A 57,671-nucleotide genomic window follows, 5' to 3' on the forward strand; every position below is an offset into this window, starting at 1 on the left:
GGTTAGTGGTCTGTAAGCACCTATGTGTGCTTATGGAGTGGAATCGGCGTATGAGTGAGCTCGAAAGTCTGCTGTAAGAGCATATATGCGCTTACGGCGGGGAAGTAACCAGGGCTAGTGGTGTGACAGCACCTATATGTGCGTACAAAATGGAGTGGTGGGATCGAGTAGGCGGGTTGCCGGAAACTGTGTCGAAAAACATAACATTATTGCAGACATCTATATGTTGTGTTTATGTCGAATTTCGTCGATTTTAAGCTGATTGTAAAATTTTATCAATAGTGTTCAGGTGAACGAGAAGTACTATCAAATTTGTGTGCTTAACTGCTTGTATATATCTAGATATTGTGTACAACAGAATTATTATTCTCGAAGCGCATCGATTAATCGGCTGTTCATTCCAGCGGAAGCAGATGCTTTTCGCACCGTATCCAGCTTCATTTTCTTGATCGTTTCGGTCAAATGTTGCTGGTCGTTTTCTAGTTTTTCTATATATTCAAGCAGCTCCGGCGCTGTATATCCGGCATCCTTGAACAGTTTCTCCAGTGTTTCTCTTATTTGGTCAGCAGTTGTTTTCATGTTCGTCAGGACCTCCACAATAGCAATAAAATGTCACTATCCCATCATATCCTCATCTGTTAAAATAGTCGAGTGCGCCAAAAAAATAGATTAATATTTTCTCCATAATTTTCATTGACTACTCCTATATATTGATGTAGAATCAAAAACATCAACTACATGTTGATATGAATTGGAGCCTTCAACGATTACCATCGGTATATCTTGAGCAAGCGCAGCTGACAGAATTGATAGTCAGAAGCGCTTTTTAATTGCTTGTTTTCAGTAAGGGAGCGAACGTGTTATGCTAGTCGTCTATGATTCAAAAACAGGTAACGTCAAGCGTTTCATCAAAAAATTGAATATGCGGGCTGTGCCTATTGATGAGAAGGAAGAAGTGGACGAGCCGTTCGTACTAGTCACATATACAACGGGGTTCGGTCAAGTTCCAGAGAAAGTAACTTCGTTTCTCGAAAGCAACGCTGGGATGCTGCGCGGCGTCTCTGCTAGCGGCAACCGCAATTGGGGAACCGGGTTCGCCAAAAGTGCGGATACGATCTCAAAAATGTACGATGTTCCCGTGATTTTGAAGTTTGAACTGTCTGGTACGAATCAAGATACGCAACATTTTGTCGAAAGGGTGCGAACGATTGAAGCATATTGAATTGAATAACGAATTGATGCAGCGCGGTGCTGACGGATTTTACCAGCTGGATAAAGATAAAGAGGCTGTTGCTGCATTTATGGAAGAAGTGGCTGAGAAGAGCGTAAAGTTCGACTCCCTCAAACATAAGCTAGATTACTTAATCGAAAACGATTATTACGATAATGTATACGAAAAGTATACATATGAGCAGGTTGAAGCTGTATACACACTTACAGCAAACAGCAGCTTTGAGTTCCAATCCTACATGGCAGCATCGAAGTTTTATAAGGACTATGCCATGAAGACCAATAATAAATCGCAATACTTGGAGCAATATTCCGATCGTGTAGCCATTGTTGCTTTGAGTTTAGGTGAAGGCGATGCAGCTAGAGCACTTCGTATTGCTGAAGCGATGATCGACCAACGTTTGCAACCAGCTACTCCAACCTTCCTGAACGCAGGCAAAAGCCGTCGCGGCGAAATGGTTTCCTGCTTCCTTCTCGAAATGGACGACTCACTTAATTCCATTAACTATGTATTAGGTACATGCATGCAGCTTTCCAAAATCGGCGGCGGAGTTGCAGTCAACCTGTCGAAGCTTCGTGGACGCGGCGAGCCTATTAAAGGTGTTGAAGGCGCAGCAAAAGGCATTATGCCGGTATTGAAACTGATGGAGGATGCTTTCTCCTACGCGGACCAAATGGGTCAACGTAAAGGTTCAGGTGCAGGTTACTACAATATTTTCGGCTGGGATATTATCGAGTTCCTTGATTGCAAAAAAATTAACGCTGACGAAAAGGCACGTATTAAAACCCTTTCAATCGGTCTTATTATTCCGAATAAATTTTACGAGCTTGCTGCTCAGAACAAGGCTCTTTTTGTGTTCGGTCCACATTCCGTTCAAAAAGCATATGGAAAGCATCTCGATGATATGGATATGGACGAGATGTACGAAGAATTGCTCGCTAATGAGCTGGTAACGAAGAAAAAAGTAATGAACGCACGCGACATGTTGACAAAAATCGCTTCGATTCAACTAGAATCAGGCTACCCATATATTATGAATAAATCGAATGCTAACAGCGTTCATGCGCTGAAAGATATCGGCTCCATTAAAATGTCCAACCTGTGCACGGAAATATTCCAGCTTCAGGAGACTTCGGAAATTAAAGATTATGGCTACGATGATATTATTAACCGCGATATCAGTTGTAACCTTGCTTCACTTAATATCGTTAACGTGATGGAGCACAAGAAGGTTAAGGAATCGGTGCATGTCGGCATCGAAGCTTTAACGACGGTTAGTGATTTGTCTAATATTGACAATGCACCAGGCGTTCGCAAAGCGAATGAAGAGCTGCATTCTGTAGGACTTGGCGCGATGAATCTGAATGGATACCTTGCCAAAAACAAAATTGCTTACGAAAGTGAAGAAGCGAAAGATTTTGCCGGCGTATTCTTTATGATGATGAACTACTACTCCATTGAGCAAAGTATGGAAATTGCCAAAGAACGCGGCATTACGTTCAAAGATTTCGACCGTTCGGAGTATGCGAAAGGAACTTATTTCACTCGTTATGTAGAGAATGATTTCCGTCCAAAAACCGATCGTGTGAAAGAATTGTTCGATGGTATGGAAATTCCGTCACCTGAGGACTGGGCGGCACTGAAAGAAAAAGTGCAGAAACACGGCTTGTACCATGCTTACCGTCTGGCTATTGCGCCAACACAAAGCATTTCGTATATCCAAAATGCAACTTCAAGCGTAATGCCGATTGTTGAGCATATCGAAACACGTACGTATGCAAACTCGACTACTTATTATCCAATGCCTTATTTGGCGCAGGATAATTACTTCTATTACAAATCGGCTTATAACATTGATCAGTTTAAGCTGATTGATCTCATTGCTGAAATCGGACAGCATATTGATCAAGGTATTTCTACCGTGCTGCATGTTAATAGTAATGTGACGACTCGTGAGCTGGCGCGTTTCTATGTTTATGCTGCTCAAAAAGGTCTAAAATCACTTTATTACACAAGAACGAAGCGGCTTTCCGTCGAGGAATGCACGAGCTGCGCAGTTTAAGTTCTATTTAATTGACGCTTACGTAGCAAAGAAGGAGCTTACCAAATGAAAGCAGTAAACTGGAACCGCCCGGATGACGATTTCACATTAACATTCTGGCAGCAAAACGTGATGCAATTTTGGACGGATGAAGAAATTCCATTATCAGACGATAAAATGGACTGGATGGAAATGACAGATGCTGAGCGCACACTTTACAAAAACGTGCTCGGTGGTCTGACATTACTCGATACGATTCAAGGCGGTATCGGCATGCCGAAAATTTTGGAGCATGTCGAGGGCTTGCAACGTAAAGCGGTACTTGCGTTTATGTCGATGATGGAGCAAATCCATGCTAAATCGTATAGCAGCATCTTTACGACGCTAGCTTCAGGCGAAGAGATTGACGAGATCTTCCAATGGGTGGAGAATAACGAACAGCTTCAGAAGAAAGCAACGATCATTTCTTCTTGGTATTCTAACATCACCGGCCCGAAAGAGCTGTACAAAGCGATGGCTGCTTCCGTATTCTTGGAGAGCTACCTGTTCTACAGCGGATTCTTCTACCCGCTTTACTTGGCTGGTCAAGGCAAAATGACGAGCAGCGGCGAAGTTATCGATTTGATTTTGCGCGATGAAAGTATCCATGGCTTGTACGTTGGCGTTCTAGCTCAAGAGCTATTCGATACATTTAGTCCTGAAGAGCAAGCGCAGCTGCAAAACGAGGTTTATGCATTGCTTAACGAGTTGTACGAGAATGAGATTGTGTACACAGAACATCTGTATACTCCGCTCGGTTTAACTGAGGAAGTTAATGTATACGTCCGTTACAATGCGAACAAAGCGCTTATGAATCTTGGTATGGAGCCGCATTTCCCTGAGGAAGCGGTTAACCCGATCGTGTTCAATGGCATTAGCACACACACGAAACAGCATGACTTCTTCTCCAAAAAAGGAAATGGTTATGTACGCACGATTCACATTGAACCGTTGAATGACGATGATTTTGTGTTCAACTTTTAATAAAACCTAATAGCAATTCAACATAGGAATCGCTCTTTATTCGGCCATCTTGGCAGGAGAAGAGCGATTTTTGATTGTTTATACTTGGAAAAAGTGATTGACACAATATTGTTACAGTGTTAGTATTTTCCTCTCAAATCTTGCGCGGAGGTAACAAACGTGATAACAGTTCATGGATTAAGTAAATCTTATCAAGTTGCAAAACGCTCATCAGGTGTTAAGCAAGCGGTCAAGGCATTATTTAAAAGGGAATACAAAGTCGTGGAAGCGCTTAATGACATTTCTTTTACCATTCAACCGGGTGAAATCGTTGGTTACATTGGACCTAACGGTGCTGGGAAATCAACAACGATCAAAGTCATGAGCGGGATATTGGTGCCTGATAGCGGCACATGTACGGTCATGGGCTATACGCCTTGGAAAGATCGAGTTAATTATGTGAAAAATATTGGAGTTGTGTTCGGACAGCGTTCTCAGCTTTGGTGGGATGTGCCAGTCCTGGATTCCTTTGATCTGCTGCGCGATATTTATAAGGTGCCTGAGGAGGAATATAGAAGTACTCTAGCTTTGCTTACCGAAACGCTAGAGCTGCAGGATATTATTCATGTGCCTGTCAGGCAGCTCAGTCTGGGACAACGTATGCGCTGCGAAATTGCAGCTTCACTGCTTCATAGTCCAAGCGTGCTGTTTCTGGATGAACCTACGATCGGTTTGGATGCAGTATCCAAAATAGCCGTTCGCCGCTTCATAAGGACAATTAACGAAGAGAAGGGCGTAACGATTATTTTGACAACGCATGATATGAACGACATTGAAGCGCTTGCGAATCGGATTATCCTCATTGGCAAAGGGAAGCTGCTGTACGACGGAAGCTTAAGTGCGATTCGTAATCAATTCGGGACGCAAAAAACTATTACTGTCGTATACAGCCATCATGCAGAGCCGCTGGAAGTGGCAGGGGCTATTATTGAAGAATGGTCGCCTGAGCGCGCAGTGCTTAATGTGGACACAGCTCAGGTCGTTATAAGCGATGTGTTGATTCGGCTATCCAATCAGGTGGAGCTTCTTGACGTGACGATTGATACAATGCCAATTGAAGACATGATCGTTCAGCTCTATAAGGAGCATCAAATATAATGAAAGCGTATATTTCGGTGTTTAAGCTGCGTCTCACTAATGGACTGCAATATCGCACCGCAGCGCTTGCGGGAGTTGCGACTCAATTTTTTTGGGGATTCATCATTATTATGGTATTTGAAGCATTTTATAGCAGTGCATCAACTCCGCCTCCAATTTCTTTAAAGCAGCTCATTACTTATGTGTGGCTCCAGCAGGCCTTTCTCTCCTTTGTCATGTTATGGTTCCGTGATAATGAGCTGTTTGGGCTCATTACGACAGGCAATATCGCTTATGAGCTCTGCAGGCCCAGCGGAATATACGGCTTATGGTATGCCAAGCTGATCGCGCAGCGGCTGGCGAGCGCGATACTAAAAAGTCTACCTGTACTTACCGTTGCTTTTTTTCTGCCTGAGCCTTATCGGATGCCGTTGCCATCGGACATTTTAGCCTTTATATTATTTTTCGTTGCGCTATTGCTAGGACTGCTTATGATTGTTGCACTGTCTATGCTCATGTACATATCGGTTTTTATTACTCTGTCACCTGCAGGCTCATTGCTTATGTTTGGCGTTGTTGGTGAATTTTTGGCGGGTATGGTCATCCCCGTCCCGCTCATGCCCGAGTGGCTGCAAAACATAGTATATGTACTGCCTTTTCGCTGGACAGCTGATTTCCCATTTCGTGTGTATTCCGGACATATTCCTATGCAGGAAGCGCTTATCGGTATCGGTATTCAGCTGATTTGGTTTTGTGTCTTAGTGGGGATAGGGAGACTAGCAATGGCCAAGGTATTACGCAGAGTTGTTGTGAACGGAGGGTAACCAAGATGAGATTGTTCGGAAAATATATTTTGATCATGTTTAAGTCGCAAATGCAGTATGTTACCTCGTTTTGGCTGCTCTCCTTGGGTCAATTTTTCGTGCCATTCTCTGTATTTGCCGGATTGTATTTTATGTTTGAGCGATTTGGTCAAATTGAGGGCTGGGAGTTTCAAGAGGTGGCTTTGTGCTTCGCTATTATTCATATGTCATATGCGATTAGCGAATGTTTTGCACGCGGGTTTGATTCGTTCTCCAGTCTGGTCGTAAATGGTGACTTTGACCGTTTGTTAGTACGCCCGCGCAGCACAGTGCTGCAAGTTCTTGGCTCAAAATTCGAATTTTCTCGTGTCGGACGCCTGTTGCAAAGTGTACTCATATTAACTTGGGCACTCAGTCAGCTTACGGTCGATTGGACCATGCTGAAAACATTAACTCTCGTTTTTATGATAACGAGCGGAGTATTTGTTTTTTCTGGCATCTTTATACTAGCTGCAACCATGTGCTTCTGGACTGTTCAAGGGCTTGAACTTGCCAATATATTTACAGACGGCGGGCGTGAAATGGCACAGTACCCGCTCGCCATTTATAAGAAATGGGTCACGCGTTTTTTCACTTTCATCATTCCATTCGGATGCGTCAACTATTTGCCTTTACTCTATCTGTTAGACAGAACTACTGGGAATGATCTGCTCTATATGCTCTCACCAGTGGCGGGTATTCTCTTTATTTTACCTTGTCTGCTCGTCTGGCATCTCGGTGTTCGTCATTATCGCTCGACAGGCTCTTAACTAAACGGAACTTCATTATAATAGCAAAGGGGAGCAATACAATGAAATCAATAGCGGTACGTGAACTGGCAGCGCAATTATCATTAGAGGTATTAGCAGGAGCAGATAAGTTGGATCGGCAAATTATAAAAGCGAGAGCATATCGACCGGGACTCGAATTTGTTGGATACTACGATTTTTTTCCGCAGGAGCACGTACAAATTTTAGGCAAGAAGGAAATCACGTATTTGCATACGTTAAGTGAAGTTGAACGAAATCATCATATCGGCAATATTGTTAAATATCATCCGCCATGCTTCGTCGTTACGGCAGGCCAAGAGGGATTGAAATATTTGACGAAGTATTGCGATCAAGAAGGCATTCCGCTGCTGCGCACGAAGGTTCCTACTGCACAATTTCTTGGGTTGCTCGACGCTTACCTTCTGAAGTCGCTTGCCCCAGAAATATCGATTCACGGCATATGCTTAAATGTGTCAGGCATTGGTATTTTACTGCGCGGCAAGTCAGGTATTGGAAAAAGTGAAACCGCGCATACTCTCATCAAACGAGGCTCGAGATTGGTTGCCGATGATATCGTGGTGCTGAAGAAGCTTAGTTCGCAAACGCTGCTCGGTACGCATAATGAGAAAACGAAGGAATTTCTAGCACTGCGCAGTATTGGTCTTATTAATGTGGTAAGACTTTATGGCAGGCAGGCCTTTCAGGATGAGACGAGGATTGTGCTCGATATAGAATTAACGAAGTGGCGTGACAATGAGCTGAACAATGATTTGGAGTTGGAAACGAAGTTTACGGACTATATGGGCGTTCAAATTCCACATATAGAAATTCAAGTACAGCCTGGAAGAGATGTTGCAGGTTTAATCGAGGCTGCCGCGAATAATTGGTTTTTGAAGCAGCAGGGTTATAGTGCAATGGATGAATTCATGAAACGATTAGAAAGTAATTAGTTATTGCAGTGTTATAGGTGTATTGTTTTGGTTTCATGATTAACCTGTAAATGACTATCCATTTACTAGCAAAACATGATACACTATGGGCAGAGAAAGCTCATCCTAGCGTACAAGTCCTACAGATTCGAAGGAGGAAATCGCGTGGAAAACTGCTCAATCGTAACAAAGCCTGCGCTCCATTTGGCGGGAATTAGCTACTGCGGTCCATATTCATCATTTCCGGATGAAGCAATTAGGCTGCAAACCGAGTTTTTGACACGCAAGCACGAACTGAATGATGCATTGAAATCTACGGTATTGTACAGTCCGTATTTCGGCAATGAAGCATTTGCTACATACTGGGCTTGTTATGAGGTTCAGCATTTGGAGGATGTGCCTCCAGGCATGGTGCAATTCACCATTCCTGGGCATCGTTATGCGATGGTCGCCAGCTCTAATAAAAGAATCGGCGAAGGTTACGAGCAGCTTCATGCTTGGATAAACGAATTGCGGCTAGAGAAGCAAGAGAATGCCGTTTCGTTGGAGCTATTTTATATTGACGAGCATCATTTGGAGGAAGAGGCAGTAGAATTGCTTATTCCACTCAAAGATTAACTTATATGAAGTGCTTGCACGCATACGAAACGGCACAGCGAATGAAAGACATTCGTGCCGGTTCATGTTGCGTAGGCAAGCTCTTTTTTTGTTCGGATTCGACGTGTAAAATGTGAAGAGGAGGCCGTATGGATTTGGAAAGGAATGATGGAGAAGTGACCTATGCATTATATATTGTAGATGCTTTTACGAATGAGCGATTCAAAGGAAACCCAGCTGCCGTTTGTATACTGAATGAAACTCAGACAGACAGCTGGATGCAGCAGGTAGCAGCGGAAATGAATCTTTCGGAGACGGCATTTATTTTACAGGGGACGGAAAACGACCATTTACGCTGGTTTACTCCAGCGGCAGAGGTCGATTTGTGTGGACATGCTACGCTTGCAACCGCGCATATACTGTGGGAAACAGGGAGGCTGTCGAAGCAAGAAACGGCACGCTTTATGACGAGAAGCGGATTATTAACCGCTGCGCTGAGCGGAGAATGGATTGAGATGAATTTTCCAGCCGAGCCGCCGGAAGCAGCTGTTGCGCCGGAGGAGCTCGTTCAAGGACTTGGACTAATTCCGAGATATGCAGGCCGCAATCGTATGGATTATTTCGTTGAGGTGGATAGTGAGGAGACGCTGCGCACGCTGCGTCCCGACTTTGGGATGCTCGCTCGGCTGGACGCTCGCGGAGTGATCGTGACGAGCCGTTCAAGTTCATCAGCTTCCTCCTATGATTTTGTGTCGCGGGCATTTTTTCCCGCAGTGGGAGTAAATGAGGATCCGGTAACCGGGTCGGCTCATTGCGCACTTGCACCTTATTGGGCAAAGCGGCTTCGCAAGGAAGCGCTAGTCGGATATCAAGCATCGGAGCGCGGAGGATTCGTGAAGGTTAGAGCAGAGGGCGAGCGGGTTTTTTTATCGGGACAAGCGGTAACTGTGCTAAAAGGGCAACTGGAGGGATAATTAAATGTTAAAATTGAAGCTGCCAAAAGAGCAGAAGGATCAGCTGACAGCAAGTATACAGCAATATTTCGAGCTAGAGCGTTCAGAAACGCTCGGGTCGATTGCCGCGGAACAGCTGCTTGATTTTATGATCAATGAAATCGGACCGCATGTGTACAACCACGCGATTCAAGATGCGCGCAAAACGGTTCTCGAACGGATGCAGACGCTGGAAGATGAGTTATATGCGCTGGAGAAGCCGATTTCCGTTAAACGATAATGTGATACGAAATGATACAAAAAGGCACTAATCACAAGGCTTACAGCCTTGATGATTAGTGCCTTTCAAACGATTAGCTGGTTGTTTTTTTTGGAGCAGCCTTAGATTTAAACGGGGTTACTTTATTTTTACCAGTTGTCTTCGAATAGTACATCGCTTCGTCAGCCTGTTTAATCATGTTTTGAATGACCTTGGTTTCCTTGGACGTACTAAACCCTACGCTTATCGTAACCATCGTCTCTTGCTCAACTCTTCGACGAATGGATTCAGCTACAATATCCGGCTTCACACGCTCGGTGCTGATGCAGCTGAGCAGCTCCTCTCCGCCGTAACGTCCCGCCGAGCCAATGCCGCTCGTCTCTTCCTTAATAATTTCGGCAACCTGCTTAAGTACGCCATCAGCTTTATGGTGGCCATGTGTGTCATTCAGTTTCTTGAAATTATCGATGTCGCAAAATAGGATCGCAATAGATTTGTTGTTTTGCAGAAGCTGCTCTGCTTTCGAATAAAAGTGCCTTCGGTTATATAACCCCGTCAAACCATCCGTAATGGAGGATTGATAGGTAAGCATAAGCCGCTCAATTACCCATTCAAAGAGCAGCAAAAATAAAAGCGTGTAATAAACGATGGGGAGCAGCTGGCTAATCGAAATGAGCCAGGTTATTGATCCATGAAAAACGTATGCATTCGACAGCCTTGCAACTTCGCTTGCAAAAAAGACGATGAGACTCGCGTAATATTTGGAGCTCATGTGTGCGCTTCTTGTATCAAGCATAATCATGAAAATAACGATTAATCCATAAAAGTCGAGCGCCGGAAAAGTAAAGGCCTGCTCATGAACAACTGTTTCCGCGGCAATCGGTGTAATTGCAAATTGTATGCCTGCAATAACTAGTGTCATCATACTCATAATGATAAAGGGGATAACTTTAAGCTCTGCGGAACGATGAGTATATAATTTCATGAATACAAAGTTTATAATAATAAAACAAACGATTTGAAGAATGGCTAAAGTTATATGTAGAAATGGCGATAAGGACCAGCCAGGATAAGCAAGAACAACGAGCAGGCATTGCTTCATGATGATGAGAGTGATGGCTGTAATTAACAAACGATAAATTCGTTTATTGCGGTAGCTGACATAAAGCCTAACCGACATGAAGAGCATTAAGATCAGAATGACGATGACAGCTGATGAAGAGAGCAGTTGTCCGTTCGGGCCAGAAAGCCATTGTGTAATTGTCATGAGTTAACCCACCGTTATCTAGTATTGGTTTCAATAGCTTTACAGAAACATATGTTCTAATATATCATGTTTTACGGCGAACGAATAGTTGACAGACAAGTTTACGTTGAAAGGATGGGACACATGAATATTTTACAAGCGTTATTTTTCCCACCGGAGCAGCCGGGCGGCGTATCTTCTATGATCCCTTACATTCAGGATAGATTTTTAAAGTATGGATGGCAGATGGAATTATTCTCCTTGCCTAAACGGGTAAGAAGCAAAGGACAAGAGGAAGTCCAGTTCGAAACCTTCGATCACACGGTCTACAAAGGGAATGCAATGGTAGATAAATATATACAAACCTATAAAGATTACGTATGGTGGACAAAAATGCGCATCAAAAAGCCATACGATATTATACACGCGCATCATCCAATTGCCGGGCTTGTTATGAAACAGCTGTTTCCAGATACTCCGCTCGCGATGACGATTCATTCCAGTTATGAGCGCGAGCTTATTCTAAACGGAAAAATTAAAGATGGCGGGCCGGAGCATCGATTTCTTATGAGTCTTTATGGCGAATTGGAGGCAAAGGCGGATCAGCTCCTTACCGTTTCTGAATCATTTCGTTCCTATATCGCGCCTCATATCAAGCATCCAGAGAAGATAAAGGTTATACCAAATGGTTTTGATGAAAAAAGATTTAAACCGATTTCCCATGAAAATGCAGTAACTCAGCTCATTACGGTATGCAGGCTTGTCCCAGCGAAAGGGCTCGATGTGCTGCTGCATGCATGCGCAGAACTCAAGAAGGGCAGGCACCCGTTTGTTCTCCATATTATCGGTGACGGACCGATTCGGGAGGAGCTTGAGGCATTAGCAGTGGAGCTCGATTTGTATGATGACATTATCTTTTACGGCTATATGCTGCATCCGGAAGAATTTATGCCGTTTTTCGACGTGTTTGTATTGCCTTCACGCGCAGAGGCTTTCGGCTCAGTGTTCGCAGAAGCGGCATTATGCTCACTCGCGCTTGTAGGAACGAACGTGGGCGGTATCGCCGAGCAAATCGAGAATGGTATTAATGGATTGCTAGTACCGCCGGAAGATCCGCTGGCGCTGGCTGAAGCGCTTGAGAAGGTTGTTACTGACCCAACTTATCGTTATCACTTGGCTAGAGCGGGGTCGGATAAGGCGAAAAAAGTGTATTCGTTGCAGCGCGTGATCGCGCAGTTGAAAAAAGTTTACATTCATATGAAACCGGAATAACGGTTTAATATATCGGAATAGGCGGTTTTTGAGATGTCAGTACCTTTTCGATTCATACATGCTGCAGACTTGCATTTGGATAGTCCCTTTCGCGGGCTTGCGAAGGCACCCGATCAGGTTAGAGAGGTTTTAGCTGAATCTACCTTCACTGCGCTGCGTGAATTGACGCTAACCGCAATTCGTGAGCAGGTAGATTTTATCGTTTTGGCAGGCGATTTGTATGATGAAGCAGATCGCTCGCTTAGAGCACAGCTTATGCTGGTGCGTGAATGGGAAAAACTAAAGGAACATGGAATTGACGTATTCGTCATTCACGGAAACCATGATCCGCTAAACGGAGCTAGGGCAGCATTAGAACTGCCTTCAAACGTATATGTTTTTGGAGCAGATCAAATGGAACATTGGCCGGCTTATCGTAAAAACGGTGAGCTGGCTGCATTTATTTACGGCCAGTCATATGGCACGCGTGTCGTGGCTGAAAATATAGCAGCAGCGTATCATATTCAGTCAGAGGCACCGTTTCATATCGCGCTGCTGCACGGCAACGTGGATGGAGACGGAACACATGATCCTTATGCTCCATGCTCACTAGCTGAGCTTGTTGGCGGCAAAGGCTTCGATTATTGGGCGCTAGGCCACATCCATCATCGAAGGGTGCTGCATGAGTACCCGCATGTCGTATACTCCGGCAACTCACAAGGAAGAAATCCGCGAGAAACAGGAGCTAAAGGTTGTTATATTGTTGATATAACGGCCGCAAGGGCTGTTGAGCTGACTTTTATGCCGCTGGATACGGTAAGGTGGTACGAGCACAACTGGTCCATTTCAGACGTTAGCTCGGAGCAGGAGCTTTTGCAGCAGATGGAAGGGCTGACTGATCGGATCTTGGCCGAGTCCGAAGGAAGATCGGTCATGCTTCGTATCTGCTTGACGGGCCGAGGCTTGCTGCATCAGAAGTTGTCTGACCCTGCGGTCGTACTGACGCTGCTTCAGCAATTGCAGGAGGGCAGGTCATTATCATTAACGGAACAATGGATTTTTGTCCATGGGATCGAGGTGAGCACTGGAGCTGAGATCAATTGGGAGGAGCTCGCGGCGGAGGATAGCTTCGCAGGGGAGCTCTTCCGATTTAGCGCTGCGCTTACCGAGGACGAGCAGCTTTGGCGCGATTTTGCCAAAAACGCAGTAGGTCAGGCCGCAGGACATGCGAAACTTGGCAGACTTCTGCACGAGCAATGGGATGCGCTTCCTGAACGGTGGCTTACACAAGCCAAAGAGTTGACGCTGGGATTGCTCCATGATAATGAACGGGGCGGATGATCATATGGCTTACGCAGCAATGATGTGCGAATGCCTTTAGGAGGTGACAGAAAGCATGAAGCTTATGAAAGCTGAGATTGACGGTTTCGGACAGCTTTACAGTCGTAACATACCGCTCGATGCGGCGGTTATCATCGTTTACGGTCCGAATGAGGCGGGTAAAAGTACGATGTTTGGCTTTATTCGATCGATGTTGTTTGGCTTTGCGAAGCGTGGACTATCAAACGAGCGACAAGAGCCGGTGAACGGCGGCAAGCATGGGGGGCGATTGTTTTTTCGCGATGCGGAGGAAGCTGCTTATGTTGTTGAAAGATACGCAGCTGACGGCTTGGGTAAGCTTAGGCTGCGTCGTCTAGAGCATTCGACTAGCACACTTGATGCAGCTGAACCGAAGTTCGAAGAAGGCGCAGCTCTCACGCAGGTAGAGTGGGAAAAGCAGTTTCTCGGAGGCATTGGTGAAAAGTTGTATCGGCAATTATTCGCTATTACGCTTACCGAGCTGCAGGAAGTTGGAGCATTATCCGGCGAAGAGCTCGGCCGCTATTTGTATCAAGCTGGTTGGGACAATGGAAAATCGATTGCAGCAGCAGAGAAGCGATTAGCGCAAGAGATGGAATCGCTCTTTAAGCCTCGTGGTACTAATCAGCTGATGAATCAGCAGTTGAAGACGCTCGATCAGCTTGAAGCTGCGCTGCGTAAACGAGAGGACGCTATTGTCTCGTATAATGAACTGACGCTGCAAACGGCGAAGCTTGATCAATCTTTGAAGCTGCTTGCGTCGGAGCTGCCGGCTAGCGAGGCACGCCAAATGCTGCTTCATAAAGCATGCACGACGAGGCCGTTATGGATTCGCAAGCAGCAGCTGGTCATGGAGCATGATCGCGTCGCTTATGCAGCTTCGCTTTCGGCGCATGCAGAGAATGACTGGGGGGAACTGCTCAGGCAAAGGACTGAGCTGCGCGAGGAGGTCGAGAGGAATCGACAAAAGGCGCTGCTGCTGGAGCTTCAGCTTGAGGCGATCAACTATGACGAGCAGCTTCTTCGTATCGGAGATGAAACCGAGGCGTTGCTCCAAGTATCGGAGAGTATGCGTCAGCTCAGGCAGGACAGCGTAGTGCTTGAAGCGGAACTTCAGGAGCATGATGAGATGATTGCCCGGCTCGTAAGCAGTATTGCACCAGAATGGACAGAGCGGCAGCTCAGGGAGCTTCATGTTACGATTGCGGATCGTGATTATGTGAGGAATGCGAGGCAGCAGGAGCAGGAGCATTCGCGAACAGAAGAGCGGTTTGCGGTCGAGCTTGAGACGCTGAAGCAGCAGGAGCTGGAAGCGTCTATCGGTTTAGAGGAAGCGAGGTCAGCCGCAGCGCGTGATAAGGAGCGGAGCGAGCAGGAGGGTAGCACGGGATTTGACGTGCTGCCGCGCACGCGAGATGCGCTGAAGGGGGCGTGGAACGCCCTGGATAGCGCGCTTCGCGAGTGGGAGCTCGAGCGGGCGCGCTCTGCCGGTGCTGCTGCAGCCGCAAGCGGTAGCGAGTCGGCTGGCCGCGGCGCGGCAGCTGCGGGCCGTGGCGGAGCCGGCCCTTTGTGGGCTGCGGCGGCAGGAGCGGGCGGAGCCGCGCTGGCGCTTGGAGCTGCCGCACTTGGCGGCGCTGGCGGCGGAGCGGGCATTGCTGCGCTGGCGCTGGCGGGAGCCGCGGTGGCGCTTGCTATTGCTGCGGTGCTGCGGAGTCGCAGCGCCGGACATGCAGCAGCTGAGGAAGGCGATCAGCTGCGCGGGCGCGGGCGGCCGCGTGGGAGAGGCGGAGCTTCTTCAGCGGGGGGAACGGATTTTGCCGTTCTTAACGAGCGAGAGAAGCGCGTTCACGCTGCGTTAGAGATTATGGTACATAAGCCGCAAGAAGTCGCAGCAGCGCTGCTTGCGGCTAAACATTACAGCTCGCCAGAGCATCTGCTCGCAGCGGAACAAGCGCGCACACAGCTGCGCGCCGCAGTCGAAGCCCGTCTCGAGGCGCTGCACAGCAGCGAGCGCCTCATCGACAATTGCAGCGAGCTCGCCCGCCGCCTAGAGCGGCTGCGCGCGCACGCTGCAGGACGCAGCGAGGCTGCCGCCGCTGCTGCACATGCAAAGCAAGCCGCCCTCCGGCAATGGGCCGGCTGGCTTGCAGCTCGCTCACTGCCGGAGGGGATGTCTCCGGCAGCTGCGCTCGAAGCATTCGAGCTTGCCGAGCAAGCTTTGCAGCGGCTGCAGCATTATGACCGGCTGACGGCGAAGCAAGCCGCCGCAGGCAAACAGCTCGCTGCTTTCGCTAAGCAAGCAGCCGAGTTGTGCGCGTATTTCGAGGAAGCTGCCGCGGTGGCAGCTGCTGATCCAGCACTCGCGCTGCGACTGCTGCATGCCGAGATTCGCCGCCAAGCAGCAGCCAAACAAGAGGCGCGCGGTATAATCACGCGCCGCGATGAGCTGCGCTTGGCTATGCAAGCTGCTGAATCCCGGCAGAAGGAATTAGAGATTCAAACAGCAAAGCAAATAGAAGCAGCTGGGCTTTCAAGTGAAGCGCAGTATGAACTGGCGCTTGAGCATCGCGAATCGTTGCTCGCTCTTGAACTTGAATTGTCGAAGCTTACGCTTGAAATGACGGCAGGTATGTCAGCGGAGCGAATAGCAGAGCTGGAGGATTTGTTCGGAAATTATGATGAAGAGCAGCTGCAGATCATGCAAATCGAATCGCAGTCTGAGCTTAATGGGCTGGAGCGGAAGAAGCAGGATCAACTGGAACAGCGGGGGAGAGTTCATCAGTCCCTTGATCATCTTCTGAAGGAAGAGGAGCACCAAAGACTGCTCTCTGACAAAGCGATGACGATTGCGCAGCTTGAGAAGGATGCAGATCGTTATGCGGTCCTTTCCATAAGCGCAGCGCTCATCAATCGTACGAAGAGGATCTATGAGGAAGAACGTCAGCCTGTCGTGCTTCGCAATGCATCACGTTATATAGCGAAGCTGACTGATGGAAAATATATTCGGGTGCTGACGACGCCAGGCGAGCCGGGCATTAGGCTTGAATCGTCGGAGCGGCGTCTCATCGACAGCGGTATGTTGAGCAGAGGAACGGCAGAACAGGTCTACTTGGCGATGCGTCTTGCTTTGGCGGAGGAAGCATCGCGTGGGGCTAAGCTTCCTCTTATGCTGGACGATGTGTTTGTTAACTTCGACAAAGGGCGTCTGCACGCCGTCACTAAACTGCTCGCGTCCTTATCGGTTGAGAGGCAAATTATAGTTATGACCTGTCATGAGCATGTTCGGGATGCGATGCTGGAGCATTGCGAAGGCGCGCTGCTCGTACAAATTTAATGAGTCGTAATGGCGGCGTGCGGCTAACTCGTCGCGATCATTGATGTATAACACGCTTGCGAATAATTAAGATGAGCCAGCCAAGGCTGACTAATCCGAATAACGGATAAAGGGTGGAAAGCAACGGTCCAAATCCAATTTGGCTGGCTACATAACAAATCGCGAGAATGATCAGGACAATTAAGCTGCGAGCCCATTTCAATCGCTCATGGAGCTGAAGGGTAAGTCCATAAACGTCGGCAATAAGCGTCGTAAAGATTTCTGCGAAAATAATAAAAACATAAATGAGCTGTACACTCGGACCGAGCTGCCTTGCTATGCCGCCCATTGGTATCGCAAATTGTTGAATGCCTGGCATATGAACGGAAAGTGCGATATGCCCGGCTAGCAGCATGAAGCCAATCCCAATCCCGCCGACCCAAGAGCCGGCAATGATAGTCTTGCGGTCTTGAATTTCGGAACCCAGCGGAACTAGCACAGCCTGTGACATGGACAGATTAAAAGCAGTATAAAGGAACGGCGCAGCCCAAGCGGCCCAAATGGAATGATCGCTCGATAAAGTAATGAACTTGTCAGCGCCTGGTGTTTGAAATGTATCGATCATAATAAGCACAGTGAACAACAGCATAACAGGGACGACGATGGCATTCACCGTCAGGATTGCGTTCATCCCTTTGCGCAGTAAAAAAAAACATGCAGCCATCGTAATAAGCAGACCTGATTGATACGAAATGTTCCAATGTTCATAGAAGATTGTGCCAGCTCCAGCGAGCATAACAGCAGTTACGCCTAGGAGCACGACGAGCATGAAATGGCTAATAAGTCGTCCATATTTGTCGCCGAATAAGGCCTTGTTTAAGTCTTCATATGATTTCGCCTTAATCTCACTTGAGATGAGCATCATCTTAGTGCCTAGCCAAATGAACAAAACAGTAGAAATTACAATCGTGATTGTACCCCAATAGCCGAAGCGGGTAAAAAACTGTAATATCTCTTGGCCGGTGGCAAAACCTGCCCCCACGATTGTACCCATGTAAGTTGAAGCGATTTGCAGTACTTTTCCAGTACGTTTCCACATCGTCTACCGTCCTCCGTTCGATAACCCTCTATAATAAGAAGGTATGTCCGAACGGGGACAGGCATGACTTTTTTCAAAAGATTACGTTTTTCTAAGGAAGATCATCAAGAATAAGGATAACTGTGTAATGATAGCGATTGGAAATTTATCAGCTGTTAGCAAGCAGCTTAATGGATATGATTTCATTAAGTACAGGGTCTATATCAAGTTTAAGCAATGATTTAGTCGCTTTGTATGAAAGTAAATAGGTGGTTTGCTTCTCAGGCTTGCCGAGAGCGAGCAGCGCAGATTCAGGACTATCGCCAATTTGCAGGCCGCTTAAACCGGCTGAGATGTTATCTCCAAATACCTCAATAAATTGCGTCTTTTTCTTCGCATTAATACCAACAGCAAAACCGTCATACTCTAGCACGGTAACCGGCGCGGTTTCCTCCTCAAGCTTGTAGCTATCTTGCGGCTTGCCATACAGCTTAATAACCGAAGCGTGACTATCTCCAATGGCAATACCATGAAGCAAAGGCGTGTCTGCTTTCCATTCCGCATCTTCGCTTTCTGTTTTTACCGTTCCTTTTGAAGGGTCTGTCTTGCGGATCGTTGATGTTTTGGCGCTTGTGTCGCTGCTTGTATCGACTTTATTCAAATGCGGCTCATCCGTTTGTATATCAATCTCAGCTTGCTCTGAATAAGATGTTTGTGGACTGCCCGGTTTATCTAACTTATTGGTATAAATAGGTGTTATGTTGTCTTCGTTAGAATGAGGTGCCGCTGGGGCTGGGCTTTGACAGCTTGCGAGCAAGATGGCAAGCGCATATGCAGCTGCGAGAATAGCGGCTCTTTTGTTGTTTTTGCGATTAGCGGTCATGTGCTGCACTCCTTTCTTTATTAAAAGTATAATCGGTATGATCACTTGTATTTATAAATGAACGGACATATTAGCTTGTTTCTTGGACGAGCTTTACTCATATATAAGACGAGTGAAAATTGGAAAAAGTTTCACTTTTTACTGTCGATTAGAAAAAAACAAGCTCGAAATCGTCTGATTTATTTTGGTTAAAAAAGATCTCTTCCATAGGGTTGCACTTTTTGCCTGACATATGGTACGTTATCAAAAAGGATTTTGGTGGAGGTAATGAAAGATGGAAAGTTTAAAACAACGAATTTTAGCAGAATCATCCGTATTGTCTAGCAACGTATTGCGGATGGATGCTTTGATCAACCACCAGGTCGACCCAGCATTGACAATGGAAATGGGACAAGAATTTGCAAGGCGCTTCGCAGAGGAGCAAATAACGAAAGTGATAACAGTGGAGTCTTCGGGTATACCCGCAGCCTTTGCAACTGCATATACGCTTGGCGTGCCGCTTGTATTCGCTCGTCGCAAGAAGACGTTAATTGTTGATCAAGATGTGTATGTGGAGCGTGTCCCTTCTTTTACAAAGGGAATCGTGACCGACATTATGGTGTCCAAAGAGTTTCTAACTGCTGAGGATCGGGTACTCTTTATAGACGATATTATTGCGAATGGTGATGCTGCTCGCGGACTTATCAAAATTATTCAGCGTTCGGGCGCTGCTTTAGTTGGACTTGGTGTCGTCGTTGAGAAGTCGTTCCAAGCTGGAGGAAGAAATTTGCGTGAACAAGGTATTCGTGTGGAACCGCTCGTTCGAATTTCATCGCTTGATAATGGTGAAATTAAATTTGAGTAAGATGTTCCAGTACAAATATTGTTTTCGCATCCGTAATTATCGATTATAATGAAACAGAAGTGATCGAGGGGAGGCACATGTTATGGGGGAAATGTCTGCAGAATTTATGTATACAAAGCTGAGTGCTGCTAAAGTTCACTTTGAGCGTGCACTGGATTGTAAACATACGGAATTTGATGATTTGTATCCTTATATGATTGAGCATCCACAGTTTTTTTGGTATAAACGTTATGTCGCGTGGTCGGAGCTCTTGACGATCGTGAAGCTGTGTGACGAATTGTCCATTGAATGGCGGGAGCAGTTCACAGACCGTCAGGGTGAATATATCGGCAAACGAGTGATGTCTTCACGCGTGCTTGACGAATGGTATGAAACCAATGATGCGAAAGAGCATGCTGGTTAAAGAGAATGATAGTTTAAGCTAATAATAATATTTTGATGTAAACCTCAATGTGATGCGTATGCATCCATTGAGGTTTTTCAATAGAAAATAGATAAACAATAAAGCAGGAGGATATTTTATGATAAGTGAGGAACAGTTGGATGATTTTCGCGTCAGTGGAGAAACGATAAGAGTTGTTAGAGATGCGATAGAAGCTAATGATGTGAAAGGTATTGTCGTTGCATGGGACGAGACTACGGTTGTCATTCGTCGCCCTAATCGCCGGGTCGTGAAGTTGAGCCGTATGCATAGCTTCACGCCGGCATCGGAAGAACGACAAAATCCTTTTGCTGATTAAAGTACTCGATATAACAGAAATGGCAGTCCAAAGCCTGAACATAGGCGCTGGACTGCCATTTCTTTTTTTAACGGATTTTGTTTACAACATCGCATCTGTCAAAAAACTCTGTTTGGAGCAACGTTCAATCGCCCACTGCTTGCAAAAGGAATCAGCATAGCAACCTTCTTTAATGAATTGAAAATTTTCTGCATTTTAAAATGAAAAAGAGATTATATCCACTTATCATGATATTATTAGAGAAAATATTTTTTTACAAAATGATGTCCAGAGCAGGTGTTTTAGCCAGTTATATGCTGTCGGAACGCATTGCAGTAGCTGCAGCAAATGTGGGTATCCCTGTCTTATTAACCAAGAAGTCGCTAATATTGTGGTTTGGATGAAATGGATAGAGGAGAGGAAATAATAATGATACCAGCAGCAAAGAAAACAGTTTTGACTATCGCACATCGGGGAGCAGCAGGGTACGCACCTGAAAATACGATGTCTTCCTTTAAGCTTGCTATCGAGATGCAAGCAGATTTCTTAGAGATTGATATTCAGCTCACAAGTGATGGTCAGATTGTCGTTATTCATGATACTGAAGTGGATCGCACGAGCAATGGTAAAGGCAAAGTGTTGGAGCTTACAATGAATGAGCTGAAACAGCTGGACGCTGGAAGTTGGTTTGGAAATAGCTTTGCAGAGGAACGTATCCCTTCGTTATCCGAGGTGTTAACCTTGTGCAAAGGGAAAATTGGTTTATTGATCGAGATTAAAGCGCCTTGGTTGTATCCGGGGATTTAGAGGAAATTGGCGGATGAGCTGCTTGCTCATCGGATGCTGGAAGAGAATTCTCATATGATCATTGTACAATCCTTCGATCAGAGCTGTGTGAAACGATTTCGGACGATGCTGCCGCAAGTCCCTGTGGGACTGCTTGTCTATCAGGCTGAGGATTTAACGGTGGAGAAGCTTCATGAAACTGCCGAGTACGCGGACTATGTGAACCCGAGCTTGAATCTAGTTACCAAACAACTGGTTGCTACAATTCATGCACTTGGTAGAAAGATCGCACCGTGGACGGTTCGCTCGATTGAGGAAGTGGAACCATTACTCGATGCCGGTGTTGATGGCATTATTACCGACTATCCGGATTATATTTTAGAATAACTTCAAATAACACTGGTTATTCAAAAAATAGTATACAGGATAATTCTTTACTGTGGAATGGCCCTCTTGGCAGATGAAGCTGCTTAAGGAACCGAATGACGGCTTTTGGCGGCTCACGCCATTTAGCGAAGGTTATGTGCAATGGAAGAAATCAGCGATTGCTAAGTTGGTGACGGAGTATCCCTTTGATGGGATAGAGATAGCTGAGCCATATTTTCCCGAATGGGGCGGGGTTGAAAGAGGGGTTTACGAATGAAATGATTTGTCGGCCAGATTAGGGAGAGGTTTCCCGATCTGCCATTAGTGGTTCAAGCCGATATCGGTTCGGCTGAGCAAATGGTTAAAGGCAGAGAATGGCTGAAGCGATTCAGTCAGACAGTATTTGAGCTAGGTTATGCATCATGGACGGCTTATGAATATCACACTGGCAACACAGAGTCATTATTGTACCAACAGGGGCTTGGCATGGTACGCCGCAATCATTACTTATGGGGAGTGAAAATGTTTATATGGAAACGATTCAAATTGGGTTTATAGGTACGGGTGGCATTGCGCACCTTCATGCAAGCCAAACGAAAGCGCTTGCAGGTGTGGATATCGTGGCAGTAGCAGAGCCGAACGAACAGTCGGCTTCTAGGTTTGTAGAGACCTTTGGTTTGGTGAATGCGCGTCAGTATTCGAGCCATATTGAAATGCTTGAAGAAGGCGGGTTGGATGCTGTCATTATATGCTCGCCTCATACCCTTCATTTCGCCCAAGCGCGTGACGTATTGAATGCCGGCTGCCACGTGTTAATTGAAAAACCAATGACCTGCTCAACCGAAGAAGCAAAACTGCTAATAACCGCTGCGAAGGCGAACTCGAAGCTACTGCAGGTTTCCTATCAAAGACATTTCCAACCTGAGTTTATTTATATTCGTCAAGCCATTGCAGATGGTGTAATTGGCAAGCTAACCTCGATTAACGCGACACTGTATCAGGATTGGAAGAGGAGTCAGACAGGCACATGGAGACATAATGCTGCACTTTCCGGCGGCGGTATGCTAATGGATTCAGGCAGTCATATTATTGATGTTCTGCTATGGACGACAGGGCTGAAGCCGCTTGAAGTGAAAGCGACCCTCAGTACGCATGGGGCACCGGTTGAGATCGATTCCTTTACAAGCATTCGCTTTGAAGAGGGTGCTATTGCCACGCTGAATATTATTGGTAATGTACCGGGCTTCAAAGAGTTATATTCTTTCTGCGGTGATTTAGGTGTGATCTATCTTGAGAATGGCAAGATTGAAATATCGACATATAAGGATGGTGCTCTTCCGGTCCAGCTCCCAAGTCAAACAACGAATCAGGATAAAAGCTTTATTGACGCGATCAGAGGTGAGCATGAAGTGATGGTGCCGGGGGATTATGCGAGCAAGGTTATTCAATTGACAGAGGAAATATATCGTTCAGCGAATTATCAAGTTTAAAACGGACAAAACATTTATTTTCCTGAGGAATGATCCGCAGCGAGAAGAAATGGCCGCGAAATATTTAGATGAGATGGGAGGTCTAACTTTAAGAGCGGACTACCCGTTCGTTGAGCATTCGAATCTGCTGGGTATCCTTGAAGCACGGCCAGGCAAGGGACTGTCGGAAGGAACAACTATCCCATATGGCGATTTGGCGGATAAGGTTTATGGCGCATGGCTTGGCCGTTCCGCAGGCTGCTTGCTGTGGCAGCCGATTGAGGGCTGGACCAAGGAACGGATTACGGGGTTGCTCCGGGATACAGGGAATTTGCCCGTCCAGCATTATATTTCTTCAGACATAGACTCGGAAATTGCGAAGAAGTATGGCGTCGTCAACGAAGGCGGATCCTATGGCAACAGCTTCGTGAGCTGGATTAATAATGTAGAGCATATGATGGAAGACGATGATATGAACTATACGATCATCGGTCTAGCTGTTGTAGAAAAGTATGGATTTGAGTTTACTCCAGATGATGTGGCGGAGTCTTGGCTCAACCTATTGCCGCTGCTCCGCACCTGCACTGCCGAACGCATTGCCTATCGAAATTTGGTTAACCGATTGGACCCGACGCTGTCTGCCACTTATCGCAATGCGTATCGGGAATGGATAGGGGCACAAATCCGAGTTGAACTTGTACGGCTATATTAATCCAGGAAATCCGGCGAAAGCAGCAGAAATGGCTTGGAGAGATGCATCAATCTCGCATGTAAAAAATGGAATTTACGGGGTGATGTGGACTGCAGCAATGTTAGCAAAGGCTGCTGTATCTGACAATAGACAGGAAGTCATCGTAGCAGGGCTAAGTCAAATTCCTGCACTTTGCAGGCTTGCTGGCGATATTCAGTTGGTATTGAAATGGTACGAAGAACAGGTTTCTTTCGATAACGTTGTAGAACGAATCCATCATAAATACGATGAGAGAAATTCACATCACTGGTGCCACACCATTTCCAATGCGATGATTGTGGCGGCTTCGTTGCTTTATGGCGAAGGTGAATTAGAAGAGACGATAGGACTCGCAATCGTATCGGGATTTGATACCGACTGTAATGCAGCTACAGCAGGTTCTATCATCGGCATGCATAAAGGTGCGCGAAGTCTGCCAGAAAAATGGGTGAAGCAGCTCAATGATAAAATTCGTTCAGGCGTAGATGGATTCGGAATAGTGCCTCTATCCCATTTGGCGCAAAGAACGATGAAGTGATTGAAAATAACCCTTATTTGAAGCGAGAATTCAGCAAAATCGAATACAGAGTTTCGAAAAACGGGGGCTGTCCCAGAAGTCATCAAAGATGACGATGGGATAGCCCCTTTCTATTCAGCACAAATTTGGTTCCCAAATTCATTACGCAGTCGAATGTTCTTCCGATCGCTGTTGTTCGCGGATTCTGGAATGAAATGGCCGAGGAAGGAATCCGCGAACAAAGGCGACCGCTGGCGCTTCTCCAGAATCATTCGACCTGTACAAAGAAGGAATTTCAGATCTAAACCAGATCTATAGGCTGGATGGTAGTCCATTTAGATACATATGTACACAATTTTCATTTTGATTAAGTGTATCCATCGTTTTTGCGTTAGGCTGTTTATATATTTCTAAATAGTCCAATTCACCGATTTCTTGCCGCACAGGAAAAGCCAAAGATTCTCCAACTATAGAAAATTCCGCATGAATACCAACCTTGTTTCCACGTGCATCAAAGCGCACCCATTTTCCTAGACTTTTGATATAAGCGGCATTTAAAGCGTGGATGCAATACCCTGTATCTGGCGTTCTTCAATAATTGTATGAACTAATGATTTCCCAATCCCTTTAAGTGATAAATCAGAGCTTACTACCAAAGACCTAATTTCAGCTAAATCAAAATCCAATATATGCAGACTTACTACTCCAACAACTTCATTATTATTAATTGCGACATAAAAACATTGTAAATGCTCGTAAATAGATTGACGTGTGCGGTGCAATAGCTGTCCTTGAATTGCATACATTTCAATTAGTTTGAACATAGCTTCTGAATCGCTCATAACCGCTTTTCTAATATGCATGTTGTACCCCTTCTTATTTAGAATAGGAATAATCTTAGTAGATTCGCTCGGATCCCTTGTGATTTCTGATGCGAACCTGACAACGAGTGTGGAAATAGCTGCTAACCATTTGGCCGTACGGATGAAGACCTCGACCCGCCAACGTTTACCCTAAATGGCTTCATTCATGTCAGTTTAATTCCATAATCATAGAGGGCCGTGATTATATGAGTATTTTATCTAGAAAAGATTGGGGGAAATGCAAAGATAGTCTAGTTACAAGTCAATTGAATCCATTTAAATAATGTTGTACTCATAATACGATGAGAAGGTATTTTTAAAAATAAATATAAACAGAAGGGATGGCAAGTATGAAACACAATCAACGTAGTAAGAGAATTAGCATTACGCTGTCAGTGTTATTGCTATTGCAGATGGTAATTCCGTCAGCAGCGATATTCGCTCAACCAGCCGATAATCTTGTGCCAGCGTATTCTGGCCCAGAATTGACGGAAGTTATTCAGCAAGAAGGGGGTAGCAATGGTGGCAGCCAGTCAGGCGAATCTATGGATGCTGATCCGTTTACGGTTGACGGTTCAGCGCTTGATTTGTGGACGACAAGTTCATACGAGAATGTATTCCAGGATGCGGTTAAACCGGATCAGGCTAACGAAGCAGTTCATTTATCCGTAACTCGCAATGAATTGGAAGCAGCACAAATTGTTCTTAAGAACGATTCGAACTATACGATTTCCAAAGTTGAATTTTCCGATTTGATATCAGATGGAAATGTACTTTCGAAATCAAATTTAAAAGCTCAATACGTGGAATATGTTTATTTGAATCGAAATTCAGAAGGGCAAAGTCCTTCGACAGCAGTACGTTGGGGAGCAGGCAATTATCCGGATGCCTTATCTAATGAGACATCCCTTAAAGTGGAAGCGAATAAAGCGCAGCCGATTTGGGTGAGAGTCTCTGTACCGAAAGAACTGCAACCAGGCTTATACACGGGTAATGTATCGATTCATATTGAAATGAACGGTCAAAAAATGGAGCGAAAAGTTCCGATGCAAGTTCAAGTTTACGATGTGACAATTCCAGATGCGAAGGATGCAGAGTTCGATTGGTCTTTCTGGTCGCAAACAGCTTGGACATGGGATAACCCGGATGAGTTCGATGGGATTTCCGAAATGTATGGGTATGAGAAGTATTCTGATGAGTGGTGGGCGCTTATGGATAATATCGCTCGTCTAATGAAAGACAATCGTTCGAATAACTTATATATGAATGTTCTAGCACTTTTACTGGATGGTGGTACTTATATTGACGATGAAGGGAACTACCATTTCGACTGGTCGAAATTCGATGAGTTTGGACAATTTTTCTTGGATCGCGGTGTAGTTAAAAGATTTGAAGGAATGACCTTGTTAGCAACAATTTATGCCGATACGTATAGAGTGAGTATTATTGATAAAGACCCTGTTACTGGAAAAATGCAGAAAGTATTCGTTCCCTATACGGATCCACGAGGGGACAAATGGATCGATGCGTTGCTTCCGGCATTTACAGAGCATTTAGAAGAAAAAGGCTGGGATAAAATATGGTTTCAACATATTATGGATGAAACATTAACCCCTATGCAGGTGAAAAAGTGGAAAGAGGTTTCGGATAAGTTAACAAACCTTGCTCCGAATATCAAGAAGGGCGACGCTTATGACAGCGGTGCGATTACGCCGCATATGATCAAAAATGACGCAGATATTTTTGTGCCGATCTTAAGTGTTCATGAAGAACAATTGGATATTTATAACGAGTTAAAAGCAAAGGGGAAAGAAGTGTATTTGTACACTTGCTTAAACCCACAAGGAGCATGGCTGAACCGCTATGTCGACAAACCGGTTTGGCAAATGAGAACGATCGGATGGTTGTCCTATAAGAGAGATGCTACAGGACACTTGCATTGGGGTCTGAATGAATGGATGAAAAATGGAACAACTCAATTCAATACTTTGGAAGCACAACGATTTAAAGGTGACAATTTCACCATTTATCCTGATGTAGATCTTCAATTGGCCAAAGATAATACAATACTTAGCTCCGTACCACGCAGACCGGATGTGAAAAGTTCGATCCGTTATGAAGCAGCCCGTGATGCTGCGGAAGATTATGAAGTGTTCATGATTTTAGAGAAACGCAACCGTGCATTAGCAAAAGAAATATCAGGTACCATTGTAACAGATGGTCAAACGTATTCTAAAAACATCAATTATATGATGGAACAGCGTGTTCGATTGTTAAGCGAAGCATCTGTTAAGCCATTTTCTGAGCCTATCCATCAAATTAAGGGTACTGTTAATGGCACTGTACAACTAACGTACAATGACTTAACGAATGGCAATCGCTATTATTACGATTCTAATGCTACTGTTGCTGACCCGCAGCTTAATAACAAATTGATTGGACAAGAAAAACCAGTTCATTTCGGACTTGAGCTTACTTCGGGAGTCATCTTACATCGTAACAACGGTTCTTATGTAAATATCGTAGAAGTGGATCAAAACAATAAAGTTGTTTCTTACAGCACTATTATTATTTCTGAGTCCAAGAGACCGGCTGCTTCTGAGGTTCCATTAACCGAAGAGGTTGAACTTAAACAGACGGATACAGGCAAATATAGTTTGGATTTTGAAACGAATGACCAATGGAATATTATTAAGAATGGCGATTTTGAGGACGGCACCAAATCATGGGCTGTAAAAGGACCTTTTAATACTGTTAGCAGCAATGTTTATGAAGGAAAAGGGTCTGGAAAAATTGGACCGGGTGAAGGCGGAGCTGAGCAGACGCTGACTGTCATCCCTAATATTACCTATACATTAAAAGGATGGAGCAAAGTAACGAAACAGGGTGAATTAGGATGGATCTCCATCTATATTGACAATATTAAACATGACATTGAAGTCAAGGACACTGAGTATAAGCAATATACTACAGACGTGACGATTCCAGATGCAGATGAATTTAATAATGTAAAAGCTATATTGTGGAAAAATCAAGGTGTAAGTGGCGACCTCCTCATAGATAATTTGGAAGTGACAGCTGAAGGCGTTTATATCGGTGGAGGGCATCAATACTATGTGTCTAATGATACTTCAAAAGCTGTGGAATTAGACATCGGTATCTTGAAGCCAGAGCAATACAATCAGGTGCTTATTAGCGGCGTTACGGAGATCGAACGAACAGACGGACAGTATATCAATATGGTAGAAGTCGATGTCTTCGGTAAAGTAGTTGCGATGAAATCGATCCAAATTCAGAAAGATACTCAGGACGCTGTCATTACACCAAACGAAGTAGTATTAAATAAAAACAACATTCAAGATGTTGAAGTTGCTATGAAGTTAAACAACAACAAGTTTATTGATATTCGCAATGGAATTCATCCATTGGTCGTAAATGAAGATTATGTCTTGACTGCACCAGATACAGTGACAATTTCGAAGCAATATTTGCAAAAACAATCCGTGGGCAACCTGACTCTGAGTCTTACATTTAGCGGAGGTTGGCCGCAAGAATTAAAAATTACGATTGTAGATGATTCAGTGAAGGTGCCAGCGATCGATCCGATTAACGGTAATTATGATCGTTATAAGTCCAAAGACTTGGACGTAACCATGACACTGAATGGTCACATGCTGGAAGGAATTCAAGATCAGAAGGGAGTACTAGATCAGAATTTAGACTACATGCTCGATGGTTCACAGGTAAAGATAACGAAAGATTATCTGTCCAGGCTAGCTCTAGGACAGCATGAGTTATCGTTTGACTTTAGTGAAGATCAAGTCCAATTGTTTGTTATTCATGTTGTGGATTCAACTCCTACAACAACACCAACGCCAACGCCAACACCGGAAACGGGTTCGCCTTCAACATCACCTAAACCGGAAGTTAAGCCTGATCCAAAACCTATTGTTGAGTTTAACGATGTCACAGCACATTGGGCGAGCGAGTCGATTCGTAAAGCTCAGCAGCTTGGATTTGTGAGTGGATATGAAGATGGAACATTCCGTCCGCAAGGGAATGTAACTCGAGCTGAATTTACTACAATGCTGGCGAAAGCACTTGGATTAGCCGTGAACAATAATACAGACTTGAATTTCAAGGATGCTGACAAAATTCCTGGATGGGCTAAAGTCAACATTGCAGTTCTTCTCCATAAAGGAATCATTAGCGGATACGAGGACAATACATTCCGTGCGGATCAACCAATCAGCCGTACTGAAATGGTAATTATGATTGTTCGCGCTTTGGGACTTGATACCGAAGGCAAAGGTATAACTTCCTTTGAAGATGACAAGCAAATTCCAGAATGGGCAAAAGAAGCTATCTCGACAGCGGTAGAGCAAGGAATTGTGAATGGACAAGCAAACAACAAATTTGCACCGAGCCTGCCTAGCACAAGAGCTGAAGCAGTGCAAGTGATGCTGAACATGCTTAATGTAATTGGATAATAGGAACAATGCCAAAAACCGCCTGCATTTCATTGCTGGCGGGTTTTCGTTTGAAAAGAAGAAGACTTATAAATGGAAAAGTTCAAAGACATGTATTATACAGGGCGAGGTTTAAATGATGAACTTATACTATACAGGACTTTGTCAAATATTAAACGGGGATAAAATACTAGAGGATTCAGGATTTTATGTGAAAACAGAAGATAATCGAATGGTTCAATCCGGGATTGCCCCTTTAGCCAAGGTGATTTTACATTTCAGTTTTATCCTGATGATATGGGAGATAGCGGTGACATAATAGAGGGTTGCGAAAGTATTGCTAATAGTATTCAGTACGAAGATGAAATTGAATACATCTCTGACAACGATAAAGCAAATATTGCATATGAGCGAAAAATTTTTAATGGTGGATTTTATCTCGCCGCTTTGAAAGAATTCGAAGATGGATCTCCATACAACTATATCAAAATGGAATATCAAGCATTTGATAGCTTAAAACATTTAGGTGGGGAATTAGCTGCCGAGTGTACATCAAGATTAGAAAAAGCAATTTTGGACGATTTAACTGATCGTACAAACAGGAATAAGATTGAGATTTATATAAAAGCTTTAGAGTTCATCAAAGGTAATGAAAGTATAATGGATAGGCTTCAAATCGTCTTAAGTAAAGTTAGTGAAAATATTACTGATGAAAATTTGAGCTATTATTATTCTCATATAATAAGTGAGCTTGAGATGGTTATGAGATGTAATGGTATTAAGAACGACAAATGATTGGTTCATGGGGTGTCTTTTCTATATCCTTATGTAATGAATAAGCTAAAAGCTCATCCATTTAATTTTGAAAACTTTACAATTTTCCTATACATCGTTTTGTTACTCAAGGTATTAAAAATGCTCATATCTGGTCTAGTATTAACTTCCAAAACCCATAGTTTCAGTTCAGAGTCAATTGCAATATCAACGCCGAAAGCTCTATTTTTCCGATAACTTTTTGCGAGTACTACACTTGCGTCTTTTCCTAAATGTTCAATTTTTTTAATATATTTCAATCTTTCTATTCCATTTAGATGTGACTTGAGCAAAATCTCAATTGGTAACGGTGTACCTCCACTGTGGTAATTAGTTACGATATTTTTAGGTTTAGCCATTCTTCCAATAATACCTGTTACCTCAAGTTGATTACTTCTGTTCTTTTGCACCATAACCCTGATGTCAAATGGTCGGTTACTATGCCTCAATAAGCCAATTCCTCTTTGAACAACATACTTGCTTCTAAGTTGTTGTTTGTGAAGAGACCCCAATAAGGTGTTTAATGAATCAAACTGTTTTGATGTTGTCCCTCTCATCAAAGTATATCTTGTTTCGTTTTTTGTTACCTTATATATTCCATGACCTCCAGTACCCGTGTCAGGCTTTAAATATACTGAATTATATAATCTTAACATGGTGTTTATATTAGAATTAGTTGCTGCACGCGTATCAGGTAAAGTTGCCGATATGCGGTTATATCCCTTCATGAAGTCATATTTTCTTAATTTACCAAATTTATATTTCGCCATTATCACAATCTCGCTCCTTTCATCTCATCACTAGTAATATACGAATAGTTCATTGAAAATGAAACGGACAATTGAGTACTTTTCGGTGAAATTTATGTTTTTAATAAATTGATAAATTGTTGAATTCAAGGGTAATAATAAAAGCCTTCTCATTATGGTCAAGACCCCATTTTGTAGTCAATGAAAAAAGCCCTATGAAACAAGCTGACACCGATAGAGTATCGGCGCCAGCTTGTTTAGCTTTAATTGGATATTTTCTTCGTTATAAAACTGGATAAAAGCTTCACTTCGTTGTTGAGCTTCTTCAATTGAACGGATATCTCCATCTTCAATGATGGCATATTTCCCTTTCACACCTCCTGTTTCCAGATTTCCAAGCACTTTTTTTAGAATGGAATTCTCTCTTTTGAGTTGCTGATACGCCCGATCTTTGTATATGTACTCCGTTCTTCGACCGCGCTGGTCCAGCAAGCCATATTCCCCTTGTTGACGATATTTCCTCATCCACACCTTCATCAGATCTTTATCCTGTATACCAAAATGTTCGTTGATCTTCCGATAGCTCCACTTCACTTCTACATTCAAACGAATTGCCTCACGCTTTGTTTCATCTGAATACGTTTTGAACTTTTGTCCCTTTATTGCCACAAAAATACAACCCGTAGAATTCATCGGATTAACCAAGGGGGTTTTCCAATGTCTATTCTAAGGGGTGCACTTCATCTAAGGAGTGTTTTTTTTGTTATATCGTGGTGGGATGGTTTACAGAGGTAAATCAAATGTTGTTAAAAAAAAGAGGTAGTACAGATACAGCCAGCAAACAGGCATTGAAACAGAAGCGATATGGATTGATACTGAATAGCAGTATTAGCTATAGAAAAGGTAAGGTTGTGTAATATAGAATTTACTAACCAATATTAAGAGTCCTTATGGTATAATTTTACTATCCAGTAGAGTAATTACACCTACTAACGAACTATAAATCTAAATAAATCTCTAAGGGGAATTGTACATGTCTATATTCAACAAAATTTTCGGTCAAAAACGGACAGTTCAAAGTCCGACATTCGTTAAGGATTTTTCTAAAGATAATCAACAACTCATTGCCCTAAACGATCTCTTTAATGAGCTAGAGGATGGAGAGAAGAAAGACAACATAGAGAGAGACATTAAGTTTCTTAAGTATGGACTAGATGGTGAGAACAATGTTTACTTTGAATTAAAAAATTCGTTCTTGCCTATACTTTGCCTTCATGATGTTAGATTAGAATATGGTGATTATGTAGCTCAGCTTGATTTCGTTGTCATTTCAAATAAGTTTACATGTATTTTAGAAACAAAGAAATTAAGTGGTAATATCTCTATTGATTCTGATGGTAACTTTGTAAGAACCATGAAGAATAAGTATGGGAAAGATTACAAAGAAGGCATTTACAGTCCAGTTACTCAAAATACAAGGCATGTAGATATTTTAAAACATGTGCTTTCTAAAGAATTGAAAATCAATAATATGCCAATTATATCACTTGTTGTAATGGCGAATCCAAAAACAATAATTAAAAAATACAAATGTCCAGCAGAAATTGAAAGGACTCTAATTAAATACGATCAGATTAAGACTACATTAGAGAAGTATCAAAATGATAAAACCAATCAGTACGATCTAGCAGAGAAGGACATGTATGAAATTGCTAGCTTACTGGTAAAGCTGAATACCCCTATTGAGATGGATTTTGTCGGTAAGTATCAACTTGCGAATGAGAATACTGGAAGAAAAGATAAAACACAACTTCGTGAAGAACTAATAGCATTTAGATTAAAAACGTCTAGAGAAGAGAATGTAAAGGCATATTTCATTTTTAACAACAATGAGATGGACGAAATTATAGCTAAATATCCATTGTCAGATGAAGAACTGTTAGAGGTCAAGGGTTTTGGGAAGGTAAAGGTTGAGAAGTATGGTGCAGGAATAATAGAGATATTTGCTGGATAGAAAAATGAGTCTCATTATGAATGTAATTTTATTAAATTTACATTTTTTCGAGAAAGGGATGATTAGCTTTGGAGATACAAGTAGTGGTTTTAAAGAATAAGGATTTTTTTCGAATTTTTAATAGCATTCAGGCGACACATAGATTCTTGAAGGAATTTATATGTTCAAATGAGAATGATTTAAATGATAATCAATTGTATACAATTATTAACAATGGTTTAGACCATCATGCGCAGTGGGAGCATAAGCAAAACGGTGATATATATGATTTCAGAACAACGAAAGAAGCAAGAGATAAGCGGTCTGAACGTAAAACAATGGTTTAGACTGTAGAATATGTAGATAAGCGCCTACTAGCGGAATTACTCCGATAGTGGGTGTTTGTTGTAATTCTTTCTGTTTAATGCTTTGCAAAATAAATCAACTTAAATTAAGAACGTTTGATCGCATACAATCAAAGCACCATGAGCCGAAACTCGAGTAATAGGAAAAGAGGATAATTCACGCTTTTTACCAAGAATGAAGCAAGTACCACTTTTGAAATCAATGTCAGCCCATTTTAAATTTATCATTTCACCTAAACGGATACCAAGTCCGAGCAACGATACACATATCATGTAATCACGATAAGCGTAAATGGAACGTTCCTTTTGCTTGGATCGACGTAAATAACTGAGCATTTGAGAAATGTGATAATCATTAAACGGTTGGATTTCAATTTGTTCTTTTGCGAAGGTCATTTTTTTGGTAGGATTAGATTTAAGAGTGTAGACTTCAATTTCTTCCATGTAGTTAAAGAAGGTTTTGAGCGTCCTTAATTTTGTATTGCGTGAAGTGGGATTGTTTCCTTTTTCATTCTGAAGATAGAGAAGAAATGATTTAACAGTATTTGCGGTAATGTCCTCAGCATTGACAAGATTATTATGAACGCAAAAATCGTGAAACATGGATAGAATTAATTCATACGACTCAATTGTGTTTTTGGAAAGATTCTTATACTGACGATCAACAATAAAATCTTTAATGGCAAATTTTATAACCATACGAAAAAACACACCTCCTATTGTTTTGAGAACAAATAGTTAGTGTGCTTTATATGTGTATTGGGTTATCCGAGTGACCACTAAAACATTGACCCTGTGGATAAGTCCAATTTCTTCAATAAGGATGCGGTCGAGAGGACTCGAACCTCCACGGCTGTTACACCACTAGAACCTGAATCTAGCGCGTCTGCCAATTCCGCCACGACCGCAAATCTTGTTTTAACAGTAGTTATCGTATCATGAGAATGCTGGATCAGTCAACAATATTTTATAAAAATGGAGGAATATGCTGTGGAACAATTAGAGCAGAAAATTTTAGAGGAAGGGATCGTTCTTGATGAAAATGTACTCAAGGTAGACTCCTTCCTTAATCATCAAGTAGATCCGCAGCTTATGCTTGGAATAGGGCAGACATTTGCTTCTTTATTTGAAGCGGAACGGATCACTAAGGTACTAACGCTGGAGTCCTCGGGCATTGCGCCAGCTGTTATGGCTGCGCTGCAAATGAACGTTCCGTTAATCTTTGCGCGCAAGCGGAAATCGCTGACACTCAAGGACGACCTGTATACGGAGAAAATATTCTCCTTCACGAAGCAGGAGGAAAGTGAAGTTGCCGTTTCGCGTAAGTTCTTGAAATCGGAAGATCGTGTTCTAATTATTGATGATTTTCTTGCAAACGGGGATGCAGCAATTGGTTTGGCGCGTATCGTTGAGCAAGCAGGAGCTTCGGTTGCAGGTATTGGCATTGTGATTGAGAAGGCGTTCCAACCAGGCCGAGAAAAATTGATCGGACACGGTTATCTTGTACATTCTTTGGCGCGAGTTGCTTCATTGGCAGGCGGCAAGGTAACTTTTGCCCCGGATCCTATGGCTCACGCAGTGACGAATGATTGACAATCCAATGGGCATGTAACTATAATGCTTACATGATCATGTTGCTCATAAAACTAGTCAAGCAGACAGGCGGTGATTACGATGACTAACAATAGATTTGCGGTTGCTGTTCATATTATGACGTTATTAGAGACGAATAAGACAGCACGACTAACCTCAGATTATATCGCTGGCAGCGTAAATACAAACCCTGTTGTTATCCGTCGAATTATTGGTTTGTTAAATAAAGCGGGTCTTGTCACCTCTAGCGCAGGCGTTGCTGGTGCTGTTATGACAAGACAAGCAAGCGATATTACACTTTATGATATTTACAATGCGGTTCATAATAATGGGCAGGATGAGCTATTTGCCATACATGAGAAGCCAAATCCGGCATGCCCTGTTGGCCGTAATATTCAATCCTCACTTGAAACGGCATTTGACGAAGCGCAGAAGGCGATGGAAAATAAGCTATCCCATATTACATTGGAGCAGATCGTGCAGGATGTCGCGAATAAATTTTAGAAACTTATTTCATGAGCAGGAGAGGCCTACGATAGGCCTCTTTTTTTATATATCTTTGTTCCCTTAGAGCTATTTGCTGATTTGTTATCGCCTTCGCATATTTCCCAGCATTTTCACAAACAATGATATTAAAAGGTGAAAGGTGCGTGCAGCGATGAGCAGACAGCATGAAAGTTTTAAGGAAAGCGATTATCCAGAATTACTTAAAATAAGGAAGACATATTTACTCCGAACAGTAGCGGCAGCCTTGTTATTGAGCATGCTTGGTGTTACAGGCAGCACTACAGGCAATAATATCGCATCCGCACAGACATCGTCTTATCGCATGAGTGCGGAAGCTGAAGTAGATGGAAGGAAACCGGTGGCAATCGTTATCGATGATTTTGGAAATAATATGAATGGTACAGAGGAAATGCTAAAGCTCCCAATTAAGATTACAGCAGCAATTATGCCGTTTATGCCAACGACCAAGAAGGATGCCGAGGATGCGCATAGGTTAGGGCACGATGTTATTGTCCATATGCCAATGGAACCCAACAAAGGCCATAAGAGCTGGTTAGGACCAGGGGCGCTTACGACAGACCTAAGTGATGCTGAAGTTCGAAAACGGGTAGAGGACGCAATAAGTGATGTGCCTCATGCTATCGGTATGAATAATCATATGGGCTCCAAGGTGACAGCAGATGAGAGAATGATGCGAATTATACTCAGCGTATGCAAGGAACGTGGACTCTTCTTTCTCGACAGCCGGACGACCTATAAGACAGTAGTTCCCAAAATAGCCAAGGAAATTGGTGTGCCGCTCGTTTCCAATGATGTATTTCTAGATGATGTCTATACTACTCAGCACATATCTAAGCAAATCGGAGTGATGCGCAAACATTTGGAATCACATGTTAGCTGCATCACGATCGGACATGTTGGAGCACCGGGAAAACAAACAGCATCAGTACTCTTGCAATCAATACCCGCAATGCAGCCAAGCATGAGATTTGTGAAGCTTACAGCCCTTCTCGGAGGAGAATCAATGAACGATCCACTTGTACTGCCTAATCCCTGATGCAATGGCTTCAGCAATCTCTTGCTGACGCTGAGGATTAGTCAACATGTTACGATCATGTTCGCTGCTAATAAACCCCATTTCTACAATAACAGCAGGGTCTTCAACCTTCCGAAGTAAATAAAACGGTTTTCCTTCTCTAGGGAGGAAAGCCGTATTTTGTTGTCGATTAAGAGCATCTTGAATGCAAAATGCTAGCAAAGAGCTTTCCCCACTGCTTTGATGAAGCACAAGAGGGCCTTTCTGCATACTTTTCTTAGACCAATTCACATGCAAGCTAACGAGCAGCTCGCTCTCAATTTCGTCGGTCAATTGTCGGCGCTGGGATAAATCTTTACGATGTCTGGAACGTGTATTATGCCAGCGATTATCATCACTGAGTGCGTAGTCGCCTGTGCGATTAAGTATAACTGGGATATTATGATCTTTTAAAATAAAATACAGTTTGCGGGCAACCGCCAAATTGATATCTTTCTCGAGAATATCAGCTGCAGAAGCTCCGCCATCGATGCCTCCATGCCCTGCATCAATGATGACAACTGTGGAAGGCAGCGCCCAGTCCTGTTTGGAGCCTACGGGTAGAAGAGGCCATGCAAATGCGCTGGATGAGCTGCATGAAGCAGCTAGCCACACGGCTGCAAAGGTCAGTGCTATTTTACGAAACATGCTGAATATTCCTCCAGATGACTTTGACATAACGTTAGCGTGGCTTTTTGGAGGGCAACTCATTCATGTTTACATTGGATTGATACGGGGCATCCTAATACTATTAATTCATACGGTATTGAAGGGATGAGGCATATGGCAAAAAGCGATGAATACGTGAAATATATGACCGAAAAGTTTATAGCCTATGTGGAGACGCCGAGGGAAGAACGGAAGCAAACCAACGCGTCAGCTAAAATGCGGAGAGAGCCTTGGCTGACACGATGGTTCGGGTGGGGGCCTGTAAGTATTATGTTATGGTGGCGGGGACGCTCGGAGCGTCATAGATAAAAATGCCCAAGCTCAATGAGAAGTGGAATGGGGATATAACGACGTTCTGAACCATCCTCACCGGCTTCTAGTGCAACGTAGATTTGGCCGTTTTCCCATTTGTTATATCCGACTACAGACCAGACAGATAACATTTGACCATCAAACAGCTCAGTGGTGTAGCGGAGCTGTTTCTTGCTGTTTATTTTGGCAAATAAAGAGGTATAGGAGCTTGTACTTATTGGAAGTGGCTTATCGGTTAACCATGGAAGTTTCTCGAATGGATTAAAAGAAGGCAATGTAACATGTTTGAGCAGAGCTGCTTTTTGTGTGCTTTGCAGTGAACCGGTGTTCGCGAGCCTCGTTTGGGAAGCGGTGATCCAATCGTCGTTCCCAGCAGGGAGCTGCTCGCCGCTAGCAGCATCAGCATAGTAGGTGTCCTGCTCAGTTGTTATACGCCACGCGGCAAGGAGCGGATGAACGTATAATGTTTCAATCTGGATAGCAGGTTGTAATAGCTCAAGCCGTTGAGTCGCCAGCGAAAGAGTGCTTTCATCGAATAAAGGGTGACTGTTAGTACCGTACTCCCCTAATTGATATCCGCCGGTCTCCACAGCATTAATAACGAGATATCCAACCGTCTCTTTATTATGCATGACGAGTACAAGCCAGCTATGCGTTCCTGGTCCAATGGGAGATACCGAAAGTGTCGACTGCTTCCATGCTGCAAAAGAAGGCTGCTTTGCCAAATCGTCTACCCAGCGCTGCGCTTGCTGCTGAACTGGCTCATGAACCGCTGTTGGATTCGATACGGCAGCAGTTGCTTGCGGCTGCAAACCGCCAGCATACAATACAATAGCAGTCAAAATGCATGCTGCTGTAACCTTAATGAATTTTTTTGGCATAATTAATCACCTCCATGCTATTGTATAAGACAAGCTTTAAGAAGGCTGTTACAACCTGTCGCGTAGGGGCGGTCATATGACCGCCTTTTTTTGACGTATTGCTGCGGATAACGTCTAATTCATGTCAGTCGATCCCCTCGAGATGAAATACGCCGCAGTTAATGGCGGAAGCAGTCACCCTAGGCTCGTATTGCCATCTTATTTCGGACTGACGTTGTGCGAATTGCTCTTCGATTGCAGGCTTGTTCTCATCCAGAGCATTCTTAACAAGTGGCTCGTAATAGCTGTTTATTCGCTCAAGCTCTTCCTTTAATCTAGCTGAGGCACCTTCAGCCCAGCTGTAATCATAGCTGCGAAGCTTTCGCTCCAGCGCTTGTTCAACGATATTTAACGCTTTGTTATAGGAAAGACCATTTTTTGTAATATGGATGTTAGCTGGCAGTCGCGGCGTAAGCTTATGAGTGAGCAATCGATCGTAAAAATTGTCCACAAATTGGCCAGTCGCAAGCGAAACGCCGAAGCAATGAATTTCTTCGCGCTTTTGATCGCAAGCAAACTCCACTCGCATATTTACAGCAAGCCAAGCCGTATAAGGAGTAGAGGCAAAAGGATTACTGGAACGTTTCTCCGGCTCCTGAAATAAATAGACGTAGCTGCCCTTCGCTTTCGAGGCATCAAATATTTGCTCTAATTTGCGTGCGCCAAAAAAAAGGTCCTCGCGCGGAACACGAGCGGGTGCTGCAAGACTCCCGTGAATAAAGCCGAGTGAACGCCCAAGAGCGGCATTTGCTGCTGCATCTTGATCATTGATAGCAGCGTCCGATGGAGTGGATGCAGCTTCATTTTTTTTCAGCTCTTCCGCAGCGTCGTATTTGTTTTTGTCGGTTACGAATAGGAAGGTCATCGTCTCCGGCTCGTTGCCTAATCGATCGACAAAGCTCCAATAATAAGGTCGATTCGTAAGCTCGCGGTCTGCATGTGGTGAGAGCTTAACCGTAAAGTGACTTGGCGATTTTTCTAATATTGAGCATTCTGTTGCCTCCAAATAACGGTTGACGAATTTGTGCACCTGCTTTTCGTTCAAGGCTGCACCTCCACAGATTGTCCGAGCGTATCCAAATTTACGAGCAAATCGGGGCTTGTTGGCATCGGGTTTTCTCCGGTCAACACCTCTTCGCGAATCCGGCTAAGGGAGGAGCCCAAATGATTGATTTTTTGCTTCAAATCCGTATCATTGCCCGATTCGAGCAGCATTCGCGCAAGTCGCTGCTCAAGCGAGCCATCGCCCTTCTCGAAGCGCTCCAATATATGATCAAGCTCTCCAATAACTAGCTCGAACAGGTTGATTTTCTCATGCAATAAACTAACAATATGTTCTTCAATGGTACCGATCGTGCAAAGGTTGTAAATTTTCACATCTTCCTTTTGACCTAGTCGGTGCACTCGCCCAATGCGCTGCTCAACTCTCATGGGATTCCATGGCAGATCGAAATTAATCATATGGTGGCAGAACTGCAGATTTATCCCTTCACCGCCAGCTTCGGTAGCGATTAGTATTTGAGCGCGCCCACGGAACAAATCCATCATCCAGTCTTTTTTTCCTCTGTTCATACCGCCGCGATAGGGGACTGCGATCATATTTTGAGCACGAAAAAACTGCAGCAAATATTCTTGAGTAGCTCGGTACTCGGTAAATATGATGACCTTGTCATTCATTTCTTTGACAAGTTCCATCGCTTTCTCAGCTTTCGTATTTGCTTTGATATTTTTTATTTTTTCTACCAGCTCCCAAATTTTCGGACGCATAGGGGAGTCTTCCGACGTTTTCTTAAAGAGATTAACGAGGGTTAGAAATACAGCGTCACGGCTGCTGCATACTTCACGCTGCAGCGTGACCAGAGATAGCATGCTTGACAAGTCGCCGCCGCTTTCTTCGTAACGCTCTTTAACGAAGCCGGTAACCGCATCGTACAGCGCTTTCTCTTCCTCTGAAAGTGTAAGCGGTATATTTTTGACAAAACGTTTCGTGAAATGGATGCCGCCATCACCGCGTCGATTACGAATCATGACGCCTGAGAGTGCTTCCTGCAGCTGATCTTCATTTTTGGGGAGTCGCTTGTCGACGACAAAGTTTGCAGCAAATTCACTTTGTCCGCCCAGTTGACCGGGTTTCAGCAGTGTAATGAGATTGAACAGCTCGTCCATATCGTTCTGGATAGGGGTAGCCGTAAGGAGCAAGCAATATTTTTTACGCAAAACATTAGCGAACTGGTAGTTAGTTGTTTTCTTGTTTTTCAGCTTGTGTGCCTCGTCGATAATGATGATGTCATAGTCAATTCCAAGCACAATCTCGCGATGCGGATCACGCTTCGCGGTATCGATAGAGGCGACGACTACGTCATACCCCCAAGTATGCTCTTTCTTCTGAGCAACTGCGGAAATTCCGAATTTCTGATTAAGCTCACGCACCCATTGAAGAACGAGCGAAGCGGGAACGAGAATCAAGATACGCTTCGCTAGTCCGCGCACGATATATTCTTTGAGAACGAGGCCCGCTTCTATTGTTTTGCCTAGACCAACCTCATCAGCCAATATCGCACGTCCGCCCATTTCATGCACGACTTTGCGAGCGGTGCTGATTTGATGTGCCATCGGTTCGAAGGCTGGAAGTGATCGCAAACATAACAATTCATCGAAACTTTCAATACGCTTGGCTTGCTCAGCCTCCATGGCAAGCTGATATAACGTCCAATTATCCCATGGACCGCCTTTCGTCAAACGATTTTGCAGCTCTTCATACCAAGTGCGGTCATACTGCAAATCGACTAGAGGATGCAATTTGCGGGAAGTTAAAGCCGAGCCTGCTTCTGCTGATGCAGGCTGCGGCGTTGTCTGAAATGTCATCAAGTACAGCTCCTTCCGCGGTAAAAGGGATAAGTAGTAATCAGTATTGCCTTTTCATCCAATAATAATAAGATACTGTCTAAAAAAGAGTATGGACTAGAAATATAAAGAGAGTGGGCATGTAAGCGGACAAGAGTATTAAATTTAGACACAAATAAGCATGAATATCAATATGTAGTATAGTATAATTATTTTACGCACAATATATTGTGCTCAATCCATAAGGAATCTTACCTATACTTACAGCATTTTAGTTTGAGGGAGGAAGTGGCTGCGATGGAGACGTCTGGCGGAAAACGACTTGAGGGACTAAGTGAAAAAATCTTTTTGGATCGATATGCTTGGAAAAATGCGGATACGAATCAAACATTGGTCGGCGATATCGTACTTGTCCTGACGAAGGACGATCCGAAATTTCCGGTGAAGGAAGTCGGAGAGGTGATCTCGCGTGAAGGTAATAATGTCACCGTTAAACTTAGAAATGGCGAGCTTGTGGAGTCTAGTATCGAGAAGCTCACCCTCACAATAGAGAAGACGCCGGAGGAAATGTGGGATCGTCTTGCTGGTGCGATGTCATCAGTTGAATCAGGTCTAGATAAGCAGAAGGAATGGCGTGAAAAATTCAGATATATATTGGATGATTGGAAGCTGGTTCCAGGGGGGCGAATTGCTGCGGGTGCCGGCGCTAGTGAGGAGTTGACGTTGTTTAATTGTTATGTGATTCCTTCGCCAAAAGATAGCCGCGGCGGCATCATGACAACGCTCACTGAGATGACTGAAATTATGGCACGCGGCGGCGGCGTAGGGATGAATCTATCATCGCTTCGGCCGAAGAGAGCAGTGGTTGCCGGCGTCAACGGATCATCCAGCGGTGCTGTCTCGTGGGGCGGTCTATTCAGCTATGCGACGGGCTTGATTGAGCAGGGCGGGAGCCGCAGAGGCGCCTTGATGCTTATGATCAATGATTGGCATCCGGACGTGCTGGATTTCATTACGGTTAAACAAACGATGGGTCAAGTGACAAATGCGAATTTGTCCGTCTGTATAAGCAACGCATTTATGAAAGCTGTGAAGGAAGATTTGGATTGGGAGCTTGTCTTCCCAGATACTAAGGAAGTTGATTATAACGAGCTATGGACTGGGGATCTGGAAGAATGGCGTAAGCTTGGCAAAAGGGCCATTTCATACAAAACCGTACGTGCTCGAGAAATTTGGCAAGCGATCATTGAATCGGCATGGAAATCAGCTGAGCCAGGCGTCGTCTTTATGGAGTATTACAACCAAATGTCGAACAGCTGGTATTTTAATCCGATCATTAGTACAAATCCTTGTGGAGAACAAGGGCTGCCAGGCTGGGGAGTATGTAATTTATCAGCTGTGAATCTATCCAAGTTTTATGATGAAGAGAAGCATGATGTAGCTTGGGAAGAGCTCGCCAAAGTGACACGTTGGTCGGTAAGATTTTTGGATAACGTCATTGACATGACTCCCTATCATTTTGAAGAAAATGAACGTAATCAAAAGTTGGAGCGCCGAATTGGACTTGGCACGATGGGACTCGCAGAGCTTATGATAAAGCTTGGCGTAAGGTACGGAAGCGCGGAATCATTAGTTTTTTTAGATAAGTTGTACGGATTTATGGCGCGCGAATCTTATTTGGCATCATCTGAAATTGCTGCTGAGAAGGGCTCATTTCAAGCGTTCGAAGCAGATAAATATGTTCAGAGCGGATTTATGAAACAATTAATAGCCGAGTTTCCGGAGATCGGAGAGTCAGTAGTGCGGAGCGGCATGCGAAATGTGACGGTTATCACGCAAGCACCGACGGGAAGTACGGGAACTATGGTTGGTACATCAACCGGGATTGAGCCTTATTTTGCCTTCGAGTACTATCGTCAAAGCAGACTTGGTTATGACAAACAAGATGTTCCGATCGCTGCGGCATGGAAGGAAGCACATCCAGGTAAGGAGCTTCCTGATTATTTTGTGACGTCGATGAGCCTGTCGGCTGAGGACCATATTAGAGTACAGGCGGCAATCCAGCGATGGGTAGACAGCTCGATTTCCAAAACTGCAAATTGTCCGGCTGATTTTACAGTCGAGGAGACGGGAAGACTCTATGAGCTTGCGTTTGAGCTTGGCTGCAAAGGTGTGACGATTTACCGTGATGGAAGCCGAGATGTGCAAGTGCTCTCTACGAAAAAAGAGGAGAAGGCTGAGGTTGCCTTTGACGCTGATTTGGTAGAAGCAGCTGTCCCTGCGGTTCAAACGGAGCAAGAGCTGGATAAGCAATATAAACGTAGACCACAAATGCTCAGAGGAGCAACCTATAAAGTAAATACACCATTTGGTATGGCATATATTACGATCAATGACCTTAATGGCACACCGGCAGAAATATTTCTGAACGTGGGGAAAGCCGGCTCTGATGTGTTCGCGATGGCTGAAGCATTGGGGCGTGTATGCTCCTTATTTCTACGTTATGGTGATCATGGAAACAAAGTAAATCTGCTCATCAAACACTTGAAGGGTATCGGCGGATCTGGAGCGATTGGATTTGGCGTTAACCGGGTGGAGTCCATTGCTGATGCCGTTGCAAAATCACTGGAAATGCATTTGGACCATGGCATAGAGCAGGATACTTCTTCTAAAATACGGCACAGTGAAGCAATAGAATCGCCTGCGGCTATGGCTAAATCAAACGTTGTAGAAGAGAGCACTTCCATAGATTTATGTCCGTCTTGTGGATCGGCGACGCTAATCAATATTGAAGGCTGCAAACAATGTGCGCAATGCGGATTTAGTAAGTGTAATTGATATATTACTGCGTGGCGGAGAAGGGAATTCTTGTGAAATTCCAGAATTAATTAGAATTGTTTCATAATTCGTGTTGGGTGACAAAGAACTTGGAACATTTGACAAGTTATCTGATACAAAAGAAACACTTAAGTGCTTGGTAGATATAGCTTTTGAGAAGAGGTTTGACACAGTTGAAGGAATAGTTCTTCAAAAAGTGATGAATATCAAGATTCAAAATTTGTTTTGCTCCTCAATCAAAACAGCAAATCAAGATAAACAATAAAACCCGCCGAAGAAAAGGCGGGTTTTATTGTTTGGAGAGAACAGAACAACTTAATGACAACATTTTTGTGTAGGCTACAATTCCAACGAAATTGAATCTGCTTTTGTAATAACCCATTGAGGGAATTTGGCTTTTATTCCTTACTATCAGTAATATCATAACTGTTAATTATCTTCGTCTCCTTACTTAAAGAATCCGTATAAGTGAGATTAACTGACAACCTTGTTTCTTTAATTTTTTTGGTCAGGCGATAAATCATGCTCAAAGACATAAAAGGCGTGCCCATAACACTTGAGAAACCAACTTTACGCCAAAAACGAGCAGCATCATCGTCTTGTGCCCGTAACATTATAATTTCGAAACCGAAATTTATCTCAGCAATATAATCGAACAAAGCGCCATTAGAATTAGAGTTGTAACAGTGGTTGTATCAAATTTAGCTATATCGTGGTACAATTTTCCTAATATAGTAGGTCGTACGGTTGGAAATTTCTTTTTTATTCTTAATAATCTGTAACTTGAAGGTGGAAATTATGGCCAAGCAACTTGAATATCAATTACATAATAGAATTGCAAACTGGAAAAAAAACCTTATTGATATGAGCAAAAGAAATACACTACTCAATTTCAAACCTAAAAGAAACAATAGTGTTAAGTTTCTAGATGATCCATCGAACTTATATAAATTGCTTGTTGATGATGAAACGCAGTTAAACTGTGAAAAGCTAACTACTCATTTCTCCATACAGATCTCGAAGATTCAATCCATGGCGATTGAAGAGTTGGATAAGAAAAAGCGGATTGCTGAGGAAACACAAAATTACAAAAAAATCCTCAACAAGCTGAGAACGGCTTCAAAGACTCGGATGAATGAACAAGGAATAAACATATCATATCTTTCATTTGGTCTTTTGAAATGGAAAGAAACGCAACTATCAACCACCTCAGATTTCTTCTTTGCACCACTATTGCTGGTGCCCGCAACATTGAAGAGAACCAGTGCGAATGACCCGTTTACTTTATGTCCTTTTGAAGACGATATCGTTATCAATCCATTTCTTGCACACATGTTACGCGAGCAGCACGGCATTAACTTGCCTGAGCTGGTAGAAGATTCAGTGAGTTTTAATGTAGCGGAATTATGGGCTGAGGTTCGAGAGCTAATTGCGAATCTTGAAGATTGGAGCGTCGAAGAGGACGTTTATTTGTCTTTGTTTTCCTTTAACAGGCTTGTTATGTACAAAGACATGGAAACCTACAAAGACTTGATCGAAGGGCATCCTTTGATTAGAGAAATTGCAGGTGTATCCGATGAAGAGAGTAGAAAGCAAACGTTCGATCATACTCGTATTCCTGATGAGTCTACAATGGACCGCGAGGTTCCATCACACGAAATTTTTAATATTTTGGATGCTGATTCTAGCCAGCAACAAGCAATTCTGGCAGCTAAAAACGGAATGAGTTTTGTACTTCAAGGCCCACCTGGAACGGGTAAAAGCCAAACGATCTCTAACATCATTGCCGAGAATTTGGCTAACAACAAGAAGGTGCTTTTTGTCAGTGAAAAGATGGCTGCACTCAATGTTGTTAAAACTCGTTTGGAGAACGAGGGGCTTGGAGATTTTTGTCTTGAAATGCATAGCCAAAAAGCAAATAAGAGACAAGTGCTGGATGAATTAAATCATGTCATTAACAAACAACCATCGAACAGGAAAATCTCAAATGAAGTGTATGGTCAGATCAATGTAATTAGAGAAAAGTTAAATACTTATTCTGAAAAGGTTCACTTTATCAGGGAACCCTACGGAAAAACGGCATTTGAAGTTCATGGGATATTGTCCAAGTTAGAACAAATTCCAGAATTAATGGTCGGCTTTAATATTAATGCTGACACAGAGCTTGAATCGATATATAGGCTCTTGACTGATCTTGAGCGTTATAGGAGTTCTGTTTACAATTCGGACTTCCATCCATGGGAAGGCTTTAATGACGAGAGTTTCTCACTTGAGTTAAAATCACGAGTCAAAATTTTTTTAACGGAGTTTGCAAGACAATTAAAAAATACGGAGAATGTGAGTTCCAACATTGAAGACATCACTGGAATTAAAACAGCTTCATTAAACGAGATGCAAAATGCAATGAACATATTGGATATGGCAATTCGTTCACCAATGCCTCCAGTGGGATGGTTTGATAAAAAGAACATATCGCAAATCATTAATGATGCAAAGAACTACCAAGAAAGTTTTTTATCATTCTTAGATGACAAAAAGAAGCTTTTGGAACAGGTGAGAGAAAGTATTTTAGATGAAGAACAGCTTACACTGCTATATGACCAATTGTTTATTGAAAATAAAAAATTAATTTCTTCGATTTCCGAAGAAAAACGCGCAGAGATTTTACTTAATAAAAGTGAACTCATAGTTGGTATTGATGATTTTAGAACTACTACTGACAAGATCCAAGGATACTCAGAGACAGCATCTGTGCTGGGAATATTTCAACTTGATAATTTAGAAGAATTAAAACGATTATTGGTGTATTCTTCACTTTTAAATAAAAGAATCATTCCAACTGTGGAATGGTTTGAGGAGAATAAGTTTGCTGAAGTAGTAATCCATGCACTAGCCACTAAGAACAAATACGAAGAGATTGAAACGATTCGCCAAAATTTATTGTCTAAGTATAAAAAGTCATTTTTGGAAGTCAATGCGGATAAAGCATTGATTGATTTCGAAGTAAAAGAAAAGAAACTGAACTCATTTAGTTATAATCAAGAATCTGTTGATACTTTTTTGTATGACCAAAAATCAAAGATACAGACAACATTTAATGACGTGTTCAATAATATTAAACTCTTCAATACATATAAAGCTGAATTTGAGGAGATATTCGGCATCCAAATAAATAATGTTTCTTCCGTTGATAATTTGGAACTGGTTATCGGATTAATTGCTAAAACACCTCGGCCCCAAGAAAGTTGGTTCAATTTAAATAGTCACCACGATATCCAGACTGCCATACGAGAAGGCAAAGACCTATTTGGCAAGTACCTGAATGAATACAATAAAGCAGTTAATTTGTTTGAAGAAGAGGTTTACGACGAGAGGATATATGATATTTTTGAAAAGTGTGAAGACAAGTATCAATCATTTTTACGTGTTTTAAATAGTTCGTACAAGAAGGATGTTAAATGGTTAAAGGCTAACTTAAAGTCCAACGACAAAGTTGATTTTGAAATGTTCCATAAATATGTTCGGAATGTAAAAAGAGTGATGGACTATAAGAAATCTATTAGTCAAAAAGAAAATGAACTTAAGACATCGCTCGGATGGCACTATCAGGATGCTGAAACAAACTGGTCCCTAATTGAGCAGGCGCTGTCTGTCACAAGAGAAACGATAGAATGGCACCAAGGGAGAAACATTACCGCATCACTAAAAGATCTTTTAATAAGACCAGCGGGAAGAGTGGAGCAGTTAACAGCTTCTTTTAATCAGTTAAACCAAATAAGCAACAACTTAAGACAAGGGATTAAACTTATCCAAACTGAGTTTCCAAATTTGTGTCATTTAATTGGTGGAAATACTACAAACATTAATGTAAATGAGCTGAATTCTAATCTACAAATGGAATGGGAAAAAGTTGAATCCTATTTCACTTATGTTGATGAATTCGCCAAACATTTTCACAATGCAATGAGTCTCAGTGTACTGGGTCTTAAGCAAGATTTAAAATATGTAAGCGAGCTAAACCAAGAATCCAAAACACTTGAAGAAGGATTTCATCGCAGTGTTAAGCTCCTTGGTGTTTCATTTAAGGGGAAAGACACGGATTGGATTAAGTATCTCGGATTTGTTGACGACTTTGCTTTAGTATTCAAAAACAAAGTCATCATCACTCAGGTATTTAAAGATGCAATGCTTCGCGGTGAATTGGACTCACTAATTGATGATATCAAACTTTCTAAATGCATAAGCAGCATTGAAATAGAAATGCCCTTATATAAAGAAGCATTACCTAAAATTTTTACTGGCTATGAGGGACCAGGATCTTTCTGGCCGATTAGTGAGTTTAGCAATCAGCTAAATCGATTAAAGCAGCAAGTTTTAGAATGGCAAGAAGGGTTTACAAAAGTTAACTCTTATTTTCTGGCCAGCTTATCATTTGAAGAAACCAGAGCAGTTTTGGAAAAAGCCGTTCAAGTTAAAAGCCTGAAAGAACGAATAGACGGCGAATTAGAAATCATCAAAGAAGTATTCGGGGATCGCTTTACTGGCTACACAACGAATTGGGAACAAATTTTCGATGCGTTAGCTTGGACAGATGAATGGCATGAATTATTTTCTAATATTGAAATACCTTCGCAAATCTTGAGTTTTGTCAGTGCTGAAAGTAAGCGGGATAAAAGCGAATTAGTCGAATTGCTCAGTCGCGCCATAAAGGAATATGATAATATCCTCAGCCTGCGAAAAGATTTTCATTTTTACTTCTCGACTTCGTCGATATTTAAATTAGAGTTTTCGGACATGGAGCTGACTGAACTTTTGCATTTTGCGGAAGTCAGATTGGGTGCTATCGACCTTTTGGAAGACTGGATCAGATACCAACGCCTTGAAAAGCATGCTGCTGATATGGGTTTAAATCAGTTTATGATTGCCATAAAGAAGGAGAACATTGGTGAGTTTACTTTCAAGGATCTATTTCAAAAGCGATTCTTTAAAATTTGGTTGGATCAAATTTATAAACAAGAACCTCTTCTTTATGAATTCGACGCGGATGTTATGGATACTGACGTTACAACATTTAGAAAGTTGGACAAAAGCAGTAACCAATTAAATGTTCACCGTATAAATGAGAAATTGGAATCGAATCGCAGTCAGGCGATTAATTCCCTAGCATATCGCCGAGAATTACAAACCATGCAAGCTGAAATCGGGAAGAAAAAGAGGCACTATCCAATTAGGAAGCTATTGAATTTAACAGCTCCATTATTCATGGAGATTAAGCCTTGTATTCTTATGAGCCCGCTATCCGTCAGTCAATTTTTGGACGCTTCCGTTATTCAATTTGATGTGGTGATATTTGATGAAGCATCTCAGATCTTCTCTGAGGATGCAATTGGCGCAATTGTCCGTGGGAAACAAGTCATAATCGTAGGAGATACAAAGCAACTTCCTCCCACAAACTTTTTTCACAGCAGCATGATAGAAGAGGACTTTGATGAAGACCAAGAGGAAGAAGATATTACGTACGAAAGCATCCTTGATGAGTGCGCGCATGTACTTCCGCAGATTAACCTGCGTTGGCATTATCGAAGTAAACATGAATCATTAATCACTTTCTCAAACCAGGCATTTTACCATAACAATCTGATAACATTTCCAAGCTCTGATAATAGTGCATACCTAGGAACTGAGTTTGTTCATGTTGAAGACGGAATATATGACCGCGGCGGGAGTAAGACGAATAAAATAGAGGCGGAAAAAATAGCCCAGTTGGTTATTGAGCATTTCAGAGATCACCCTGCACAGTCATTAGGAGTAATAGCATTTAGTGAAGCGCAAGCTTCTGCAATTGAAACTGAACTTGCGATTTTAAGAAATGCTAACCATCGTTATGAACGTTTTTTCCAAGATGGGGCACATGAAGAATTTTTCATTAAGAGCTTGGAGAATGTTCAAGGCGACGAGAGGGACGTTATATTCTTGAGCGTCGGTTATGCGAAAGCTTCGGATCAGACACTACACTATAACTTCGGCCCTTTAAGCAAAGCACGTGGAGAAAGACGGTTGAATGTAGCTGTAACGCGCGCGAAGTATCATATGAAGCTAATTAGTTCATTAAAGCCGTCAGATCTTTCTGACGTAAAAATCCATGGAAACACAGGACTTCGTTTGCTCAAAGATTACATGCAGACTGCAATGGATGGCAAGTTGCCCGTCAGCATGACTAAGCACGCTGAGCTTGAATTTGACTCACCTTTTGAAGAAGATGTATATTCCGTTCTAACTGATCTTGGGTTTAAAGTAAAAACTCAGGTGGGTTGTTCAGGGTATCGGATAGATTTGGCTGTTGTCGATCCGCTCAATGAGAACAAGTTTTTGTTGGGTATTGAATGCGATGGTAAAGCGTATCACAGTTCAAAAGTCGCGCGTGATAGAGATCGATTACGGCAACAGGTACTGGAAGGGCTAGGATGGAAAATTTATCGGATTTGGTCACAAGAATGGTTTAAAAAACGCAAGTTTGAAATAACGCGACTTAGAAACCATTTAGAGAACTCAAGATATTTAAATTAAAATTGTCTTATCAAAAGCTAGAGAAAACGGCTTGTTGGTCGTCTTTTCTAGCTTTTTCTATTAGTACTCATATAATTTGTTAGACTAAGTTTTTGGAAGATTCACAAAAAAGGTCTCATTTTTGAATCGCTCGCCACAAGAATCGTGAAATATACAGTCGATTCGGTGGATAGAGTGTTTGCAATGCAGGATTTTCCAAATCGTATATAGAACTAATTACCTATTCGACTTGTGCTGGAGGGTTTCGGAATGGACATTGCGCATTACGAAGGATTAGTCATAAACATTAATAAAGAAGTTAGTAAATTCAGTGAATCAGATAAGGAAAATGCGATCGAGAAATACAAGAGGATCGCGGAGAAAGGCGCGATGTCATGCCCATTTTGTAATGAAATGCTGCTACTACGGGCAGGAGAAATTCGTGAAATTCATTTTGCCCATCTCAAGGGCAAGACATGCCAAGAATCAGATGCATACGATACCTACCGAAACCAAACACAGCGGGAGAATAAAAAGCATTCAGTTATCAAAGAAATTATTTATACTGAACTTAAAAGCCAAGAAATAATAAAACCCGATTTGAAAGTTGAGTATGGATATATAGAAAAGGCAACTGATAAGTGGAAGCATTACCCTGATATATACATGAACAAAAATGGTAGGGAATTCGCTATTTCGGTTATTACAAATGTCCACGAAATCGGTGATGACAAAGTCGTAAAGACAATTAATAATCGTAATCAGTATTTTGCTGACAAAGGTCTGGAATCCATATGGTTTGTGGAGGACAGGTAGCTGACTGATGATTTCAGTCACAGAGTGCTTCATCTGTGGGAGGCCGAGTATGGGCTTGCCATAAAGACGGAGGAAGACCGTATCTGGGACAGATTCATAGGAGAGATCATCCAAGAATTTCCTGAATTTAATATTTGGGACATGTTTGGGTACAAAGCATACGCGCCTATGGAACTTGATGTGCGCAGTTTGTATTACGTTCATTCGACAGGTGATGAGATCACATTCTCAGTGTATCGTCTGATTCTGGACGAGAAGCGAAAGCCGTTTCGCGCATTTTCTGTAACAAGCGGATATCGAATGCATATGTCAAATGCGCTTATAGTTCGAGATGAAATATTACTGAGTGACAAAGAGTGGGAGGAAATGGATCGAATCAGTTTTGCGAACAATGTGGTGGAGAAAATTGAAGAGATTCAAGCTCGTGAGGAGGCTAGTATAGTGGCCCAACAAACCGCTCAAAAAGCCGCTAAAGTGCCCTTGAAAATGACGTTTCCCGTCTTTCATGAGGTCGCAGTCTCAGCGCCAGAGTCAATCGATATTGATATATTGGAATACATGTCAAAGTTGAAAAACCTTTCAATTAAGCAGTATGAGGCTAAAGTATTGTTCTATTATATGAAACGATATCGACATGAACTTGAGGATTATGGCTTGACATTCAAGGAAGTAAAGCAACTAATAAATTACGCGTTAAGCAAAATAGGGAATCCTGACATTCGTGAATGGCTTGTTGAGATTGAGTTTCTTCGGGTGGAGTAGGCACTTAGAGAGCTTGTTGAAACGAATGGGGGGACGGGTATTTATTGATCATTAATTTGAGTTTAAACAATTGGCTTTATCCATGGAGTCAAATTTCAAAGGCCAATTAAACGAAGAGTTCATTTAATATAAGAATTCGTAAAATAGAAGTTATCGGAAGTAACCAATGTACTAAGAGGAGAATGATGATGAGTAGACTAAAATTAAATCTATTATCTAACGGATTAGATTATTTAAAACGAGGACTTCAAGAATATTGTTTTGATGACGCAGAAACCTCATTAAAATATGCAACTCTACATATTTATCAAGCTATTGAATTATTGCTCAAAGAGAGGTTGCATAGAACAAACCATGATTTAATTTTTACTAAACCTGGATCTAAAAGGACTATCTATTTGGATGAAGCTATTGTCAGGTTAACTACTATTGGTGTTTCAATTTCTGCATCTCATATAACTACTTTGATATCTTTAAAATCAATTCGTAATGAACTTTCTCATTATGAGATATCATATGAGAAGAAAGAAATCTCTTTAATAATTTCAAATAGTATTGATTTTTTTCATGTTTTTTTACGATCAGAATTGCAAGTTGATATGAAAGACATTTCGGACAATGATGAGTGGGTGTTGTTAACTGATAAAGTTGAAAGCATAAAGGAACACTATCTGGAACAAGCAAAGCTAGAAATAGAACGAATTAGAATAGACGAAAAAATTGAAGTCAACAGTAATGATATTGATGCAGAATGTCCAAGATGTATTTCTCAAACAATAATAATACAAAATAGAAACCAAACTCATCCTTATTGGCAGGGAAAATGTCTCATTTGTGATCTAAAAGCATTACTAACTCAGTGTCAATTTTGCGGAAAAACGATCGTTGATTATGGTGGGTCTGAAGTATGTAATAGATGTGGGCATGACACTTTTGGGATAGACGTTTTTGAACCAAACAAAAACAGAGAAGAAATAATAAAATTACTTGAGAATATTGAAGGTCAATTAGATTGGTTTCAACAAAGTAAACAAAATAATGATAATTAAATATTATATCCTGAACTAATCATTTTATTGTTAAAGTACTCTCTCTGATACTTGTCTGCATGCAAGTCAGAAGTTAACTTCTGACTTGTAACATTTTCGTATTACAGGTTAAATATTGAACATGGTATGTTTTCTGAGGTAAGAAGAAGAGAGTTGAAATATGAACTTGAAAAATATTACGGAAAGTCTATGCATGTAGGTATGAGGTACCCAAGATTGTTTAACGCCTCAAACTAAGATTGCCTTAGAAAATAGGGAAACACACAAGATACAAAATAGATATAGAAATGGAATTTCATTATCATCATCCACTATCTAGAAAAATTAAAAATAGTTGATGGTATTATTTTTCAATAAAAAAGCGAGCTTAGCTATGCAATGAATGTTATTTAGCAAAATCAAGTGTGACCCGTGATTATCATGTCATATGAGAAAAAATGTATACAATAAGATTTATCACTGGAGGAAATTGTTTGAAACTTATGCGAATCATCATAAGACTCGCACTACTTATGATTGTCTGTTCAATAATCCTTGTCCAGATAGTTAGTGCTCATAGTGGTGGAACTAATAGTAGTGGTTGTCATAATGACCGAAAAAATGGAGGTTATCATTGCCACGGGGGCAGTTCATCGACTCCGAGTGCACCAACAACTCCTAACTTATCTGATAAAAATTGTGATGACTTTTCCGATCATGCATCAGCTCAAGCTTATTATGTTCAATATCCAGGAACGGATTTAGATAGGGATAACGATGGCATTGCATGCGAAGCGTTGCCTGGTGCTCCTGCAAGGGATGGCGTTACGACGTGGAAAACCTATAAAAGGGTCGACACCAATGAACAAATTGTTTGGGAAAACCTTCACCTTCAGATGGGGGCAGAACATACAATACCATCTTTTACTGACATTAAGGCCACTAACTGGGCATACAAACCAATCTCTGAGCTGGCTCAAAGAAAACTGATCGTTGGTTATCCTAACGGATCTTATCGACCTAATGATGCAATTACCTATCAGGAAGCAGTTACTATTTTAATGCGCTTGTTTCCGCAAGTAACTATTGATACCAAATTGAAGACAAATTCGACCCGAGCGGACATCGCCGCTCTTCTTTATTCAGCTCTTTCATCGGAAATACTCGGAGGGAATGAAAAGCAGGATGTCACTTTTAATGATATTGGACAAGAAGATCCCTACTACCAAAACATACAAACGCTTGTCAAACTAGGTATTTTCAACGGGTTTAAAGATGGATCATTTCGCCCTAATGCACCTGTTAGCCGTGCACAGTTTGCAGCTTTGTTATATAGGTTAATTGAAAATAATTATCTCCCTTCATTACATGTGGAGAAATTTTCCTATAAATCTGAAAATGCCTATGACGTAACTTTTATACGAGGGGATTCCCGAACTTCTCTGACGCACCCTGTGGTTGCAGTACAGGTTAATCAAAACAATAAATGGATTCCAGTCTCAGATGTTTCGATAAAACTCCAATTGCAATCACCTGTATATTCAATAGAATTTAAAGATCCACTGTCTTTCGATAAGATAGCTCTAATTGTATACGATCCTTTGTACGAAAGTTGGGCCACGTCTGAAGTTTTTGTACTTGAGTCGTCAATATCGCTTATGCCTGCTTATGCTGCCTATTCAGAGAAAATCATTGCTATCGAAAATGAATACTCAACATTGAAAAGGGACTTAGAAGATCAATTGACCAGCCTGGCTGTAAGTGAGACATTGATTGAGTATTATAAGGAAAGGTATTTGTACTATCTAGCAAAAGCCAATGAGCTTTCAGATGGAATAGCCGTATTGCAATCAAAAGAAAATCCAACTTGGGAAGATAGCCTTAAAGTAACAATGATGCAGGACAATCTATCAGTCCAACAATCAATGGTGACATTCTACGCTGAAGAAATAGAAAAAGCTGCTGAATATCAGAGGGTCAAAGAGGCGCTAAGCCAGGCTAAAACTGATTATGAGGTAAGAAAAAAAGTTGTAGAGAATGAACTCAAAGACGCGATCGCTGCATTCAACAAAGCCATCTAGTTCATTTAAAGATGGTTACGGATTGTCCAGAACTTGAACATCGTTTTTCTAAATTCAGTCACGGTTGTCTGCTAATAATAATGAAAATATATTGCAGAAGAATTCCAGATGTGGTGCTGTAAGAAGTTGAAGCGAAGTAAATAAAATTCCTGTCAAACGCCTTGGGTATCCAAGGCGTTTATTTCATTATTCGAGCTAAGTTTAGAAGATGGATGGATATGGTTGGAATTGGAATAATAAATTCAACTAAGGAGGTCATTATGGCAAGGAAGTATAGACGTCGTCGAAAAAACTATGGCAAAAGAAATTCGAGAGAAGCTATTTTAGTCATTGTTGCTGCTATATTATTTTTTGTGTATTTCATCATGATGGCAATCGCATCAGCTATTGATCAAACCATTGATTATTACACTCAACTGGGTTCTTTCAAACAAGCGATCTTAATTATTGTTGTCCTATTGGTCATATATTTTTTGGACAAAGCAAGGAGGCTAAGAAAGAAAAAGCGGGTTGAGGATCAGATTCGAAAGCAAAATGAAATGTTACTGGAACAAAAGAGGGAGTTGCTTCGAAAAAAGAGCCTTGATTCACTTAAACAAATGGGCCACTACGAGTTCGAGCGGTACATTGCCCAGATGTTTAGTTTTGGAGGCTATCAATGTGAGGTAACAAAAAAAACAGGGGATGGTGGGAAAGACATTATTATGCGCAAAAGCGACCAAATTCATTTGGTTGAGTGTAAAAAGTACAACAACACCAAGGTAGGAAGACCAGAGATCCAAAAATTCCATAGTGCCATAATTGAAATGAATGCTAAAGATGGATTTTTTATTACGACAGGAGAGTTCACTAAACAAGCTTTAGAGTGTGCTAAAAGTAAACCTATTGTTCCTGTTAATGGAACGTTGTTGCTCGATATGATTGAGAGATATGCAAATAATGAAAGTTCGGATTTAACCATACATTAGACGAATTAACTAGAACCTTGGCAAATATATTTTAGTACCTCTTCAATCTCGGAAGGTGTGATCAGTGTAACGGCTATTCGCATTAACATCGCAAAAGACAATAAAATAGTAAAAAGCCTTACTGATAACACATCAGAAGGCTTTGAAATTCAATCATCTTGTTATTAATTAAAATGCTCTTTGAACAAACTATACGAACCCAAAGAGTAACACAACTACGGATACACTGGGCATAAACCATTTATTTACGGTATCCAAGCGTTTACTAATGCAGATGAGCTGCGGAAAAACCAAAGATACAATAAGATATACCCTAATTCAATTCCCATACTTTGGTCAATGTAACCTCATTTAGCGTAAACGAACTTACAGTTCTCGCGCATATAACTCTTATTTTGGATTTTTATTATTTTATCAGTGATCTCTTCAATTCGCCCAGATCCGATTAACTCATCGTCTTGAAACGCTAGTATGTTCGTTTGATCGAGTACGGCCGTATGAAAGTGAATGGCCGATGAGAGTTGGCAAAATCCTTTGTACCTTTTCGTCATTTTACGTCACCTCATTCGGAATATTCGACAATTAAACCTATTTATCCTGCACATATTTCCTAACTCTGCTTAAAGTTCTATGCAATAAGCTACTGATTGAAATGTTAATATTGATACAGGAACATTAGTTCGTATATAATGAGAACACCAATACAAAGGACGGTGTTATGATGAGGAAAAAACTTGAGGGCAATGGCTTGTGGGAATCGAGTCGTATGATGTTGCCTGAGCATAAAGTGGCTTTGAATGAACACAGTATAGAAATGAATAAAAGGCAGCGGATCGAACTGGATGAACAAGAGTAGGAAGACCTTTCAAGGATCGTAGCTGAGTCGATGCAACACCGCGTAGAAATCAGTATTGATTTGTTTCACCCAACAGAGAAGCGTACCGTCTTTGGAGTAGTGGCTAAGGTTGATCATTTGAATGGACGCATTAAGATAGATAATGAATGGCTCCTAATTCGGGATATTGAAGGGGCAAAGGTTGAGGAATAATTGACTACTCGTTGATTACAGACTTAGAAACTTAAAATTGCATTAAACCAAACACTCAAAAATTTTGGCTATGTTAAATCTTAATGTTGA

50 protein-coding genes, 1 tRNA gene and 2 pseudogenes are annotated in these 57,671 nt (G+C 42.4%); 39 read left to right on the plus strand and 14 right to left on the minus strand.

The window, feature by feature from the left end:
- Positions 1 to 363: 363 nt before the first annotated feature.
- A complete protein-coding gene (locus tag AC0YN6_RS27845; RefSeq protein ID WP_475751154.1) occupies positions 364 to 579 on the minus strand; it encodes a hypothetical protein in 216 nt (71 codons plus the stop codon).
- 283 nt (positions 580 to 862) lie between these two features.
- Here AC0YN6_RS27845 and nrdI point away from each other — a divergent pair, with 283 nt between their 5' ends.
- The 10 genes from nrdI to AC0YN6_RS27895 all read left to right on the plus strand — a co-directional run bounded on the left by nrdI (position 863) and on the right by AC0YN6_RS27895 (position 9,782).
- Positions 863 to 1,222 (plus strand): class Ib ribonucleoside-diphosphate reductase assembly flavoprotein NrdI, encoded by a 360-nt coding sequence (gene nrdI, locus AC0YN6_RS27850; RefSeq protein ID WP_475751156.1) that lies wholly within the window; start codon positions 863 to 865, stop codon positions 1,220 to 1,222.
- Positions 1,209 to 3,293 carry a class 1b ribonucleoside-diphosphate reductase subunit alpha gene (nrdE, locus tag AC0YN6_RS27855; RefSeq protein ID WP_475751158.1) on the plus strand — a complete coding sequence of 695 codons (2,085 nt, stop codon included), beginning with the start codon at positions 1,209 to 1,211 and terminating at the stop codon, positions 3,291 to 3,293. The genes nrdI and nrdE overlap by 14 nt, the downstream gene beginning before the upstream one ends.
- A gap of 45 nt (positions 3,294 to 3,338) precedes the next feature.
- Complete coding sequence (nrdF, locus tag AC0YN6_RS27860) at positions 3,339 to 4,295, plus strand: class 1b ribonucleoside-diphosphate reductase subunit beta (RefSeq protein ID WP_475751159.1); 957 nt, start codon at positions 3,339 to 3,341, stop codon at positions 4,293 to 4,295.
- A gap of 159 nt (positions 4,296 to 4,454) precedes the next feature.
- On the plus strand, positions 4,455 to 5,432 hold the full coding sequence (locus AC0YN6_RS27865; RefSeq protein ID WP_475751161.1) for an ABC transporter ATP-binding protein: 978 nt from the start codon (positions 4,455 to 4,457) through the stop codon (positions 5,430 to 5,432).
- Positions 5,432 to 6,235 carry an ABC transporter permease gene (locus AC0YN6_RS27870; protein ID WP_475751163.1) on the plus strand — a complete coding sequence of 268 codons (804 nt, stop codon included), beginning with the start codon at positions 5,432 to 5,434 and terminating at the stop codon, positions 6,233 to 6,235. Before AC0YN6_RS27865 ends, AC0YN6_RS27870 begins: the two co-directional genes overlap by 1 nt.
- 5 nt (positions 6,236 to 6,240) lie before the next feature.
- Positions 6,241 to 7,023 carry an ABC transporter permease gene (locus AC0YN6_RS27875; protein ID WP_475751164.1) on the plus strand — a complete coding sequence of 261 codons (783 nt, stop codon included), beginning with the start codon at positions 6,241 to 6,243 and terminating at the stop codon, positions 7,021 to 7,023.
- A 41-nt stretch (positions 7,024 to 7,064) separates the two neighbouring features.
- Positions 7,065 to 7,973, plus strand: coding sequence for an HPr(Ser) kinase/phosphatase (gene hprK / locus AC0YN6_RS27880; protein ID WP_475751166.1), 909 nt, complete (start codon positions 7,065 to 7,067; stop codon positions 7,971 to 7,973).
- Positions 7,974 to 8,117: 144 nt separating this feature from the next.
- Positions 8,118 to 8,570 (plus strand): GyrI-like domain-containing protein, encoded by a 453-nt coding sequence (locus AC0YN6_RS27885; RefSeq protein WP_475751168.1) that lies wholly within the window; start codon positions 8,118 to 8,120, stop codon positions 8,568 to 8,570.
- Between the two features lie 128 nt (positions 8,571 to 8,698).
- Positions 8,699 to 9,523 (plus strand): PhzF family phenazine biosynthesis protein, encoded by an 825-nt coding sequence (locus AC0YN6_RS27890; RefSeq protein ID WP_475751169.1) that lies wholly within the window; start codon positions 8,699 to 8,701, stop codon positions 9,521 to 9,523.
- Between the two features lie 4 nt (positions 9,524 to 9,527).
- Positions 9,528 to 9,782: a DUF2164 domain-containing protein gene (locus tag AC0YN6_RS27895; RefSeq protein ID WP_475751171.1), complete on the plus strand. Its 255-nt coding sequence runs from the start codon at positions 9,528 to 9,530 to the stop codon at positions 9,780 to 9,782.
- A gap of 73 nt (positions 9,783 to 9,855) precedes the next feature.
- On the opposite strand, the gene AC0YN6_RS27900 is transcribed toward AC0YN6_RS27895, so the two are convergent.
- Positions 9,856 to 11,028 carry a GGDEF domain-containing protein gene (locus AC0YN6_RS27900; protein WP_475751173.1) on the minus strand — a complete coding sequence of 391 codons (1,173 nt, stop codon included), beginning with the start codon at positions 11,026 to 11,028 and terminating at the stop codon, positions 9,856 to 9,858.
- Between the two features lie 123 nt (positions 11,029 to 11,151).
- Between AC0YN6_RS27900 and AC0YN6_RS27905 the strand changes: the two genes are divergently transcribed.
- The 3 genes from AC0YN6_RS27905 to AC0YN6_RS27915 are packed head-to-tail and all read left to right on the plus strand — an operon-like array spanning position 11,152 to position 16,951.
- The gene (locus tag AC0YN6_RS27905; RefSeq protein ID WP_475751175.1) at positions 11,152 to 12,279 is read left to right on the plus strand and encodes a glycosyltransferase family 4 protein; all 1,128 of its coding nucleotides are present in this window, start codon (positions 11,152 to 11,154) and stop codon (positions 12,277 to 12,279) included.
- A 33-nt stretch (positions 12,280 to 12,312) separates the two neighbouring features.
- Complete coding sequence (locus AC0YN6_RS27910) at positions 12,313 to 13,599, plus strand: metallophosphoesterase family protein (protein ID WP_475751177.1); 1,287 nt, start codon at positions 12,313 to 12,315, stop codon at positions 13,597 to 13,599.
- Between the two features lie 55 nt (positions 13,600 to 13,654).
- Positions 13,655 to 16,951, plus strand: coding sequence for an AAA family ATPase (locus AC0YN6_RS27915; RefSeq protein ID WP_475751179.1), 3,297 nt, complete (start codon positions 13,655 to 13,657; stop codon positions 16,949 to 16,951).
- A 37-nt stretch (positions 16,952 to 16,988) separates the two neighbouring features.
- Here AC0YN6_RS27915 and AC0YN6_RS27920 read toward each other — a convergent pair whose 3' ends face one another.
- Both AC0YN6_RS27920 and AC0YN6_RS27925 read right to left on the minus strand, forming a co-directional pair.
- A complete protein-coding gene (locus tag AC0YN6_RS27920) occupies positions 16,989 to 18,029 on the minus strand; it encodes a YkvI family membrane protein (protein ID WP_475751181.1) in 1,041 nt (346 codons plus the stop codon).
- A gap of 148 nt (positions 18,030 to 18,177) precedes the next feature.
- Positions 18,178 to 18,891 carry a hypothetical protein gene (locus tag AC0YN6_RS27925; protein WP_475751183.1) on the minus strand — a complete coding sequence of 238 codons (714 nt, stop codon included), beginning with the start codon at positions 18,889 to 18,891 and terminating at the stop codon, positions 18,178 to 18,180.
- A 274-nt stretch (positions 18,892 to 19,165) separates the two neighbouring features.
- Here AC0YN6_RS27925 and AC0YN6_RS27930 point away from each other — a divergent pair, with 274 nt between their 5' ends.
- The 9 genes and pseudogenes from AC0YN6_RS27930 (at position 19,166) to AC0YN6_RS27970 (ending at position 24,343) form a co-directional block, all read left to right on the plus strand.
- Entirely contained in the window at positions 19,166 to 19,735 is a 570-nt protein-coding gene (locus AC0YN6_RS27930) for a xanthine phosphoribosyltransferase (protein ID WP_475751184.1), read from the plus strand.
- 82 nt (positions 19,736 to 19,817) lie between these two features.
- Positions 19,818 to 20,138 carry a hypothetical protein gene (locus AC0YN6_RS27935; RefSeq protein ID WP_475751186.1) on the plus strand — a complete coding sequence of 107 codons (321 nt, stop codon included), beginning with the start codon at positions 19,818 to 19,820 and terminating at the stop codon, positions 20,136 to 20,138.
- A 118-nt stretch (positions 20,139 to 20,256) separates the two neighbouring features.
- Complete coding sequence (locus AC0YN6_RS27940) at positions 20,257 to 20,475, plus strand: hypothetical protein (protein WP_475751188.1); 219 nt, start codon at positions 20,257 to 20,259, stop codon at positions 20,473 to 20,475.
- Between the two features lie 408 nt (positions 20,476 to 20,883).
- Positions 20,884 to 21,627, plus strand: a pseudogene (locus AC0YN6_RS27945) (glycerophosphodiester phosphodiesterase).
- A 55-nt stretch (positions 21,628 to 21,682) separates the two neighbouring features.
- Positions 21,683 to 21,877: pseudogene (locus AC0YN6_RS27950) on the plus strand (N-acyl-D-glucosamine 2-epimerase); the annotation flags it as partial.
- Between the two features lie 53 nt (positions 21,878 to 21,930).
- Positions 21,931 to 22,164, plus strand: a complete 234-nt coding sequence (locus AC0YN6_RS27955) for a hypothetical protein (protein WP_475751190.1) — start codon at positions 21,931 to 21,933, stop codon at positions 22,162 to 22,164.
- Positions 22,137 to 23,096 (plus strand): Gfo/Idh/MocA family protein, encoded by a 960-nt coding sequence (locus AC0YN6_RS27960; RefSeq protein ID WP_475751191.1) that lies wholly within the window; start codon positions 22,137 to 22,139, stop codon positions 23,094 to 23,096. Before AC0YN6_RS27955 ends, AC0YN6_RS27960 begins: the two co-directional genes overlap by 28 nt.
- 49 nt (positions 23,097 to 23,145) lie before the next feature.
- Positions 23,146 to 23,787 carry an ADP-ribosylglycohydrolase family protein gene (locus AC0YN6_RS27965; protein ID WP_475751193.1) on the plus strand — a complete coding sequence of 214 codons (642 nt, stop codon included), beginning with the start codon at positions 23,146 to 23,148 and terminating at the stop codon, positions 23,785 to 23,787.
- On the plus strand, positions 23,765 to 24,343 hold the full coding sequence (locus AC0YN6_RS27970) for an ADP-ribosylglycohydrolase family protein (RefSeq protein ID WP_475751195.1): 579 nt from the start codon (positions 23,765 to 23,767) through the stop codon (positions 24,341 to 24,343). The genes AC0YN6_RS27965 and AC0YN6_RS27970 overlap by 23 nt, the downstream gene beginning before the upstream one ends.
- A gap of 533 nt (positions 24,344 to 24,876) precedes the next feature.
- Here the strand turns inward: AC0YN6_RS27970 and AC0YN6_RS27975 are convergent.
- Positions 24,877 to 25,185 carry a GNAT family N-acetyltransferase gene (locus tag AC0YN6_RS27975; RefSeq protein ID WP_475751197.1) on the minus strand — a complete coding sequence of 103 codons (309 nt, stop codon included), beginning with the start codon at positions 25,183 to 25,185 and terminating at the stop codon, positions 24,877 to 24,879.
- Between the two features lie 350 nt (positions 25,186 to 25,535).
- Here AC0YN6_RS27975 and AC0YN6_RS27980 point away from each other — a divergent pair, with 350 nt between their 5' ends.
- Positions 25,536 to 29,675, plus strand: a complete 4,140-nt coding sequence (locus AC0YN6_RS27980; protein WP_475751199.1) for a glycoside hydrolase domain-containing protein — start codon at positions 25,536 to 25,538, stop codon at positions 29,673 to 29,675.
- 276 nt (positions 29,676 to 29,951) lie between these two features.
- Positions 29,952 to 30,449 carry a hypothetical protein gene (locus AC0YN6_RS27985; protein WP_475751201.1) on the plus strand — a complete coding sequence of 166 codons (498 nt, stop codon included), beginning with the start codon at positions 29,952 to 29,954 and terminating at the stop codon, positions 30,447 to 30,449.
- A gap of 53 nt (positions 30,450 to 30,502) precedes the next feature.
- Here the strand turns inward: AC0YN6_RS27985 and AC0YN6_RS27990 are convergent, their stop codons facing one another.
- On the minus strand, positions 30,503 to 31,237 hold the full coding sequence (locus AC0YN6_RS27990; RefSeq protein WP_475751203.1) for a YheC/YheD family protein: 735 nt from the start codon (positions 31,235 to 31,237) through the stop codon (positions 30,503 to 30,505).
- Positions 31,238 to 31,429: 192 nt separating this feature from the next.
- Positions 31,430 to 31,885: a transposase gene (locus AC0YN6_RS27995; protein ID WP_475751204.1), complete on the minus strand. Its 456-nt coding sequence runs from the start codon at positions 31,883 to 31,885 to the stop codon at positions 31,430 to 31,432.
- A 364-nt stretch (positions 31,886 to 32,249) separates the two neighbouring features.
- Here AC0YN6_RS27995 and AC0YN6_RS28000 point away from each other — a divergent pair, with 364 nt between their 5' ends.
- Both AC0YN6_RS28000 and AC0YN6_RS28005 read left to right on the plus strand, forming a co-directional pair.
- The gene (locus tag AC0YN6_RS28000) at positions 32,250 to 33,230 is read left to right on the plus strand and encodes an NERD domain-containing protein (RefSeq protein ID WP_475751206.1); all 981 of its coding nucleotides are present in this window, start codon (positions 32,250 to 32,252) and stop codon (positions 33,228 to 33,230) included.
- Positions 33,231 to 33,298: 68 nt separating this feature from the next.
- Entirely contained in the window at positions 33,299 to 33,556 is a 258-nt protein-coding gene (locus tag AC0YN6_RS28005; protein WP_475751208.1) for a hypothetical protein, read from the plus strand.
- Positions 33,557 to 33,655: 99 nt separating this feature from the next.
- On the opposite strand, the gene AC0YN6_RS28010 is transcribed toward AC0YN6_RS28005, so the two are convergent.
- Positions 33,656 to 34,273 carry a tyrosine-type recombinase/integrase gene (locus AC0YN6_RS28010; RefSeq protein WP_475751209.1) on the minus strand — a complete coding sequence of 206 codons (618 nt, stop codon included), beginning with the start codon at positions 34,271 to 34,273 and terminating at the stop codon, positions 33,656 to 33,658.
- Between the two features lie 125 nt (positions 34,274 to 34,398).
- Positions 34,399 to 34,482: transfer RNA gene (locus AC0YN6_RS28015), tRNA-Leu, on the minus strand.
- Between the two features lie 82 nt (positions 34,483 to 34,564).
- On the opposite strand from AC0YN6_RS28015, the gene AC0YN6_RS28020 reads away from it, so the two are divergent.
- The 3 genes from AC0YN6_RS28020 (at position 34,565) to AC0YN6_RS28030 (ending at position 36,731) form a co-directional block, all read left to right on the plus strand.
- Positions 34,565 to 35,167: a xanthine phosphoribosyltransferase gene (locus AC0YN6_RS28020; RefSeq protein WP_475751211.1), complete on the plus strand. Its 603-nt coding sequence runs from the start codon at positions 34,565 to 34,567 to the stop codon at positions 35,165 to 35,167.
- 81 nt (positions 35,168 to 35,248) lie between these two features.
- The gene (locus AC0YN6_RS28025; RefSeq protein WP_475751212.1) at positions 35,249 to 35,671 is read left to right on the plus strand and encodes an Rrf2 family transcriptional regulator; all 423 of its coding nucleotides are present in this window, start codon (positions 35,249 to 35,251) and stop codon (positions 35,669 to 35,671) included.
- Positions 35,672 to 35,825: 154 nt separating this feature from the next.
- The gene (locus tag AC0YN6_RS28030; protein ID WP_475751214.1) at positions 35,826 to 36,731 is read left to right on the plus strand and encodes a divergent polysaccharide deacetylase family protein; all 906 of its coding nucleotides are present in this window, start codon (positions 35,826 to 35,828) and stop codon (positions 36,729 to 36,731) included.
- On the opposite strand, the gene AC0YN6_RS28035 is transcribed toward AC0YN6_RS28030, so the two are convergent.
- Complete coding sequence (locus AC0YN6_RS28035; RefSeq protein ID WP_475751216.1) at positions 36,696 to 37,397, minus strand: N-acetylmuramoyl-L-alanine amidase family protein; 702 nt, start codon at positions 37,395 to 37,397, stop codon at positions 36,696 to 36,698. The genes AC0YN6_RS28030 and AC0YN6_RS28035 overlap by 36 nt on opposite strands.
- A gap of 135 nt (positions 37,398 to 37,532) precedes the next feature.
- Here AC0YN6_RS28035 and AC0YN6_RS28040 point away from each other — a divergent pair, with 135 nt between their 5' ends.
- Positions 37,533 to 37,727, plus strand: a complete 195-nt coding sequence (locus tag AC0YN6_RS28040; protein ID WP_475751218.1) for a YqzE family protein — start codon at positions 37,533 to 37,535, stop codon at positions 37,725 to 37,727.
- Here the strand turns inward: AC0YN6_RS28040 and AC0YN6_RS28045 are convergent.
- From AC0YN6_RS28045 to AC0YN6_RS28055, 3 genes are all read right to left on the minus strand, one after another.
- Entirely contained in the window at positions 37,718 to 38,611 is an 894-nt protein-coding gene (locus tag AC0YN6_RS28045) for a hypothetical protein (protein WP_475751220.1), read from the minus strand. The two genes, AC0YN6_RS28040 and AC0YN6_RS28045, sit on opposite strands and share 10 nt — an antisense overlap.
- A gap of 124 nt (positions 38,612 to 38,735) precedes the next feature.
- Positions 38,736 to 39,695 (minus strand): YqhG family protein, encoded by a 960-nt coding sequence (locus AC0YN6_RS28050; RefSeq protein ID WP_475751221.1) that lies wholly within the window; start codon positions 39,693 to 39,695, stop codon positions 38,736 to 38,738.
- Complete coding sequence (locus AC0YN6_RS28055; RefSeq protein ID WP_475751222.1) at positions 39,692 to 41,515, minus strand: DEAD/DEAH box helicase; 1,824 nt, start codon at positions 41,513 to 41,515, stop codon at positions 39,692 to 39,694. Before AC0YN6_RS28055 ends, AC0YN6_RS28050 begins: the two co-directional genes overlap by 4 nt.
- 276 nt (positions 41,516 to 41,791) lie before the next feature.
- On the opposite strand from AC0YN6_RS28055, the gene AC0YN6_RS28060 reads away from it, so the two are divergent.
- From AC0YN6_RS28060 to AC0YN6_RS28090, 7 genes are all read left to right on the plus strand, one after another.
- The gene (locus tag AC0YN6_RS28060) at positions 41,792 to 44,332 is read left to right on the plus strand and encodes an adenosylcobalamin-dependent ribonucleoside-diphosphate reductase (protein WP_475751224.1); all 2,541 of its coding nucleotides are present in this window, start codon (positions 41,792 to 41,794) and stop codon (positions 44,330 to 44,332) included.
- Positions 44,333 to 45,130: 798 nt separating this feature from the next.
- Entirely contained in the window at positions 45,131 to 50,899 is a 5,769-nt protein-coding gene (locus tag AC0YN6_RS28065; protein ID WP_475751226.1) for a DUF4011 domain-containing protein, read from the plus strand.
- A gap of 249 nt (positions 50,900 to 51,148) precedes the next feature.
- On the plus strand, positions 51,149 to 51,694 hold the full coding sequence (locus AC0YN6_RS28070; protein ID WP_475751228.1) for a competence protein CoiA family protein: 546 nt from the start codon (positions 51,149 to 51,151) through the stop codon (positions 51,692 to 51,694).
- 24 nt (positions 51,695 to 51,718) lie between these two features.
- Positions 51,719 to 52,456 carry a hypothetical protein gene (locus AC0YN6_RS28075; protein ID WP_475751230.1) on the plus strand — a complete coding sequence of 246 codons (738 nt, stop codon included), beginning with the start codon at positions 51,719 to 51,721 and terminating at the stop codon, positions 52,454 to 52,456.
- Positions 52,457 to 52,638: 182 nt separating this feature from the next.
- Positions 52,639 to 53,505, plus strand: coding sequence for a hypothetical protein (locus AC0YN6_RS28080; RefSeq protein WP_475751231.1), 867 nt, complete (start codon positions 52,639 to 52,641; stop codon positions 53,503 to 53,505).
- A gap of 482 nt (positions 53,506 to 53,987) precedes the next feature.
- Positions 53,988 to 55,565 carry an S-layer homology domain-containing protein gene (locus AC0YN6_RS28085; RefSeq protein WP_475751261.1) on the plus strand — a complete coding sequence of 526 codons (1,578 nt, stop codon included), beginning with the start codon at positions 53,988 to 53,990 and terminating at the stop codon, positions 55,563 to 55,565.
- A 260-nt stretch (positions 55,566 to 55,825) separates the two neighbouring features.
- Complete coding sequence (locus AC0YN6_RS28090) at positions 55,826 to 56,533, plus strand: restriction endonuclease (protein ID WP_475751233.1); 708 nt, start codon at positions 55,826 to 55,828, stop codon at positions 56,531 to 56,533.
- A 347-nt stretch (positions 56,534 to 56,880) separates the two neighbouring features.
- Here the strand turns inward: AC0YN6_RS28090 and AC0YN6_RS28095 are convergent, their stop codons facing one another.
- A complete protein-coding gene (locus AC0YN6_RS28095; RefSeq protein ID WP_475751235.1) occupies positions 56,881 to 57,084 on the minus strand; it encodes a hypothetical protein in 204 nt (67 codons plus the stop codon).
- A gap of 167 nt (positions 57,085 to 57,251) precedes the next feature.
- Here AC0YN6_RS28095 and AC0YN6_RS28100 point away from each other — a divergent pair, with 167 nt between their 5' ends.
- Complete coding sequence (locus AC0YN6_RS28100) at positions 57,252 to 57,389, plus strand: hypothetical protein (RefSeq protein ID WP_475751237.1); 138 nt, start codon at positions 57,252 to 57,254, stop codon at positions 57,387 to 57,389.
- 30 nt (positions 57,390 to 57,419) lie between these two features.
- Positions 57,420 to 57,581, plus strand: a complete 162-nt coding sequence (locus tag AC0YN6_RS28105; protein WP_475751238.1) for a hypothetical protein — start codon at positions 57,420 to 57,422, stop codon at positions 57,579 to 57,581.
- The last annotated feature ends 90 nt before the right edge of the window (positions 57,582 to 57,671 follow it).

It is taken from the genome of Paenibacillus sp. J22P15, assembly GCF_056269345.1.

What these genes read in the sequence shown, in the direction of transcription:
- AC0YN6_RS27845 (WP_475751154.1), bottom strand. Translation starts at nt 579, where the DNA reads ATGAAAACAACTGCTGACCAAATAAGAGAAACACTGGAGAAACTGTTC.
- nrdI (WP_475751156.1), top strand. Translation starts at nt 863, where the DNA reads ATGCTAGTCGTCTATGATTCAAAAACAGGTAACGTCAAGCGTTTCATC.
- nrdF (WP_475751159.1), top strand. Translation starts at nt 3,339, where the DNA reads ATGAAAGCAGTAAACTGGAACCGCCCGGATGACGATTTCACATTAACA.
- AC0YN6_RS27870 (WP_475751163.1), top strand. Translation starts at nt 5,432, where the DNA reads ATGAAAGCGTATATTTCGGTGTTTAAGCTGCGTCTCACTAATGGACTG.
- AC0YN6_RS27875 (WP_475751164.1), top strand. Translation starts at nt 6,241, where the DNA reads ATGAGATTGTTCGGAAAATATATTTTGATCATGTTTAAGTCGCAAATG.
- hprK (WP_475751166.1), top strand. Translation starts at nt 7,065, where the DNA reads ATGAAATCAATAGCGGTACGTGAACTGGCAGCGCAATTATCATTAGAG.
- AC0YN6_RS27890 (WP_475751169.1), top strand. Translation starts at nt 8,699, where the DNA reads ATGGATTTGGAAAGGAATGATGGAGAAGTGACCTATGCATTATATATT.
- AC0YN6_RS27895 (WP_475751171.1), top strand. Translation starts at nt 9,528, where the DNA reads ATGTTAAAATTGAAGCTGCCAAAAGAGCAGAAGGATCAGCTGACAGCA.
- AC0YN6_RS27900 (WP_475751173.1), bottom strand. Translation starts at nt 11,028, where the DNA reads ATGACAATTACACAATGGCTTTCTGGCCCGAACGGACAACTGCTCTCT.
- AC0YN6_RS27905 (WP_475751175.1), top strand. Translation starts at nt 11,152, where the DNA reads ATGAATATTTTACAAGCGTTATTTTTCCCACCGGAGCAGCCGGGCGGC.
- AC0YN6_RS27910 (WP_475751177.1), top strand. Translation starts at nt 12,313, where the DNA reads ATGTCAGTACCTTTTCGATTCATACATGCTGCAGACTTGCATTTGGAT.
- AC0YN6_RS27915 (WP_475751179.1), top strand. Translation starts at nt 13,655, where the DNA reads ATGAAGCTTATGAAAGCTGAGATTGACGGTTTCGGACAGCTTTACAGT.
- AC0YN6_RS27920 (WP_475751181.1), bottom strand. Translation starts at nt 18,029, where the DNA reads ATGTGGAAACGTACTGGAAAAGTACTGCAAATCGCTTCAACTTACATG.
- AC0YN6_RS27925 (WP_475751183.1), bottom strand. Translation starts at nt 18,891, where the DNA reads ATGACCGCTAATCGCAAAAACAACAAAAGAGCCGCTATTCTCGCAGCT.
- AC0YN6_RS27930 (WP_475751184.1), top strand. Translation starts at nt 19,166, where the DNA reads ATGGAAAGTTTAAAACAACGAATTTTAGCAGAATCATCCGTATTGTCT.
- AC0YN6_RS27935 (WP_475751186.1), top strand. Translation starts at nt 19,818, where the DNA reads ATGGGGGAAATGTCTGCAGAATTTATGTATACAAAGCTGAGTGCTGCT.
- AC0YN6_RS27940 (WP_475751188.1), top strand. Translation starts at nt 20,257, where the DNA reads ATGATAAGTGAGGAACAGTTGGATGATTTTCGCGTCAGTGGAGAAACG.
- AC0YN6_RS27960 (WP_475751191.1), top strand. Translation starts at nt 22,137, where the DNA reads ATGGAAACGATTCAAATTGGGTTTATAGGTACGGGTGGCATTGCGCAC.
- AC0YN6_RS27965 (WP_475751193.1), top strand. Translation starts at nt 23,146, where the DNA reads ATGGCCGCGAAATATTTAGATGAGATGGGAGGTCTAACTTTAAGAGCG.
- AC0YN6_RS27975 (WP_475751197.1), bottom strand. Translation starts at nt 25,185, where the DNA reads ATGCATATTAGAAAAGCGGTTATGAGCGATTCAGAAGCTATGTTCAAA.
- AC0YN6_RS27980 (WP_475751199.1), top strand. Translation starts at nt 25,536, where the DNA reads ATGAAACACAATCAACGTAGTAAGAGAATTAGCATTACGCTGTCAGTG.
- AC0YN6_RS27985 (WP_475751201.1), top strand. Translation starts at nt 29,952, where the DNA reads ATGGGAGATAGCGGTGACATAATAGAGGGTTGCGAAAGTATTGCTAAT.
- AC0YN6_RS27990 (WP_475751203.1), bottom strand. Translation starts at nt 31,237, where the DNA reads ATGGCGAAATATAAATTTGGTAAATTAAGAAAATATGACTTCATGAAG.
- AC0YN6_RS28000 (WP_475751206.1), top strand. Translation starts at nt 32,250, where the DNA reads ATGTCTATATTCAACAAAATTTTCGGTCAAAAACGGACAGTTCAAAGT.
- AC0YN6_RS28010 (WP_475751209.1), bottom strand. Translation starts at nt 34,273, where the DNA reads ATGGTTATAAAATTTGCCATTAAAGATTTTATTGTTGATCGTCAGTAT.
- AC0YN6_RS28025 (WP_475751212.1), top strand. Translation starts at nt 35,249, where the DNA reads ATGACTAACAATAGATTTGCGGTTGCTGTTCATATTATGACGTTATTA.
- AC0YN6_RS28030 (WP_475751214.1), top strand. Translation starts at nt 35,826, where the DNA reads ATGAGCAGACAGCATGAAAGTTTTAAGGAAAGCGATTATCCAGAATTA.
- AC0YN6_RS28035 (WP_475751216.1), bottom strand. Translation starts at nt 37,397, where the DNA reads ATGTTTCGTAAAATAGCACTGACCTTTGCAGCCGTGTGGCTAGCTGCT.
- AC0YN6_RS28040 (WP_475751218.1), top strand. Translation starts at nt 37,533, where the DNA reads ATGGCAAAAAGCGATGAATACGTGAAATATATGACCGAAAAGTTTATA.
- AC0YN6_RS28045 (WP_475751220.1), bottom strand. Translation starts at nt 38,611, where the DNA reads ATGCCAAAAAAATTCATTAAGGTTACAGCAGCATGCATTTTGACTGCT.
- AC0YN6_RS28055 (WP_475751222.1), bottom strand. Translation starts at nt 41,515, where the DNA reads ATGACATTTCAGACAACGCCGCAGCCTGCATCAGCAGAAGCAGGCTCG.
- AC0YN6_RS28060 (WP_475751224.1), top strand. Translation starts at nt 41,792, where the DNA reads ATGGAGACGTCTGGCGGAAAACGACTTGAGGGACTAAGTGAAAAAATC.
- AC0YN6_RS28065 (WP_475751226.1), top strand. Translation starts at nt 45,131, where the DNA reads ATGGCCAAGCAACTTGAATATCAATTACATAATAGAATTGCAAACTGG.
- AC0YN6_RS28070 (WP_475751228.1), top strand. Translation starts at nt 51,149, where the DNA reads ATGGACATTGCGCATTACGAAGGATTAGTCATAAACATTAATAAAGAA.
- AC0YN6_RS28080 (WP_475751231.1), top strand. Translation starts at nt 52,639, where the DNA reads ATGATGATGAGTAGACTAAAATTAAATCTATTATCTAACGGATTAGAT.
- AC0YN6_RS28085 (WP_475751261.1), top strand. Translation starts at nt 53,988, where the DNA reads ATGCGAATCATCATAAGACTCGCACTACTTATGATTGTCTGTTCAATA.
- AC0YN6_RS28090 (WP_475751233.1), top strand. Translation starts at nt 55,826, where the DNA reads ATGGCAAGGAAGTATAGACGTCGTCGAAAAAACTATGGCAAAAGAAAT.
- AC0YN6_RS28095 (WP_475751235.1), bottom strand. Translation starts at nt 57,084, where the DNA reads ATGACGAAAAGGTACAAAGGATTTTGCCAACTCTCATCGGCCATTCAC.
- AC0YN6_RS28100 (WP_475751237.1), top strand. Translation starts at nt 57,252, where the DNA reads ATGATGAGGAAAAAACTTGAGGGCAATGGCTTGTGGGAATCGAGTCGT.
- AC0YN6_RS28105 (WP_475751238.1), top strand. Translation starts at nt 57,420, where the DNA reads ATGCAACACCGCGTAGAAATCAGTATTGATTTGTTTCACCCAACAGAG.